The 57671-nt window shown below is 39.1% G+C and carries 59 protein-coding genes, 6 tRNA genes, 3 pseudogenes, 1 riboswitch and 1 other annotated feature (1 of these 70 running past the window's edge); of the genes and pseudogenes, 51 read left to right on the forward strand and 17 right to left on the reverse strand.

The window, feature by feature from the left end; all coding sequences use genetic code 11:
* Positions 1-125 precede the first annotated feature (125 nt).
* The 26 genes from rpsU to WKU33_RS10495 all read left to right on the forward strand — a co-directional run bounded on the left by rpsU (position 126) and on the right by WKU33_RS10495 (position 25666).
* Positions 126-302, forward strand: a complete 177-nt coding sequence (rpsU, locus tag WKU33_RS10370) for a 30S ribosomal protein S21 (protein ID WP_156856823.1) — start codon at positions 126-128, stop codon at positions 300-302.
* A 19-nt stretch (positions 303-321) separates the two neighbouring features.
* Positions 322-768: a GatB/YqeY domain-containing protein gene (locus tag WKU33_RS10375; RefSeq protein ID WP_156856822.1), complete on the forward strand. Its 447-nt coding sequence runs from the start codon at positions 322-324 to the stop codon at positions 766-768.
* 225 nt (positions 769-993) lie between these two features.
* Positions 994-2325, forward strand: a complete 1332-nt coding sequence (locus tag WKU33_RS10380; RefSeq protein ID WP_156856821.1) for an NfeD family protein — start codon at positions 994-996, stop codon at positions 2323-2325.
* A gap of 27 nt (positions 2326-2352) precedes the next feature.
* Positions 2353-3336: a flotillin-like protein FloA gene (floA, locus tag WKU33_RS10385; RefSeq protein ID WP_156856820.1), complete on the forward strand. Its 984-nt coding sequence runs from the start codon at positions 2353-2355 to the stop codon at positions 3334-3336.
* Between the two features lie 33 nt (positions 3337-3369).
* Positions 3370-3936 carry a hypothetical protein gene (locus tag WKU33_RS10390; RefSeq protein WP_188856479.1) on the forward strand — a complete coding sequence of 189 codons (567 nt, stop codon included), beginning with the start codon at positions 3370-3372 and terminating at the stop codon, positions 3934-3936.
* 114 nt (positions 3937-4050) lie between these two features.
* Positions 4051-4338 carry a sporulation protein YqfC gene (gene yqfC, locus WKU33_RS10395; RefSeq protein ID WP_229782596.1) on the forward strand — a complete coding sequence of 96 codons (288 nt, stop codon included), beginning with the start codon at positions 4051-4053 and terminating at the stop codon, positions 4336-4338.
* 11 nt (positions 4339-4349) lie between these two features.
* Positions 4350-5567, forward strand: a complete 1218-nt coding sequence (gene yqfD / locus WKU33_RS10400; RefSeq protein WP_340454455.1) for a sporulation protein YqfD — start codon at positions 4350-4352, stop codon at positions 5565-5567.
* Between the two features lie 2 nt (positions 5568-5569).
* Positions 5570-6538 carry a PhoH family protein gene (locus WKU33_RS10405; RefSeq protein ID WP_156856817.1) on the forward strand — a complete coding sequence of 323 codons (969 nt, stop codon included), beginning with the start codon at positions 5570-5572 and terminating at the stop codon, positions 6536-6538.
* 45 nt (positions 6539-6583) lie between these two features.
* The gene (locus WKU33_RS10410; RefSeq protein ID WP_232334414.1) at positions 6584-8752 is read left to right on the forward strand and encodes an HD family phosphohydrolase; all 2169 of its coding nucleotides are present in this window, start codon (positions 6584-6586) and stop codon (positions 8750-8752) included.
* Positions 8752-9216, forward strand: coding sequence for an rRNA maturation RNase YbeY (gene ybeY / locus WKU33_RS10415; protein WP_156856816.1), 465 nt, complete (start codon positions 8752-8754; stop codon positions 9214-9216). Before WKU33_RS10410 ends, ybeY begins: the two co-directional genes overlap by 1 nt.
* Positions 9194-9568 (forward strand): diacylglycerol kinase family protein, encoded by a 375-nt coding sequence (locus tag WKU33_RS10420; RefSeq protein WP_156856815.1) that lies wholly within the window; start codon positions 9194-9196, stop codon positions 9566-9568. Before ybeY ends, WKU33_RS10420 begins: the two co-directional genes overlap by 23 nt.
* A 629-nt stretch (positions 9569-10197) precedes the next feature.
* On the forward strand, positions 10198-11100 hold the full coding sequence (gene era / locus WKU33_RS10425; RefSeq protein ID WP_156856814.1) for a GTPase Era: 903 nt from the start codon (positions 10198-10200) through the stop codon (positions 11098-11100).
* Between the two features lie 96 nt (positions 11101-11196).
* The gene (locus WKU33_RS10430) at positions 11197-11340 is read left to right on the forward strand and encodes a YqzL family protein (protein ID WP_156856813.1); all 144 of its coding nucleotides are present in this window, start codon (positions 11197-11199) and stop codon (positions 11338-11340) included.
* 34 nt (positions 11341-11374) lie between these two features.
* Positions 11375-12121 carry a DNA repair protein RecO gene (recO, locus tag WKU33_RS10435; RefSeq protein ID WP_188859345.1) on the forward strand — a complete coding sequence of 249 codons (747 nt, stop codon included), beginning with the start codon at positions 11375-11377 and terminating at the stop codon, positions 12119-12121.
* 56 nt (positions 12122-12177) lie between these two features.
* Positions 12178-12350: a binding site (T-box leader), on the forward strand.
* Between the two features lie 69 nt (positions 12351-12419).
* A complete protein-coding gene (glyQ, locus tag WKU33_RS10440; RefSeq protein ID WP_188859342.1) occupies positions 12420-13307 on the forward strand; it encodes a glycine--tRNA ligase subunit alpha in 888 nt (295 codons plus the stop codon).
* Entirely contained in the window at positions 13300-15375 is a 2076-nt protein-coding gene (gene glyS / locus WKU33_RS10445; RefSeq protein WP_340454458.1) for a glycine--tRNA ligase subunit beta, read from the forward strand. Before glyQ ends, glyS begins: the two co-directional genes overlap by 8 nt.
* 85 nt (positions 15376-15460) lie before the next feature.
* Positions 15461-16093, forward strand: a complete 633-nt coding sequence (locus WKU33_RS10450) for a helix-turn-helix transcriptional regulator (RefSeq protein ID WP_156856809.1) — start codon at positions 15461-15463, stop codon at positions 16091-16093.
* A 17-nt stretch (positions 16094-16110) separates the two neighbouring features.
* Positions 16111-16926 carry a pyruvate, water dikinase regulatory protein gene (locus WKU33_RS10455; RefSeq protein ID WP_156856808.1) on the forward strand — a complete coding sequence of 272 codons (816 nt, stop codon included), beginning with the start codon at positions 16111-16113 and terminating at the stop codon, positions 16924-16926.
* Between the two features lie 457 nt (positions 16927-17383).
* A complete protein-coding gene (gene dnaG / locus WKU33_RS10460) occupies positions 17384-19201 on the forward strand; it encodes a DNA primase (protein ID WP_340454459.1) in 1818 nt (605 codons plus the stop codon).
* A gap of 39 nt (positions 19202-19240) precedes the next feature.
* Positions 19241-20356 (forward strand): RNA polymerase sigma factor RpoD, encoded by a 1116-nt coding sequence (rpoD, locus tag WKU33_RS10465; RefSeq protein WP_156856806.1) that lies wholly within the window; start codon positions 19241-19243, stop codon positions 20354-20356.
* A 127-nt stretch (positions 20357-20483) separates the two neighbouring features.
* Entirely contained in the window at positions 20484-21029 is a 546-nt protein-coding gene (locus WKU33_RS10470) for a hypothetical protein (RefSeq protein ID WP_340454461.1), read from the forward strand.
* Between the two features lie 90 nt (positions 21030-21119).
* Positions 21120-21512 carry a c-type cytochrome gene (locus WKU33_RS10475; RefSeq protein ID WP_156856804.1) on the forward strand — a complete coding sequence of 131 codons (393 nt, stop codon included), beginning with the start codon at positions 21120-21122 and terminating at the stop codon, positions 21510-21512.
* A gap of 69 nt (positions 21513-21581) precedes the next feature.
* Complete coding sequence (locus tag WKU33_RS10480) at positions 21582-22325, forward strand: tRNA (adenine(22)-N(1))-methyltransferase (RefSeq protein WP_340454463.1); 744 nt, start codon at positions 21582-21584, stop codon at positions 22323-22325.
* Positions 22291-23406: a Nif3-like dinuclear metal center hexameric protein gene (locus WKU33_RS10485; RefSeq protein ID WP_340454465.1), complete on the forward strand. Its 1116-nt coding sequence runs from the start codon at positions 22291-22293 to the stop codon at positions 23404-23406. The genes WKU33_RS10480 and WKU33_RS10485 overlap by 35 nt, the downstream gene beginning before the upstream one ends.
* Positions 23407-23440: 34 nt before the next feature.
* Complete coding sequence (locus WKU33_RS10490) at positions 23441-24757, forward strand: DEAD/DEAH box helicase (protein ID WP_340454467.1); 1317 nt, start codon at positions 23441-23443, stop codon at positions 24755-24757.
* Between the two features lie 18 nt (positions 24758-24775).
* Entirely contained in the window at positions 24776-25666 is an 891-nt protein-coding gene (locus tag WKU33_RS10495; RefSeq protein WP_156856800.1) for a deoxyribonuclease IV, read from the forward strand.
* 155 nt (positions 25667-25821) lie between these two features.
* Here WKU33_RS10495 and WKU33_RS10500 read toward each other — a convergent pair whose 3' ends face one another.
* Entirely contained in the window at positions 25822-26106 is a 285-nt protein-coding gene (locus WKU33_RS10500; RefSeq protein ID WP_156856799.1) for a DUF2624 domain-containing protein, read from the reverse strand.
* Between the two features lie 135 nt (positions 26107-26241).
* Here WKU33_RS10500 and WKU33_RS10505 point away from each other — a divergent pair, with 135 nt between their 5' ends.
* Positions 26242-26559 carry a hypothetical protein gene (locus WKU33_RS10505; protein ID WP_336251381.1) on the forward strand — a complete coding sequence of 106 codons (318 nt, stop codon included), beginning with the start codon at positions 26242-26244 and terminating at the stop codon, positions 26557-26559.
* A gap of 19 nt (positions 26560-26578) precedes the next feature.
* Here the strand turns inward: WKU33_RS10505 and WKU33_RS10510 are convergent, their stop codons facing one another.
* Positions 26579-26917, reverse strand: a complete 339-nt coding sequence (locus tag WKU33_RS10510) for a hypothetical protein (RefSeq protein ID WP_188859334.1) — start codon at positions 26915-26917, stop codon at positions 26579-26581.
* Positions 26918-27085: 168 nt separating this feature from the next.
* On the opposite strand from WKU33_RS10510, the gene WKU33_RS10515 reads away from it, so the two are divergent.
* From WKU33_RS10515 to phoU, 12 genes and pseudogenes are all read left to right on the forward strand, one after another.
* Positions 27086-27715: an NfeD family protein gene (locus WKU33_RS10515; RefSeq protein ID WP_336251382.1), complete on the forward strand. Its 630-nt coding sequence runs from the start codon at positions 27086-27088 to the stop codon at positions 27713-27715.
* 204 nt (positions 27716-27919) lie between these two features.
* On the forward strand, positions 27920-29548 hold the full coding sequence (locus tag WKU33_RS10520; protein WP_336251383.1) for a Na/Pi cotransporter family protein: 1629 nt from the start codon (positions 27920-27922) through the stop codon (positions 29546-29548).
* A 50-nt stretch (positions 29549-29598) separates the two neighbouring features.
* Positions 29599-29775: pseudogene (locus tag WKU33_RS10525) on the forward strand (topology modulation protein); the annotation flags it as partial.
* Positions 29776-30170: 395 nt separating this feature from the next.
* Positions 30171-30245, forward strand: a tRNA-Asn gene (locus tag WKU33_RS10530).
* Between the two features lies 1 nt (position 30246).
* A tRNA-Met gene (locus WKU33_RS10535) sits at positions 30247-30320 on the forward strand.
* Between the two features lie 79 nt (positions 30321-30399).
* Positions 30400-30475: transfer RNA gene (locus WKU33_RS10540), tRNA-His, on the forward strand.
* A gap of 18 nt (positions 30476-30493) precedes the next feature.
* Positions 30494-30570: transfer RNA gene (locus tag WKU33_RS10545), tRNA-Ile, on the forward strand.
* A gap of 21 nt (positions 30571-30591) precedes the next feature.
* Positions 30592-30684, forward strand: a tRNA-Ser gene (locus WKU33_RS10550).
* Between the two features lie 212 nt (positions 30685-30896).
* Positions 30897-30972, forward strand: a tRNA-Phe gene (locus WKU33_RS10555).
* Between the two features lie 175 nt (positions 30973-31147).
* Positions 31148-31759 (forward strand): superoxide dismutase SodA, encoded by a 612-nt coding sequence (gene sodA / locus WKU33_RS10560; protein ID WP_156856793.1) that lies wholly within the window; start codon positions 31148-31150, stop codon positions 31757-31759.
* 175 nt (positions 31760-31934) lie between these two features.
* Positions 31935-34082: a peptidoglycan D,D-transpeptidase FtsI family protein gene (locus WKU33_RS10565; RefSeq protein ID WP_336251384.1), complete on the forward strand. Its 2148-nt coding sequence runs from the start codon at positions 31935-31937 to the stop codon at positions 34080-34082.
* A gap of 117 nt (positions 34083-34199) precedes the next feature.
* Entirely contained in the window at positions 34200-34856 is a 657-nt protein-coding gene (phoU, locus tag WKU33_RS10570; RefSeq protein WP_340454469.1) for a phosphate signaling complex protein PhoU, read from the forward strand.
* Positions 34857-35028: 172 nt separating this feature from the next.
* On the opposite strand, the gene WKU33_RS10575 is transcribed toward phoU, so the two are convergent.
* Together WKU33_RS10575 and WKU33_RS10580 are read right to left on the reverse strand one after the other, a co-directional pair.
* Entirely contained in the window at positions 35029-35646 is a 618-nt protein-coding gene (locus tag WKU33_RS10575) for a hypothetical protein (protein WP_336251386.1), read from the reverse strand.
* A gap of 28 nt (positions 35647-35674) precedes the next feature.
* Complete coding sequence (locus WKU33_RS10580) at positions 35675-35902, reverse strand: hypothetical protein (RefSeq protein WP_156856789.1); 228 nt, start codon at positions 35900-35902, stop codon at positions 35675-35677.
* Between the two features lie 175 nt (positions 35903-36077).
* On the opposite strand from WKU33_RS10580, the gene rpmG reads away from it, so the two are divergent.
* From rpmG to WKU33_RS10605, 5 genes are all read left to right on the forward strand, one after another.
* Positions 36078-36227 (forward strand): 50S ribosomal protein L33, encoded by a 150-nt coding sequence (gene rpmG / locus WKU33_RS10585; protein ID WP_021291115.1) that lies wholly within the window; start codon positions 36078-36080, stop codon positions 36225-36227.
* Between the two features lie 643 nt (positions 36228-36870).
* Complete coding sequence (locus tag WKU33_RS10590) at positions 36871-38424, forward strand: rhomboid family intramembrane serine protease (RefSeq protein ID WP_156856788.1); 1554 nt, start codon at positions 36871-36873, stop codon at positions 38422-38424.
* 351 nt (positions 38425-38775) lie between these two features.
* Positions 38776-38994 carry a YqgQ family protein gene (locus tag WKU33_RS10595; protein ID WP_336251387.1) on the forward strand — a complete coding sequence of 73 codons (219 nt, stop codon included), beginning with the start codon at positions 38776-38778 and terminating at the stop codon, positions 38992-38994.
* Positions 38987-39958, forward strand: coding sequence for an ROK family glucokinase (locus WKU33_RS10600; RefSeq protein WP_336251388.1), 972 nt, complete (start codon positions 38987-38989; stop codon positions 39956-39958). Before WKU33_RS10595 ends, WKU33_RS10600 begins: the two co-directional genes overlap by 8 nt.
* A gap of 191 nt (positions 39959-40149) precedes the next feature.
* Positions 40150-42078 carry an LTA synthase family protein gene (locus tag WKU33_RS10605; protein ID WP_336251389.1) on the forward strand — a complete coding sequence of 643 codons (1929 nt, stop codon included), beginning with the start codon at positions 40150-40152 and terminating at the stop codon, positions 42076-42078.
* Between the two features lie 362 nt (positions 42079-42440).
* Here WKU33_RS10605 and WKU33_RS10610 read toward each other — a convergent pair whose 3' ends face one another.
* Positions 42441-42617 carry a DUF2759 family protein gene (locus tag WKU33_RS10610; protein WP_156856840.1) on the reverse strand — a complete coding sequence of 59 codons (177 nt, stop codon included), beginning with the start codon at positions 42615-42617 and terminating at the stop codon, positions 42441-42443.
* Positions 42618-42784: 167 nt separating this feature from the next.
* Between WKU33_RS10610 and WKU33_RS10615 the strand changes: the two genes are divergently transcribed.
* Positions 42785-43408, forward strand: a complete 624-nt coding sequence (locus WKU33_RS10615) for an MBL fold metallo-hydrolase (protein ID WP_336251390.1) — start codon at positions 42785-42787, stop codon at positions 43406-43408.
* 48 nt (positions 43409-43456) lie between these two features.
* Here WKU33_RS10615 and WKU33_RS10620 read toward each other — a convergent pair whose 3' ends face one another.
* From WKU33_RS10620 to comGA, 9 genes are all read right to left on the reverse strand, one after another.
* On the reverse strand, positions 43457-43699 hold the full coding sequence (locus WKU33_RS10620) for a DUF2626 domain-containing protein (protein ID WP_156856783.1): 243 nt from the start codon (positions 43697-43699) through the stop codon (positions 43457-43459).
* A gap of 76 nt (positions 43700-43775) precedes the next feature.
* On the reverse strand, positions 43776-44474 hold the full coding sequence (locus WKU33_RS10625) for a helix-turn-helix transcriptional regulator (RefSeq protein ID WP_156856839.1): 699 nt from the start codon (positions 44472-44474) through the stop codon (positions 43776-43778).
* A gap of 256 nt (positions 44475-44730) precedes the next feature.
* Complete coding sequence (locus WKU33_RS10630; RefSeq protein WP_340454473.1) at positions 44731-45114, reverse strand: hypothetical protein; 384 nt, start codon at positions 45112-45114, stop codon at positions 44731-44733.
* On the reverse strand, positions 45080-45457 hold the full coding sequence (locus WKU33_RS10635) for a ComGF family competence protein (RefSeq protein WP_340454476.1): 378 nt from the start codon (positions 45455-45457) through the stop codon (positions 45080-45082). Before WKU33_RS10635 ends, WKU33_RS10630 begins: the two co-directional genes overlap by 35 nt.
* Positions 45458-45482: 25 nt before the next feature.
* Positions 45483-45824, reverse strand: a complete 342-nt coding sequence (locus WKU33_RS10640; RefSeq protein ID WP_336251394.1) for a type II secretion system protein — start codon at positions 45822-45824, stop codon at positions 45483-45485.
* A complete protein-coding gene (gene comGD / locus WKU33_RS10645; RefSeq protein WP_156856780.1) occupies positions 45793-46239 on the reverse strand; it encodes a competence type IV pilus minor pilin ComGD in 447 nt (148 codons plus the stop codon). Before comGD ends, WKU33_RS10640 begins: the two co-directional genes overlap by 32 nt.
* A gap of 2 nt (positions 46240-46241) precedes the next feature.
* Entirely contained in the window at positions 46242-46544 is a 303-nt protein-coding gene (gene comGC / locus WKU33_RS10650; protein ID WP_336251395.1) for a competence type IV pilus major pilin ComGC, read from the reverse strand.
* A gap of 15 nt (positions 46545-46559) precedes the next feature.
* Entirely contained in the window at positions 46560-47615 is a 1056-nt protein-coding gene (locus WKU33_RS10655; protein WP_340454478.1) for a type II secretion system F family protein, read from the reverse strand.
* Positions 47560-48564, reverse strand: coding sequence for a competence type IV pilus ATPase ComGA (gene comGA, locus WKU33_RS10660; RefSeq protein ID WP_336251397.1), 1005 nt, complete (start codon positions 48562-48564; stop codon positions 47560-47562). Before comGA ends, WKU33_RS10655 begins: the two co-directional genes overlap by 56 nt.
* A 145-nt stretch (positions 48565-48709) precedes the next feature.
* Between comGA and WKU33_RS10665 the strand changes: the two genes are divergently transcribed.
* Positions 48710-48892 (forward strand): YqzE family protein, encoded by a 183-nt coding sequence (locus WKU33_RS10665; RefSeq protein WP_156856778.1) that lies wholly within the window; start codon positions 48710-48712, stop codon positions 48890-48892.
* Here WKU33_RS10665 and WKU33_RS10670 read toward each other — a convergent pair.
* Complete coding sequence (locus WKU33_RS10670; protein WP_336251398.1) at positions 48889-49674, reverse strand: YqhG family protein; 786 nt, start codon at positions 49672-49674, stop codon at positions 48889-48891. The genes WKU33_RS10665 and WKU33_RS10670 overlap by 4 nt on opposite strands.
* A gap of 1 nt (position 49675) precedes the next feature.
* Positions 49676-51328, reverse strand: coding sequence for a DEAD/DEAH box helicase (locus WKU33_RS10675; protein WP_336251399.1), 1653 nt, complete (start codon positions 51326-51328; stop codon positions 49676-49678).
* 137 nt (positions 51329-51465) lie between these two features.
* A riboswitch (glycine riboswitch) is annotated at positions 51466-51559 on the forward strand.
* Between the two features lie 193 nt (positions 51560-51752).
* Here WKU33_RS10675 and gcvT point away from each other — a divergent pair.
* From gcvT to gcvPB, 3 genes are read left to right on the forward strand one after another with little or no spacing between them, the layout of a single operon-like run.
* Positions 51753-52874 (forward strand): glycine cleavage system aminomethyltransferase GcvT, encoded by a 1122-nt coding sequence (gene gcvT / locus WKU33_RS10680; protein WP_336251400.1) that lies wholly within the window; start codon positions 51753-51755, stop codon positions 52872-52874.
* 12 nt (positions 52875-52886) lie between these two features.
* Positions 52887-54236 (forward strand): aminomethyl-transferring glycine dehydrogenase subunit GcvPA, encoded by a 1350-nt coding sequence (gcvPA, locus tag WKU33_RS10685; RefSeq protein ID WP_336251401.1) that lies wholly within the window; start codon positions 52887-52889, stop codon positions 54234-54236.
* Positions 54229-55698 carry an aminomethyl-transferring glycine dehydrogenase subunit GcvPB gene (gene gcvPB, locus WKU33_RS10690; protein ID WP_188858719.1) on the forward strand — a complete coding sequence of 490 codons (1470 nt, stop codon included), beginning with the start codon at positions 54229-54231 and terminating at the stop codon, positions 55696-55698. The genes gcvPA and gcvPB overlap by 8 nt, the downstream gene beginning before the upstream one ends.
* Positions 55699-55762: 64 nt before the next feature.
* Here gcvPB and WKU33_RS10695 read toward each other — a convergent pair whose 3' ends face one another.
* Positions 55763-56134: a rhodanese-like domain-containing protein gene (locus WKU33_RS10695; protein WP_156856772.1), complete on the reverse strand. Its 372-nt coding sequence runs from the start codon at positions 56132-56134 to the stop codon at positions 55763-55765.
* Positions 56135-56465: 331 nt separating this feature from the next.
* On the opposite strand from WKU33_RS10695, the pseudogene WKU33_RS10700 reads away from it, so the two are divergent.
* Positions 56466-57260 (forward strand): annotated as a pseudogene (locus WKU33_RS10700) (ribonucleotide reductase N-terminal alpha domain-containing protein); the annotation flags it as partial.
* Positions 57261-57582: 322 nt separating this feature from the next.
* Positions 57583-57671, forward strand: a pseudogene (locus WKU33_RS10705) (vitamin B12-dependent ribonucleotide reductase); its annotated part runs 1681 nt beyond the window's last position; the annotation flags it as partial.

Here is a 57671-nt window from a genome sequence, read left to right on the forward strand (position 1 = left end):
AATCTTTTCTTTTCAAAACTTTAAGTTGACCAGCACGCCTGCTTATATTATAATTTAGGAAGCATGTGACTTGATTTTCATATGTAGAAATTTTTGTTTTTTGCTTCGGAGGGAGGGAAACAAGCATGTCAAATTCAACTCGCGTACGTAAAAACGAGTCTCTTGAGGATGCTCTTCGTCGCTTCAAGCGTAATGTATCGAAAAGTGGTACATTGCAAGAATATCGCAAGCGTGAACACTATGAAAAACCTAGCGTAAGACGGAAGAAAAAATCGGAGGCAGCAAGAAAGCGTAGATACTAAGAAGAGGGTGTTAGCGTAAATGACTCTACTTGAAAAGCTTAATCAAGATATGATTCAAGCGATGAAGAAGAAGGATAAAGATACCCTTACTGTAATTCGCATGGTAAAGGCTTCGATTCAAAATGAATTGATCAAGCTAGGAAAAGAACATCTTTCGGAAAATGAAGAACTAACAATTTTGTCCAGAGAGCTCAAACAAAGAAAAGAATCCCTCCAGGAATTTACTTCTGCGGATCGAGCAGACCTTGCTGACAAGGCTCAGTTTGAAATAGAAGTGTTAGAGCAGTATATGCCGAAGCAACTGTCTATAGAGGAAACGGAGAAAATTGTAGAACAAGCTATTCGAGAAGCCAATGCAACATCGATGAAAGATATTGGAAAAGTAATGGGGAAAGTAATTCCATTAACCAAAGGTAAAGCAGACGGCTCTCAAGTAAAGCAAATTGTTGAAGAAAAATTGAAATGAAAGACGAGTTAGCATGCTAATCAGTCTTTTATACCCTTAAAATGGTCCCGATCATCATCTTGGTGATATCGGGACCATTTTTTAGTTCTATACAAATTTTCATAACTGAAGGATATGTGGTAGTATTTTAGTAGGAAACGGTATCTTCTGCAAAAAAATTTAAAAAGTGAAACATATGATTGTTTTTATCCGTATAGTAAGATACCAACGAAGGGGGTGTTTAAATTGCCTGCCAAAAAGATCCTGCACTACATATTATTAACATTACTTGTAATCTTCATTTTTCTACCAACTTTTACGAACAAGGCTCACGGGGAAGGAACTGGAAAGCTTGTTTATGTTATTCCAATTGAACGCGAGGTGGAACGAGGACTTGAAGCGTTTTTAAAACGAACGACTAATGAAGCGATTGAGTCAAATGCCGACCATATCATATTTGAAATCAACACACCTGGAGGGAGAGTGGATTCTGCCGGACAAATTGCAGAACTATTACAAGGTCTGGAAATCCCGAACACTTCATTTATTGTAAACGAAGCACTTTCAGCAGGCTCCTATATTGCCCTTAACACCGATACTATTTATTTCAGGCCACATGCAACGATGGGGGCGAGTGGGGTAATTACCGGGGATGGAAATGCTGCCGATGAAAAGGCGCAATCCGCTTGGTTAGCAGCCATGAGAAGTGCTGCTGAATCAAAGGGGAGAGATCCGTTATATGCTGCTGCAATGGCAGACCCATCCATTGATTTGCCTGAATACGGGGCACCTGAAGGTAAGTACCTTACACTTGGTCCAAATGAAGCGGTGGAAGTAGGCTATGCGGAAGGAATTGTCAATCATCGTACAGAGTTATTGGCAGAGCTTGATTTGACAAATGCGACGATCGTTGAAACAGAAACGACGCTTGCGGAAGAAGTAGCAAGATTTTTAACTCACCCGACTGTCATTCCGATCTTGCTTTCAATCGCAAGTCTTGGACTCGTTCTTGAGCTGTATTCTCCTGGATTCGGTATACCTGGAACAATGGGAATTATCGCACTTATCCTATTTTTCTATGGGCATATTGTCGCTGGACTAGCTGGAATGGAAGCCATTATACTATTAGTTGTCGGAATCATTCTCATCGTTTTGGAATTCTTTTTATCAGGTGGTATTGCCGGTCTGTTGGGAATCAGTGCAGTATTAGGCTCCTTATTCATGTCAGGTTATGATCTCGGTCATATGGCACTTAGTATTAGTATTTCGTTTATTATTGCGGTTATTGCTGCGATATTCCTATACCGAAGAATTGGGGCGGATAAAGGCTTGTTCCGCCATATCATATTAAAAGACCAGACAACAACGGAACTTGGGTATGTATCAAGTGTAAACCGTCTCGAGTTGATCGGTATGGAGGGGGTGGCGCTCACTCCTTTACGTCCATCTGGAACCGGCTCATTCGGTGATGAATATCTCGATATTGTGTCAGAAGGCAGCTTTATCGACAAAGGGAAAAAGATTAAAATAACGAAAGTAGAAGGAATGCGAATTGTGGTTCGAGAGATAGTAGAATAAAAAATTATTGTTTTAGGAGGAGTTTTTATGGGTTTTGATGTTTTACCACTTATTATTATTGCCGTGATTATTATTGCACTTGCAATCCTATTCACGTTCATTCCAGTCACACTGTGGATCAGTGCACTCGCAGCAGGTGTTAAGGTGAGCATCTTCACACTAATCGGGATGCGTTTACGTCGGGTTGTGCCGAGCCGGGTGATTAATCCACTTATAAAAGCACATAAGGCAGGACTTAATGTATCAATCAATCAGCTGGAGAGTCACTATCTTGCTGGCGGTAATGTTGATCGTGTTGTAAATGCGCTTATCGCATCACACCGTGCGAATATTGAACTTCCTTTTGAAAGAGGAGCAGCGATTGACCTTGCTGGCCGTGATGTTTTAGAAGCGGTACAAATGAGTGTTAACCCAAAGGTGATTGAAACCCCGTTTATAGCAGGTATTGCCATGAACGGAATTGAAGTAAAAGCTTTGGCACGAATTACTGTAAGAGCGAACATTGACCGTCTAGTCGGTGGTGCAGGAGAAGAAACAGTAATTGCCCGTGTTGGTGAAGGGGTTATTAGTACAATTGGTAGTTCTAATACACATGAACAAGTACTGGAAAATCCTGATTCTATCTCCCACACTGTACTTGCTAAGGGGTTAGATGCAGGAACAGCTTTTGAAATACTTTCAATTGATATTGCCGATGTTGATATCGGTAAGAACATTGGTGCGACACTACAGACCGACCAGGCGGAAGCAGATAAGAAAATTGCTCAAGCGAAAGCGGAAGAGCGCCGAGCCATGGCTGTTGCTCTAGAACAAGAGATGGTTGCAAGAACTCAAGAGATGCGCGCGAAGGTTGTGGAAGCTGAAGCAGATGTTCCGCGTGCCCTTGCAGAAGCACTACGTTCAGGCAATATGGGTGTCATGGATTATATGAATTACCGCAATATTGGGGCGGACACGGAAATGCGCGATACAATCGGTAAACTAACGGAAGACAATGATGATAACAATTAATCACTTCTTTGTTTCCTGTAAAGGAGGGAAGTAATGGGCGAGATTTTCGAATTTATCTTTGAAAATATGTTCCTGGTTATTTTGATCATCTCAGGAATTATCGGAATGCTTTCAAGCAATAAAGAACAACAGAAAAAACAGCAACAACAGCGCCCAAATCGGCCACAGCAGCCACAGACTAGACAGCAAGGGCAACCAAGACCAGCTCCCGCGTCAACTCGGAAAGAAACCGTACGAGAGCGCCCTAAAGAGGTTGTGACGACTAAAATAGAGCCAAAACCGAAAGAAGCAACGGTAACCCTCGCTACACCAAAGAGGATGGAAGAAGAACAGCAGGCTCAAATGGAACGATTACAGGAAAGGTATAGGGGAGCCGCAGATATAAACATCACGGATGGGAATATAGATGACTTCATCAGCCGTCAACAAATGGAAGTATTGAAAAGCTTATCGGAGGAGCAGAAAGTATTAAAGAAAGATATCCGCCGGAGCTTGAAGAAGAAAGGTTTGATCAACGGAATTATTATGGCCGAAGTATTAGGTAGACCTCGTTCCATGAAACCTTACCAGAGTGTCACATCCGAACGTTATAAAAGATAAAAAAAAGCCATTAGCACATCGATTTACTCGGTGCAAAGCTAATGGTTTTTTGTTTTTATCAAGGTCTTAATCATTTTAGTCGTTCATACATATAGAGAAGAGGGGGATGTATCCGTGAAAAAATGGCATCTGAAGTTCCGCAACTTAATGGTTAACTATTTAGCACTTCCTTCCGATATTTTGCTGGAGTTGCCGCGGCTTACGATAATCGGCAACTTCCACCTGTATATTGAGAATCATAAAGGACTAGAGACATATTCCGAGACAGAATTGAAATTAAAAACGACGAATGGATATGTACAAATACTCGGTACTTCCTTTGTCTTGAAACAAATGCTCCCAGAAGAAATTTTGCTAGAAGGAGAAATTGAGGAAATAAAATATATACCTAGTTCATTGTAAAAGGAGGACATATGAAATCTGTAAAAGGATCCTATCTATCAGGAGTTGTAGAGATTCAAGTCACAGGTGACCACCCGGAGCAATTCTTGCAACAATGCGCGCGGAATGGAATTATGCTTTGGGAAATAAAAAAAGTTCATGTTAACCAATGTACAGCAAGCGTGTTGCTTAAAGATGTGAAGGAAATCCGCAAACTTCGGCGTGGAAGCAAATTTAAAATCCATTTTTTGAATAAACATGGATTACCTTTTTTTAAGAAAAGAGTCGGCAGAAAAAAACCTTTGTTAATCGGTCTTCTGCTTAGTTTATTATTATTCTTTATCCTCTCCAATATGGTATGGCAAGTAACGGTAACAGGAGTTCCGGAAGAATTGGAAAATAAAATCAAGGAACAATTAACTAGTTATGGTGTTTATCCAGGAGCGTTTACTTTCTCAATCGAATCCCCTAATCAAATCCAACAATTATTGCTCGAAGATGTGCCGGAATTGCTTTGGATTGGTGTGGACAAAAAAGGGACAAGTTTTTATCTTGAAGGGGTGGAAAAACTCATCATCGAAAAGGAAGAGCCAGCAGGTCCAAGGCATTTAGTTGCTGGTAAGAGCGGTGTTATCCAATATATGTATGTGAAAAAAGGAATGCCTGAAGTAACGGTCAATGATGTGGTCGAGAAGGGGGATGTACTTGTTTCTGGAGCAATTGAAAAGCTGAATATCATTGACGAGGAAGAAGATAAGCAGGAATTCGAATTGGTTGCTGCAGATGGTGAGATTATCGCAACAACTTGGTATAAAGCGGAAGTGAACGTCCCTTTAACAGCAGAGCATGTTGAATTAACTGGCAATACGAATGAAAAATACCGAATTAAATTCGGTTCATTATCTATTCCGATTTGGCCACTCACTCGTTTTGAACATTTTGAACATGAGTTGATAGAAACAGATGAATATCAATTAGATATTTTTGGATGGCGTCCTCCGATCTACTTTACAGCTGAAAAGAGGCTCGAGAGTACTCCTTGGTACAGTGAGAGAACACGAGAAGAAGCAATACAGGCCGGTATTCGCCAAGCTAAAAAAGATTTGCAAAGAAGGCTTGGGAAAGATGCTGAAATTATCACGGAAAAAGTTTTGCATGAAACCATCCGTCATGGTAAAGTAAAACTAAGCTTGTACATCACGGTAGAAGAAAATATAGCTGTTGAACAACCGATAAACCAAGGAGATTAAGTATGGCAGGAAATTTAACTGATATTGATTTACAATTACAAGATCCAACCGAAGCGCTAGCTTTATTCGGAAACAATGATAAGCATTTAAAACATCTGGAATCCCTTTTGGATATCCGTATTGTTTCACGCGGAGAGAAAGTACAAGCTTCAGGCAGTGTGGAAGCGGTTGAAGTACTAAAACAAGTGCTGTTTTCTTTACTTTCTTTAATTCAAAGAGGCATATCGTTTTCGGAAAGAGATATCGCCTATGCGGTAGAGATGGCTAGAAAAGGAACGATCAATCAATTTGAAGCATTATTTGAAGATGAAATTACGAAGAATATGAAAGGAAAGTCCATTCGTGTAAAGACATTAGGCCAAAAAGTATACGTGGACCGGATACGGGCAACAGACTTAGTATTTGGCTTTGGTCCTGCTGGAACGGGTAAAACGTATTTAGCCGTTGTGATGGCTGTCGATGCGTTGAAGAAAGGTCTTGTGAAGAAGATTATTTTAACAAGACCTGCTGTTGAAGCAGGTGAAAGCCTTGGTTTTCTACCAGGTGATTTAAAAGAGAAAGTTGACCCGTATTTACGTCCGCTTTATGACGCGTTGCACGATGTTTTAGGAGTTGAACATACGGCAAGGTTAATTGAGAGGGAAGTTATTGAAATTGCCCCGCTTGCTTATATGCGTGGAAGAACATTGGATGACGCTTTCGTTATTTTAGATGAAGCCCAAAATACAACACCTGCTCAAATGAAGATGTTTTTAACTCGACTAGGCTTCGGGTCAAAAATGGTGATTACTGGTGACATCACACAGATTGATTTACCAAAAGGAGTGCATTCCGGTCTTCGGATTGCGGAACAAATCCTCCAGAATGTAGAGGGTATTTCTTTTGTGTACTTGAAAGGATCCGATGTTGTTCGTCATCCGCTCGTTCAGCGGATTATCCATGCATATGAAAATAATGATACGAATCAGTAAGACCTGCTCTGTAGGTCTTATTTTCACTTAGGGGGTAAGAGGAAAGTGAAAAAGAAAAAGAATTTTTTCCAAAAAGTAGAGAAATGGCTGGGAAATAGAACAAGTTTATTTTTAATTGTCGTTGCAGTGTTCATACAAAGTATTTTCTTCTTTTTCATTTCCTTAAATAATGTCTATACGGAAACGTATGACTTACAACGATTTGCTACAGCGAATACGACGATCCGTTCACCGGTAACGATTGAAAATGAAGTGGAAACAGAGAGAAAGACAAGGGAAGCGGTCCAGCAAATCGGTGACAGATATTCGATATCCGAACAGGTCAATAACGAAAGAATCGGTTATAGTGAGGAGTTATTCGATGCAGTTCTTTCCTTAAACGATGAATCGAATAAGACCAAGGACAAAGATAAACAGGTGAAAGAAGGAGAAAGCGAAGAGGAAGCTGCCGAACTATCGACGGAGGAGAAAATTGACCGATTAAGACAAGTCCTCTCCGAAGAAATTGTACTAGAAGCGAGTGCCGATTCCTTTCGTACATTAATTAATCAACCGCGGGAGGAAATCGAAAAGGCTAAAAAGCTTTTTATCGCTAGTGTAAAAGAGGTAATGGAAGAGGGAGTCCGAACAGAGAATCTGCAATCGGCTAGAGGCATTGTCGAAGATGAAATAAAGTATTCAGAACTCGATCCTGTTCTTAAAGATGCGCTTATCGAGTTTGCAAACTTTATCGTAACAGAAAACTCATTTTTCGATTTGGAAGCGACGAATGAAGCACGAAAAATTGCTGCCAGCAATGTCGATCCGGAAATGATAAAAGCCGGGGAGATCATAGTCAGTGAAGGTCAAGTGATTACGAATGAAATATATGAACAGCTGCAACTTGTCGGTTTACTTGATGGGGAACGTAATTTTTTTCCCGTCATCGGCTTAGTTCTGTTGTTAATTATACTTGGCAGTATTTCATTCGTCGAGATTAATAAGTTGGCCAAGCGTGAAACAATGAATAAGCGCGTATTGGCTGCGCTATTAACGATAAGTTTCATTGTAGTTACATTAATGAAAGTTGTCAGCCTATTTTCGACGGATAACAACCAACTGTTCTATATTATGCCTATTGCCATGGGGGCCCTTTTATTGAAGTTATTCATCAGTGAACGGCTGGCGATCATTATGGCAGGAATTTATGCAATTATAGGTACAGTTATATTCAATGGACTTATTCCAGGGGCATTAAATATTGAAGCAGGAATTTATTTCTTCTTTTCCCAACTGGCAGGAATTATTTTCTTCCCGCAAGTGAAAGACCGTTTAGCTATTTTAAAGGCGGGATTGGGAATTATATTAGTGAATATCCTGACTGTATTACTATTTCTATTCTTGTCCTTTGAAAAATATACGTTAATTGACTTTTTCCTAAACTCAGCATACGGACTTGTTTCCGCATTCTTAGCTGCAGTGTTGACAATCGGTCTTTTACCGTTCTTTGAGACAGGTTTGGGTATCTTATCAGACACGAGATTGCTGCAGCTCTCAAGCCCGAATCAGCCCTTACTCAAGAAATTGCTAGTTGAAGCACCGGGCACTTACCACCATTCTGTCATGGTTGCGAACATTAGTGAGACGGCATGTGAGGCGATTGGTGCAAATGGATTGTTAGCAAGAGTCGGTGCGTATTATCATGATATTGGAAAAACCGTCCGTCCGCAGTTCTTTATTGAAAATCAGTTATCTAATCAGAACCCGCATGACCGGATGGATCCAAAAGAAAGTGCAAAAATAATCATTAGTCACCCTTATGATGGGGTAGAAATGTTGAAAGAGAACAAGTTACCGAAAGAAATTATTGAGATTGCAAAGTCACATCATGGAACTTCATTGCTCAAATTCTTCTATTATAAAGAGAAAGAGAAGAATCCAGATGTGCAGGAAGAGGAGTTCCGTTATCCTGGTCCCAAACCGCAATTGAAAGAGGCTGCTGTTGTCAGCATTTGTGACTCTGTAGAAGCTGCTGTGCGGTCGTTATCTGAGCCGACCGAAGAGAAAATTGAAGAGATTGTTGCAGCGATAATGAGTGATAAAATAGCGGATGGCCAATTGGATGAAAGTCCACTAACATTAACGGAATTAAAAGTCATTCAACGGACAATTTGTGATTCATTAAAAGGTTTTTTCCATTCAAGAATCCAGTATCCAAATAGGGAGGAAACATAATGCATATCGATTTTCATGATAAAACGAATTTATTACCAGCCGACCAGGTGGATCTATTGAAACGTCTATTGGAATTTGCTGCAAAGCGGGAGGGGGTCTCCAACGAAGCGGAGATGTCCGTTAATTTTGTCCATGATGGTGAAATCCAAGAATTAAACCGTAATTACCGGCAGAGGAACACACCGACAGACGTCATATCCTTTGCCATGCAGGACCGTGTGGATGGAGAGATGCATATCCAAGGAGTGGATATACCTATTATACTTGGCGATATCGTGATCTCCGTCGACCGGGCACAGGAACAAGCGGATGAGTATGGGCACACTCTAGAGCGGGAAATTGCTTTTCTGACCATCCATGGATTTTTGCACTTACTTGGCTACGATCATATGACAGAGACAGATGAAAAGGAAATGTTTGCGAAACAAAGAGAGATATTGAGTGAGTTTGGCATTGAAAGATAAGAGAGGAAAGGTCGGCTTTCATCATGCTTTTGCTGGAATCAGGGCCGTATTTAAATCGGAGTGGAACTTTCGTTTTCATGTAAGCACCATGGTACTGGTTCTTGCTGCTGGCTTACTATTCGAGCTGTCGCAGCTCGAATGGGCACTCATTATTATTGTAATCGGGCTGGTTCTTCTAACGGAACTTTTAAATACAGCGATCGAAAAATTGATTGATTATCTGCGACCGGAGATTCATCCCGATGCCCGCTTCATTAAAGATGCGGCTGCAGGTGCTGTTTTTGTCAGTTCCATTGTTGCTGTACTAGTCGGAGTAATTATTTTTCTCCCAAAACTCCTATCCATCTTCTAACGTACTCAGCTGATTACTTTCATTCAGCGTAGGTGTCTTTGCTCGTTTATTTAATTTGGTGCTCTAATCGCCGTTCAGTTGCCCGGCGGACGGATGCTTTCCACGGGCACGGCCTCAGCCTCCTCGGAAGAAGTTCGCTTCCTGCGGGGTCTTCGGACTCGTGCTTTTCCCGTAGGAGTCACCGTCCGCCGGGCAACTGAACTGGTAGAGAGCGTTATTATTAACGGAAACTATCCCAACTATGGTGAGAGTTCTAATTCCTTAAATGAAAAATAGTGCTCCAAATTGGACTTTTCCTAGGAGCAGTCCAGACACCTCGAGACTCCAGCAGGAGGATAGGCATAGGTGAGACCCCGCAGGGCGACAGCCCGAGGCAGACTAAGAACGCCACGTCCTGTGGCAACGTCTGCATTAGCACATCCTATGCGTCGAGGCTCACCAGCCGCCTGCGGAAAGCGAGAGGTGTCTGGACTGCGGACCTCCAGGAGAAGGTTGCACTTACGCTGAATGAAAGTGATTTATCCCCTGTCAATTCTTCGGAAGTTTTCAGAACCTTTGTCGAAAGTAGAAAAAGCGATTCGTTTTATAGTATGATAATAAAAAACAAGACATCTTGGAGGAAAAATTACATGAAATCCAATTATAAATCGGGCTTTATCGCGATTATTGGCAGACCGAATGTGGGAAAGTCTACATTCCTTAATCACGTAATCGGACAAAAAATTGCCATTATGAGTGATAAGCCACAAACAACAAGAAATAAAATACAGGGTGTACTTACAACCGATGATTATCAAATGGTGTTTATCGATACACCAGGTATCCATAAACCGAAACACCGCCTCGGAGATTTCATGATGAAAATTGCCGACAATACATTAAATGAAGTCGATGCAGTATTATTTATGATTAACGCAGACGAGGGTTATGGACGAGGGGATCAATTTATCATCGATCGTTTGGAAAACGTTAAAAGCCCTGTCTTTTTAATTATTAATAAAATTGATTTAGTTTCACCAGAATCTTTACTGGGTATTATTGATGAATATAGGCAAAAAGGTGATTTCCAGGAAATTATTCCAATTTCTGCACTTCAAGGGAATAATGTCAATCGCTTATTAACCGAATTACAGAATTATTTGCCGGAAGGACCACTTTATTATCCGCAAGATCAAATCACGGATCATCCAGAACGCTTTATTATTACAGAATTCATTCGGGAAAAAGCACTGCATCTTACGAGGGAAGAAGTGCCGCACTCCATCGCTGTCGCACTTGAAAACATGGAAAGACGAAAGGATGAAACCGTCTTTATTCAAGCGACAATCGTAACAGAAAGAAGTAGCCAAAAAGGTATTATTATCGGTAAGCAAGGTAGTATGCTAAAGAAAATCGGTCAAGAAGCCAGGAAAGATATTGAGCGTCTTCTCGGTTCGAAAGTATATTTAGAACTTTGGGTAAAAGTTAAAAAAGACTGGCGGAATAAGCAGAGCCAACTGCACGAATTAGGATTTAGACAAGATGAATATTAAACCATGGTAAAATTTAATACTTATTATTTTCAGCTTCATGGTCAATCTAGAAATAGAAGCATTTTCAAAAGAAAAAATAGAAAGGCGGGGTTTCTTGTGCTTGATATTACGTGGAAAGTATTTAGTCAGACAGGAAACATTGAAACCTATTTATTATACAAAGAACTGGAAAATGTAGATAATGAAGAGAATGATGCAGATGAAGATGAATCAAATGAGATTGAGACAACCAAAATGTAACCTGGGATTATGAAAGGAAAAGAGCTGAACAGCTTTGCTTGAAAAAATTGAAGGGATTATTTTAAAGACGATTGATTATGGCGAAACGAATAAAATTATAACGATATTTAGTAAGAATATCGGGAAGTTCACCGCAATGGCAAGAGGGGCGAAGAAGCCTAGAAGCAGAATGGCTGCTGTGACGCAGCCATTCATTGCTGGTCAATTTTTTGTATATATCAATCCCGGTTTAAGTACAATTCGACAGGGGGAAATCTTAGAATCTTTTCGGCCACTGCGGGAAGATATTGAAAAAACAGCTTATACTGCTTATCTGATTGAACTGTCGGAGAAACTTCTTGATGATAAAACACCAGAGCCTTATTTATACGATCAGCTCTACCGTACGATGGAATGGATTGCGGAACACGATGAATATGGTATCCCTATTTTGATGTATGAATTAAAAATATTTCAAAAAGGTGGCTTTGCGCCAACGCTTTCCCACTGTAGTAATTGTGGAAATAAAGAAGGACCTTATGCATTTTCAATAGGAGAAGGCGGCTTATTATGCAGAAGATGTTTGTCGCTTGATGACCAAGCTGTCCAATTAACAGAAATACAGGTAAAATTATTGCAGATGTTTCAAGCAGTTGGGATCGAGCAAGTCGGTGAAATATCGGTGAAATTAGAAAACCGTCAGTTATTTAGGCGGCTTCTTGATGCCTATTATGACCGATTTGGTGGATATTTCTTGAAATCAAGGAGATTTTTGAATCAATTAGATCAGTTTAAAGGATGAACATTGACATTATCCGTTTTTTGGATTATGATGTTACATATTTACAAAATAATATTTCACATGTGTTGAAGGAGAAAGTACTTATCAATAATTCTTCTCAAGCGAGTCCAGGATGGTGTAAGCTGGATGAAGATTGAATAAGGAAGAGGCACTCCAGAGCATGATAATAAAGTGACTCAAGAAACTTGGGTAAATAGGGTGGAACCGCGGTATAAAAGCCGTCCCTATGCTTGTAATAGACTACAAGCATAGGGACGGCTTTTCTTATGATTAAAAGGAGTAAATGGAGGTACTGATAATGAATATTCAACAAATGATTCTAGAATTGCAAAAGCATTGGTCCGAGCAAAATTGTATTCTCGTCCAAGCTTATGATACGGAGAAAGGGGCAGGGACGATGTCACCGATGACGCTACTTCGGAGTCTCGGACCGGAACCGTGGAATGTTGCTTATGTGGAACCATCGCGAAGACCGGATGATGGCAGATATGGGGATAACCCTAACAGGCTGTATCAGCATCATCAGTTCCAAGTCATTATGAAACCATCACCTGATAATATTCAGGAACTATATTTGGAGTCATTAAAAAAGATTGGGATAGACCCACTGCAGCATGATATTCGTTTTGTAGAAGACAACTGGGAAAATCCTACGCTCGGTGCTGCTGGTTTAGGTTGGGAAGTATGGCTGGATGGAATGGAAATTACCCAATTTACCTATTTTCAGCAAATTGGTGGACTTGAAGCAAATCCGGTTTCAGTCGAACTGACATATGGAATAGAACGGTTAGCTTCATACATCCAGGATAAAGAAAATGTCTTTGATTTGGAGTGGACGGATGGTGTCACTGTAAGAGATATTTTTTATCAACCAGAGTTCGAACATTCGACATATACTTTTGAAGAATCGGATACAGCAATGCTGTTTGAATTATTTTCCATGTACGAGAACGAAGCAAAGCGGATTATGGAAAAAGGGCTTGTGTTTCCGGCGTATGATTATGTCTTGAAATGTTCGCACACCTTCAACTTACTTGATGCGCGAGGTGTTATCTCTGTAACAGAAAGAACAGGCTACATTACAAGGGTAAGGAATCTTGCGAGAGGTATTGCGAAAACATATGTACAAGAACGGGAAAGATTAGGCTTTCCAATGCTTCGGAAAGGGGAAGAAGTAAATGGCTAAACATGTTTTATTCGAGATAGGAATGGAAGAATTACCAGCTCGTTTTATAGATGACGCGGAGCTGCAATTAAGAGAAAAAACAGCCAAATGGCTAGAGGATTTAAGGATTGCGTATGACTCGATTACTTCTTTTTCCACTCCGCGTCGTTTAGCAGTACGAATTGAAAATATTGCTGACATGCAAACGACGATTGAAGAAGAGGCAAAAGGGCCAGCCCTAACCATTGCTAAAGACGAGAATGGAGAATGGACAAAGGCGGCAATAGGCTTTGCCAAAGGGCAGGGAAAAACGGTGGAAGACCTTGTGGAAAAAGAAATAAACGGTAAAGCATATGTGTTTGTTACAAAAAGGATTGAAGGAAAAGCGACCAACGAACTGTTACCAGGGTTTAAAGATGTTATCACATCCATCTCGTTCAGTAATAATATGCGGTGGGGAACGAATACCTTGCGTTTTGCCAGACCGATTCGCTGGCTTGTTGCGTTGTATGGAAACGAAATTGTGCCATTTGAAATTACTAAAGTTGAAACGAGCAATGTCACTTACGGGCATCGTTTCCTTGGGGAGTCAGTGACTTTAGGTGATGCGATGGATTATGAGAAGAAATTAAAAGAAAACTTTGTTATAGCTGATGCCAAGGAACGGAAAGCACGTATCTTGGAAGGAATCGATGAACTGCAAAATGATCAATTTCAAGTGAGTGTTGATCAAGACTTGTTAGCCGAAGTGACTAACCTAGTCGAATACCCAACAGTCTTTAAAGGGGAATTCGAGGAAATGTTTCTTGGTCTCCCGAGTGAAGTTCTAATTATCTCGATGAAGGAGCACCAACGATACTTTCCAGTGAAGTCCAAAGAAGGGAAGTTGCTACCTTCGTTTATTGGAGTTAGAAATGGGGATGACACCGCTCTTGAAACAGTGATTCGAGGAAATGAAAAAGTATTACGCGCCCGGCTGCAAGACGCGGAGTTTTTCTATGAGGAAGATCAAAAGAATACAATAGATCATCATTTAGAGAAATTATCACGCGTCGTTTTCCAAGAAAAACTAGGTACACTTGCTGAAAAGACGGAAAGAGTTACTGATTTAACGGAACGGATTGCAGAAAATCTGAACTTGCCTGCTAATATGATAGAAGATGCCTCGCGGGCGGCAGAAATCAGTAAGTTTGATTTAATGACGAACATGGTTAATGAATTTACTGATTTACAAGGGGTTATCGGTGAAATTTATGCCTTGAATTTAGGTGAGAAAGAAGCTGTAGCAGCAGCTATCCGAGAGCAGTATCTTCCAACACATGCAAATGGCGACCTTCCCGATTCAGAAATTGGGGCAATCCTTAGTGTTGCCGAGAAGATCGACACGATTGTCGGGATTATATCGGTCGGTAAGATCCCTACAGGATCTCAAGACCCCTATGCGCTAAGAAGGCAAGCAATCGGCGTTTTACGTATTTTAGAAGCTGGAAAATGGGAAATGAAAGTAGAGGACCTCTTACAACTTGCCTATGACTTATACGATGAGCTAGAGATTGAAAAGATCAGTGATTATAAAGAGAAAATCCATGAATTCTTCAAGCTGCGTGCTTCTCATTTGTTAAAAGAAGCCGGAATAGAACAAGATGTTTTCCAAGCTGTCATGGATAAGGAAATGGGCAACTTTACTTATGCAATGGCTAAAGCTCGTCATTTATCGAAAAAACGTCATGAAGAAGCTTTTAAAGAAAAGGAAGAAGCGCTTGTTCGCATACTAAACCTTGCTGATAAAGCGGAAAATAATGAAATCAATCCACAGGCGTTTGAAACGGATTCGGAAAAAGCGTTATTCGAACAATTTGAGTTATCGCGTAAAGCATTTAGTGACCATGATAAAGCACACGATGCCGTGAAAGCATTTGAGCAACTGGAGGCATTAGCCGACCCAATCCATGAATTCTTTGACAATAATATGGTTATGGCAGATAATATGGAATTAAGGAATAATCGGTTAGCACTCGTTGCAGCTATTTCCAGTTTAATTTTAGACTATGCAGATCTTGCTCTAATTGAGTGGAAACAACATTTCTAAAAGCTTATAGTATAACATAATTCCTTTCCATCACCAAATAATGTATAATATATAGTGATTAGTATGTCCTATAGGTGGTGGGAAGATGGAATTATCGGATCGTCAAGAACAGATCATTGAGATTGTAAAACCAAATGGCCCGATAACGGGTGAGAAAATTGCGGAAAAATTAGGATTAACTAGGGCAACATTACGACCTGATCTTGCTATTCTAACGATGGCGGGGATTTTAGAAGCAAGACCCCGCGTCGGTTACTTTTTTACTGGAAAGACTGGGTCAGAGTTGCTCACTGAGAATATAAAAAAGTTGAAAGTTCAGGACTACCAGCAGATACCGGTTGCAATCAGGGAAGATGCTTCCGTCTATGATGCCATTACATCCATGTTTTTAGAAGATGTAGGTACGTTATTCGTTGTCGATGAACAGTCATGCCTAACAGGTGTTCTTTCCAGAAAAGATTTGCTGCGGGCAAGTTTGGGGCAACAGCATTTAAGCGGCGTACCTGTCCACATCATCATGACTAGGATGCCGAATATTACGGTCTGTAGGAAAAATGATTCCTTAATCGAAGCAGCACAAAAGTTGATCAATAAGCAAATTGATGGACTTCCAGTAGTAAAAGATACGGAAGCCGGACTTGAAGTTATTGGGAGAATAACAAAAACGTCAATGACGAAAGCACTAGTGGAATTAACAATGGATGAACGTTTTGATTGAATATAAGGGGGAAGAAAATGAGTACGAAACCGACCGTATTTATTTTATCGGATTCAGTTGGAGAAACAGCGGAACTTGTAGTAAAAGCGGGATTAAGTCAATTTAACGGGGATTATAAAATTATCCGCATTCCTTACGTTGAAGATCGGGGGACAATTCAGGAATACATACAAATTGCGAAAGAACAGCAAGGGATGATCGGATTCACTTTAGTCGATCCGGAACTCAGAAGTTATTTAAACGAAGAAGCGGAACGCGTTGGTGTTGAGGCAATTGATATAATGGGACCTGCGATGGACGCGATGGAGAAATACTTTAAAAAAGAACCTCGCTTAGAACCCGGTCTCGTACATAAGCTTGATGAAGATTATTTCAAACGGGTAGAAGCAATAGAATTTGCTGTGAAGTATGATGATGGAAGAGACCCAAGAGGAATTGCGCGAGCTGATATTATCCTAGTCGGAATTTCGCGGACTTCAAAGACTCCGTTATCTCAATATCTTGCTAATAAACGGATAAAAGTAGCGAACGTTCCGATTGTTCCAGAAGTCGAGCCACCTGAAGAGTTATTTGAAGTAGCAAAAGATAAATGTATTGGTCTCCGCATCAGTCCGGAGAAATTAAATGAAATTAGGAAAGAAAGGTTAAAAGCCCTTGGACTTGGTAATCAAGCAACCTATGCAACAATTAAACGAATTAACCAGGAACTGGAATACTTTGATAAAGTAATTGAAAAAATTAATTGTGAAGTAATTGATGTATCAAATAAGGCAGTGGAAGAAACCGCAAATATTATTTTACACATGATCAAAAATAAAGCGGAAAATAACTAAAATTCCTTAAAAGTCAAAAAAGGTTGGGTTTTCACCCAGCTTTTTTCCTGTTTTAATAAAAATGAGCAAACGAATAGAAATATTTGTCTAGATGTATTATAATAATTTTTCGTGCAAACCTAGTATTATTACTTAAAATATGCGGAGTTATATTCAGAAAAAAAAACATTCATTAAAAAGCAGGAATCTGCCCCCTGCTTATCGAAATTAAGAGTAAAGAAAAAGGCAAAATTAATTTTTTGGCGAAAACTGCATAGAATTCCAGCATTTTTATTTTCTTCATTCAGGAAAATAATGGTGGGGAGGTTAATATCATCATAGAGGTGAGCAGATACAGACAAAATAAGTGTGCTGCACTAAATCTGTATAATTAACAGTTCACTGTTTTTTTACGGTTTTATGAAGAAAAATGTCGTTTTTTGAAGGAGTTTCTAGATTTATCACGAATAAATAGAATATGGTGATTGAGTTGAGTCAAATACCAGAAGAAGTAATAGAAGAAGTAAGAAAAGCCAATAATATTGTGGATGTTGTTGGAGAATATGTACAACTAAAGAAACAAGGAAGGAATTACTTCGGTCTTTGTCCCTTCCATGGTGAAAAGACACCATCCTTCTCGGTCACACAGGATAAACAAATTTTTCACTGTTTTGGATGTGGAAAAGGTGGAAATGTCGTGACATTTTTAATGGAAATAGAAAGTTTTTCATTTTTTGAAGCAATGGAGGTGCTGGCCGGTCGCGCAGGAATCAGCCTTCCTACGACAGGAAATGAGAATAGGTCTTCCTATTCCGACGAAAACCAGCGGATACTGGAGGCTTCTGAATGGTTAACAAAGCTTTATCATCATTTACTCCGCTATACGAAGGACGGTAAGGAAGGATATAACTATTTCCAAGATCGGTCAATCCAAGATGAAACAATTGATGTCTTTCAACTAGGATTTGCTCCGAATACTAAAGATTTCATTGTGGAATTTCTTGAAAAGAAGGGCTTCAATAAGCAATTACTTATCAAAGCAGGCCTTGTTTCGGAAAGGGATGATGGAACTGTTACGGACCGGTTCCAGGGGCGGGTTATTTTCCCGATACGGAATCACCTTGGTAAGACAGTTGCCTTCGGTGGACGAGCTATTCACGATCAAGGACCGAAATATTTAAACAGTCCGGAGAGCGAATTATTCCAGAAAGGAAGGCTGCTTTATAATTTCGATCTGGCAAAAAGACATATTCGGAAAGAAAATGAAGTAATATTGTTTGAAGGGTATATGGATGTAATTGCAGCTTACCAGGCAGGAATAAAAAATGTTGTAGCTACATTAGGGACCGCGCTATCGGAATCTCAAGCGAAAATGCTTAAAAGGTACGTCAATGATGTCATTATTTGTTATGACGGAGACGATGCTGGTCAAGAAGCAAGTTTTAAGGCAGCTGCAACTCTACGCCAAGCTGGTTGTAAGGTCAAAGTCGCTTATTTAAAGGACGGAAGTGATCCGGATACCTTTATTGAAAGACACGGCGGCGAAGCATTCCAAGACCAAATCTTACGCGCAAGTGATACGTATATGACGTTTTTAATGCGTTATTATAAAAAAGATTATAATCTTAGCCTAGAAGCAGATAAGCTGAATTACATCCAAAAGGTGTTAAAAGAGCTGTCTATGGTTGAAAGCTCATTAGAAAGGGAATATTATTTACAGGAACTAAGCAAGGACTTCTCGATGTCTCTCGATGTTCTAAAAGAAGAATTAGAGACAATTCAAGCAAAATATGGGAATCAGCCGGATAAGACATCCGAGAACAGATATACTAGTAATACTGTTATTTTGCCCAAGAAGCGGAAACTATTACCAGCATATCAAAATGCAGAAAGAAAAATTATTTACTATATGATGCAGAACGATTGGGTGGCTGACCGTGTTCAAGAAGAACTCGGGGCAAACTTTAGAGTTGATGATCATAAAATAATTGTTACTTATCTTTATGCTTTCTATGAAGATGGAAACAAACCTGATATAAGTAAATTCCTCGAAAGTATAAATGATGATAGATTGAAACAGCTCATCTCGGAGATAGCTATGTCCCCTGAGGTGGATGAAATTAGTGAGGAGGCGCTCGGTGATTATATTCGAATGGTTGAAACCGAATCAAGTAATAAAAGTGTAATCCAATCTTTAAAAGAACAGTTAAAGGTAGCAGAACAGCAAAGTGATCCGATAAAGGCGGCTCAAATTGCCGAAGAAATTTTACAGATTCAAAGAAAGCTGAAACATTAATGGTAATGGAATTTTAATTTGTTGGAAGGAGGGGGACTCATGACCGATAAAAAGCCTACTCAAACAAAAGAAACTGAAATGACTCTAGAGATGGCTAAGGATAATTTAGTCGAAATTGGTAAGAAACGCGGTACATTAGCCTATGAAGAGGTGGCTGACCGACTTGCAAATTTCGAAATTGAATCCGATGAGATGGAGGAGTTCTACGAATACTTGAATGAACAAGGGATTGAAGTAATTGGAGAATCTGAGGATGATCCAAATATGCAGAAAATAGCAAAGGAAGAAGAAATAGATACGGATGACTTAAGTGTCCCTTTAGGAATTAAAATAAATGATCCAGTTCGTATGTATTTAAAAGAAATTGGAAGGGTGAACCTTCTATCTGCAGCTGAAGAAATTGAGCTTGCATCCCGTATTGAACAAGGTGACGAGGAGGCTAAGCGGAGACTGTCAGAGGCAAACTTGCGACTTGTTGTAAGTATAGCAAAACGCTATGTTGGCCGGGGTATGCTGTTTTTGGACTTAATCCAGGAAGGGAACATGGGGCTTCTTAAAGCCGTCGAAAAGTTCGATTACCGAAAAGGTTTTAAGTTCAGTACGTATGCAACTTGGTGGATTCGTCAGGCAATTACACGGGCGATCGCTGACCAAGCTAGAACAATCCGGATTCCTGTTCATATGGTGGAGACGATCAACAAGCTTATCCGTGTCCAGCGTTCACTGCTTCAGGACTTAGGAAGAGAACCAACTCCTGAAGAAATAGGAGAGGAAATGGAACTGTCACCAGATAAGGTGAGAGATATCCTAAAAATCGCTCAAGAACCAGTTTCACTTGAAACGCCAATTGGGGAAGAAGATGATTCCCATTTAGGCGATTTTATTGAAGACCAGGAAGCTATATCTCCATCTGATCATGCAGCTTATGAATTACTGAAGGAGCAGCTGGAAGATGTACTTGATACTTTAACAGATCGTGAAGAAAATGTACTGCGTCTGCGTTTCGGTCTTGATGACGGTCGTACAAGAACACTTGAAGAAGTTGGTAAAGTGTTCGGTGTAACTCGCGAGCGTATTCGTCAAATTGAAGCGAAAGCATTGAGAAAGCTGCGTCACCCTAGCCGCAGCAAGCGCTTGAAAGACTTCTTAGACTAAGACTAATCCAGTCATTGTTTACACGATGACAAACGTGTAAACAATGACTATTTTACAGTATGGAAACAGGCTCTAAACAAAGATGCTGCCTCATTGAACGATCCTATAAAAAATGGGGTGATTACAGGTGGAGCACGAGCGTAAGATAACAATCATCAATGAAATTGAATACTGGAAACAACATAAACTACTGCCAGAGCATTATTGCGATTTCTTGCTTGCTTTATACACGGAAGGTGAAGAAGCAACAACCATCGAACAGAGGAAGGGTACTTCTTTTACGAAGGTGGTAGAGCGCTTTCAAATAGCTTTACTTTACCTGTTACTTCCCTTCTCGTTTATTGTCATCTATTTTACTGAATTTCATGTTAATTTGCAACTAGTTATTTTATTTTTGCTACTTAGCTATTCAGTTGCGGTTGCTATCTATTATAAAAATAAGCGAGCTGTATATTTTCATTCAGCTTTTATCATCAGTCTATTCCTGGGTTTATTACTCAGTTTATCAATAAGTAACTTATGGTTTATCCAACCAATCGCGGCTGCTTTAGTTATCGTATGTAATTTCATATTCTGGATTTTCGCGGGTTATAAATTAAAGAGTAAGTATATCGCTTTTATAGGTGCTTTAGGCGTAATATTTGTTTTTTTGTATTATTTTCTTTGGAATTAATATCATTTCCCTTTAAAATTGACACATTATAGAGTAAACTATATATAGTCTTTTATAGATAGAAAAGGGAATACATAAGGAGGCAATTAAATGAAGAATGCAGTAGTACCATACGCACTTATTGCTGTATTAGGAATTGTTGCTGTCATCATCATTTCAGTTATCGGCTTAAATAACCAAGCGGAAATTGCTGAAGGCGAAGACGAAGGTGAAGAAACAGAACAGGTTGAAAACGGTGGAGAAGAGGGCGGTGAAACAGCTGGTGGTGACGCCGATGAGATTTTCCAGAATAACTGTGCAATGTGTCATGGTGCAGACCTTACTGGTGGAGGCGGACCAGATTTAACAGCTGTAGGTGCATCTTATTCAGCGGATGACATAAAAGAAATAATTCAAAATGGTAAAGGCGCAATGCCACCAGTACAAGCAGTGCAAGGCGAAGAACTCGATGCCCTTGCAGAATGGTTGAGTGAAAAACAGTAATATCTATAAAAGGAAAAGACGAGCTTTCTGCTAGAACAGAAAGCTTTTCTTTTTCAAAAGGAGTAAAGGATGAAACAATTAAATTTTAAACTTTCCAAACGTTTAATTGATGTGGCAAATTTTTTACCAACAGGTGCGACATTTGCCGATATAGGATCAGATCATGCGTATTTACCTTGCTATGTGTGCTCGCATGACCCTACTGCAACCGCAATTGCTGGTGAAGTAAACCAGGGTCCATTTGATAGCGCACAAGCGAATGTCCGGCTGCATGGATTGGCGGGGCGTATTACAGTCCGGCTTGGCGACGGTCTAGATGTTGTAAGAGAGGCCGACGATATCCAGCAAGTGGTCATCGCAGGCATGGGCGGAGGATTAATCAAACAAATTTTATCGGATGGAAAAGATAAGCTTGATACGGTTAACCGTATGATTTTACAACCGAATGTCGATGCGAGAAAGGTAAGAATTTGGCTGCATCAAGAAGGCTTCTTATTGACAGAAGAGCGGATTATGGAGGAGAATGGCCATATTTATGAGATTCTTGTCGCAGATCGGGAAGGTAGTGACCCGTATAAAGACGAGATTATGGATAAACAATTTTTATTTGGTCCGTATTTATTAAAGGATAAATCTCCCGTATTTTATAAAAAGTGGCGCAAAGAAGCGGATAAATTAAGCCTTATCATCACACAGATGGAGCAGGCGAACAACCCCGATTTAAAACGGATTAACCAATTTAAACGGGAATTAATATGGATGGAGGAGGAATTAGTCCATGAGCAAAAAAGTCACAGTAAAAACAATTTTTGAAGCACTAGAGGAGCTCGCTCCAATAGAGAAAGCTTATTCATGGGATAATGTAGGTCTACAAATTGGTTCCGCTAATCAAAAAGCAAGCAAAATTATGATTACGCTAGACGTACTTGAATCAGTTGTAGATGAAGCAATTGCAAAAAATGTCGATGTTATTATTGCCCACCACCCCCTATTATTTAAACCGCTGAAACAAATTAATTTTGATACTCCAGAAGGTCGGGTCATCACGAAACTGATTCGGTATAATATTACGGTCTATGCGTCCCACACGAATTTAGATGTTGTAAAAGGTGGAGTAAATGATATGTTGGCTGAACAATTGGAAATACGAAAAGGGAAGCCACTTGTTCAAATTGGTACGGAAAAGCTATATAAGTACGCAGTTCACGTTCCCGTTAGCCATCGAGAAACAATCAAGCAGGTGATTGGTGACGCTGGTGGCGGCGAACAGGGTGATTATACTCACTGTTCCTTTGAAATAGAAGGAACTGGCTCATTTAAGCCGGGAGCACAAGCCGATCCATTCATAGGTGAAATCGGGGAGATTGCAAAGGTTGAAGAAGTAAAAGTTGAAGCACTTGTACCAGAACATTCTCTTAAGCGAGTTATAGCAGCCGTTCTGGAGGAACATCCTTATGAAGAACCAGCTTATGACATTATCGAATTAACCAATCCCGGTGCAAGCTTTGGACTCGGTCGAATCGGTGAAGTGAAAAATCAAACGAATCTCCAGCAATATGCAGAAGAAGTGAAAGAAAAGTTAGGATTATCGCATGTTCGAGTTGTTGGAGATTTACAAAAGAATGTTAAAAAAGCGGCTGTAATTGGCGGCAGCGGGGAAAAGTATATTCACGCAGCGAAACGTGCCGGTGCAGACGTTTATATTACAGGGGATGTAGGTTTCCACCAAGCACAGATCGCGATGGAAATGGGACTTGCAATAATTGATGCCGGTCACTATATTGAATCTGTAATGAAAGATAGTGTTAAGGACTATTTAAAACAGAAATTAACAGAATTTGATGTAGAAATTATTACATCCGAACGTAATACCGACCCATTCCAATATTTATAACGGAATGAAGTTAACGGTAAAAAGGAGTACGACTATGACAAAAACTACATTTCAATACTTAGGCATGCATCCTGCATTAATGGATGTCGTCCAGAAGTTGCAATTTAACCATCCAACTGAAATACAAGAAAAGGTCATTCCGCCGATTCTAAATGGGCAAAGTGTGATTGGTCAGTCGCGAACAGGATCAGGAAAGTCACATGCTTTTCTTCTGCCCCTATTTAATCAACTGGATACAAGTAAAAGGGAAGTCCAATTTGTCGTCACAGCCCCGACGAGGGAGCTTGCTATTCAGTTACATGATGAGGTTAAAAAAATTATCCATTATGCAGATAAAGACGGGATCTGGATAAGTAAGTTGCTCATTGGTGGAACGGACAAACAGAAAATGATGGAGAAATTAAAAACACCACCTCATATTATCGTTGGAACTCCCGGGCGGATTCTCGATATGGTGAAATCGGAAAGTTTATCGATTTATTCAGCGAAATCATTTGTCGTGGATGAGGCAGATTTAATGCTTGACTTAGGGTTTATTCAAGATGTCGACCAACTGCTTGTTCGGTCAAAACAGGATATTCAATTACTAGTATTTTCTGCTACAATTCCTGAAAGGCTGCGACATTTCTTTCAAAAGTATTTGGACCAGCCAGTTTATGTTAAAATTGAAGAACATTTCTCACCTGAATTGATGGAACATCAATTTATTGCTGTAAAACATCGCGATAAGGGAGAAGTTATTCGTGATATTTCAAAAGTAATCCAACCATACCTCGCTTTAGTATTTACAAATGGGAAAGCAGAAGCAGACGCATTATTGGATAGCTTGCTACGTCACGGCTTAAATGCTGGTATTATTCATGGTGGTTTATCACCGCGTGAAAGAAAACGTGTATTAAAAGAAATCCAAAATTTACGTTATGAATATGTCGTTGCAACTGATCTTGCCTCAAGAGGGATTGACATAAAAGGTGTGAGTCATGTTATTAATGCTGACTTACCGAAAGAGGAAGCATTTTATATTCACCGCGTCGGCCGAACTGCAAGGGCGGGTCTGGAAGGTACAGCAATCAGTTTATACACCGAAGAAGATTTTGGTCTGATTGAGAACCTAGAGAAAAAAGGGTTGCAAATAACGTATATTGATGTTAAAGATAAGGAGTTCGTTACCGCAAAACCTTGGAATACACGGAAGTTAAGAAAAAACCAAGCGTCTGCGATTGAAAAAGAAGCATGGAAACGTGTCAAGAAAGCAAAGAAGGTTAAACCAGGTTATAAAAAGAAACAAAAACAAGAACAGGAAAATATAAAGAGAAAATTAGCTGCAAAAAAATATAACAAAAGAAAATAATCAGGAGAGGTGTACGTTTTGTTGAAGATTGGATCGCATGTATCAATGAGTGGCAAAAAAATGCTGTTAGGCTCTAGTGAGGAAGCTGTTTCATACGGAGCAAATACGTTTATGATTTATACAGGTGCCCCTCAGAATACGAGAAGAAAACCACTTGAAGAATTAAATATAGAAAAAGGAAAAGAACATATGAAGGAGCATGGGATTACAGATATTATTGTCCATGCCCCGTATATTATTAATATCGGCAATACGCAAAAACCAGCAACATTTGAACTTGGAGTAAATTTTCTAAGAAGTGAAATGGAGCGTACGGAAGTAATCGGAGCGAAACAAATCGTCCTGCATCCCGGGGCTCATGTCGGTTCAGGGGAAGACGCCGGTATTAAAAGAATTATTGAAGGTCTGAATGAAGTGTTGACAAGAGAACACGAAGTGCAAATCGCATTAGAAACGATGGCAGGAAAAGGTTCGGAAATCGGGAAGACATTCGAGGAACTGGCAAGAATTATTGACGGGGTTACATTTAATGAAAAACTTTCGGTATGTATGGATACATGTCACATTCATGACGCTGGTTATGACATTGTCAATGACTTTGACGGTGTATTGAATGAATTTGATAAAACCATTGGAGTTGACCGTATTAAGGTTGTTCATGTCAATGACAGTAAAAATCCAAAAGGCGCAAGAAAAGACCGTCATGAAAACATCGGTTTCGGCCATATAGGCTTCGAACCATTACATTACATCATTAATCATCCACAGCTGAAAGAACTGCCAAAAATTCTCGAAACACCATATGTAGGGGAAGACAAGAAAAATAAAAAAGCGCCATATAAACACGAAATTGAAATGATAAAAGACGGTAATTTCAATGCGGATTTAAAAGAAATTATTATGCAATAAATAGACTGGGGCATAACTACACGATATGGATTAATTAACGAACAGATCTACTCACCGGCCGCCTGCGAAAACGAAGTATCTTTCCGCGACCGCCGGTGAGAATCATGATGATAAGTTCTGATGTTTACCATACATTAAAGTTATGACCCGTTTTTTTATTGAAATAAATGTTCTAGTCCATAGCTCTTAATAAGTTGTTCAAATAAAGCCCTTGCCTTTTGTGCAGTCTGGGGATTCGTAATTGCCGCTATTTTATCATGCGCTTCATCGATTCCTTTTTTTGAAAAAATATCAATATCATTTGTTTGGATATAATGGATAATTTTTGTTGCTTCATCCCTTGTTAACGAAAATCCGTATTGATCCGCATAATGTAAAATCTCTCCGGCTGTTAACTGTCTCAGCTTGGTTTTCACCATTTCTTTAATAAAAAATGACATCAGCTTCCTCCTTTATTTATTGTGTCATACATAAGCTATGCAAAGCAGGTTCCAATCTTGCCAGTTAATAACATCATAAGTGTGGCCAGACTCCATAAACTAACGTTGAACACGATGAAAAGGAGGCAAAATAAAATGGATGATGATAAACGCAATATCCAATCAGCACCACATCGCGGCGGTGAAGACAGATATAGAAAGCGCCATGATGAAGAATTTGCTGAAGAGTTCGCAATGGATGATGCCGATGCCCGTCATGATGATGACGTTATCAGTACGTACGGGTGGATTGGTATTGTTCTATCCTTACTTTCCTTTTTGGTTTGGCCAGTCTTTTTTGGAGCGGTAGGTATCATCCTAGGCTTCGTTTCCCGGAGCAAGGGTGCTGATACACTAGGTAATATCGCAATCGGTATTGGGGCACTATCCATTATCCTGCGTATATTTATGTAGATAAGAGAGAGGTTGTTACTCAACCTCTCTCTTGTTGTTTTTGCGGTTCATTGTATAATGGAAAGTAATAGAAAGAATTAGGTAGAAGTGACTCTGTATCAACACCTGGATTCAACTTTTCAAAATCATTGATAACTTGTTGGACATCTAAATAATCCAATTCATTAATTTCTTCTGTGACCGATAATATGGTATCTCCATGCTTGATTTTAATATGGGCAATTCCGGTATCTTTATCCTCTTGTACTTTTACAACGCTCTCTTCTTTCAGTGGTTGTTGTTTGGATAAATCATCAATGACACTTATTATCACTAAGATAAATAGTAATAATAAGGATAAACGTTTAGATGTTGACATAGTTTTCTCCTTTTTTCCACAGTAATCATCCCTAAAACTTCCAGTTCAGATGAGTCACTCATGATTTGCTCAACTAATCAGTGGAATGAAGCATTCTTCTGATTAAAGTTTTTTTATGAAACAAAATTTATACTTAATCCGTAGATATAAATGAAAGGGGAAATTATTATGGGCATATTTGATCTTGAATGGATTGGATTAGTTATTACATTCTTGGGAACGCTATTCCTTATTGGAGAAGTACTCGTTAATATGCGAGGTCTGTTTGCATTGTTGGGAATTGGCTTTATTACCGTTTATTTTAGTGCCTATGCTGGAACAGAATCCGTTATACTTATGATTATTATTTATTTTGTTGGTTTAGTACTAATTATTATAGATGGGAAATTACTAAATGATGGTACGCTTTCAACGATTGGGCTTGTAGCTATGCTAACCTCAGTCGGTGTAGCCGCTCCTAGTTTAACTGCTGCTCTATTTGCCATCATTGGTGTTGTGTTAGGTGCGGCTTGCTCGTTCTTTTTCCTGAAAGTGTTTAAGCGAAGGGAAATGTGGACCAAAATTGCTCTCAAAGATCAGCTCAGCAAAGAGGCTGGTTATAACTCGATGAATATGGAATATGAAAAATTAGTCGGAGAAAAGGGAGTTGCACTTAATGATTTACGACCAGTGGGAACAGTACGAATCAATGGAAAAGATTATAGTGCCCAGTCGGAGGGGAAATGGATCTCAAAAGATACAGAAGTAACTGTTGTTAAAGTAGATGGTACAAAGATACAGGTTGAAGAAATTGTATAGAACAATTGCTAATGCTTGCCTAATTAGGTAAAGCATTATTTTTTTGTCTTTTTGACATAAAGTTGTTCGTTAAGGGTAAAAACTACATTATAAAAGAGCGTTTGTAAAAATTATGTAAATTTTATTAAAAAGGCTTTACAAATCATGGACTAAAATTAATAATAGATAAGTATGCGAATTTCAGGCTTGAAAGGATGAAAATAATTGGATATTGATGTGCAATCGCTCATATTTGATTTTATCGGCGGTATAGGAATATTCCTCCTCGGTATCAAATTCATGGGAGATGGACTTCAGCGTTCTGCTGGAGATAGATTAAGGGATATACTGGATCGATTCACAAGCAATCCATTTCTCGGTGTTTTAGCGGGGATTGTCGTCACGCTATTAATTCAGAGCAGTTCAGGAACAACGGTGCTTACTGTTGGTCTTGTCAGTGCCGGCTTTATGACGCTAAGACAAGCGATCGGTGTCATTATGGGAGCGAATATCGGAACGACAGCAACTGCGTTTATTATCGGGATTGACATAGGGGAATATGCCTTGCCAATTCTCGCTGTCGGTAGTTTCTTAATTTTCTTCTTTAGTAACCAAAAAGTAACTGCCATTGGACAAGCACTCTTTGGATTTGGAGCTCTATTCTTCGGACTTGAATTAATGAGTAGTGGAATGAGCCCACTGCGTACACTTGATTCTTTCCATGAATTAACTGTCAGTATGAGTGAAACACCAATCCTCGGTGTTGTAATTGGAACAGTATTTACAATGGTTGTTCAAAGTTCTACTGCAACGATTGGGATCTTGCAAGGACTAATGTCAGAAGGGGCAATCAAGCTTGATGCAGCAATACCGGTTTTATTAGGTGATAATTTAGGAACAACGATTACTGCAATTATTGCTTCATTAGGGGCTTCGATTGCCGCTAAGCGAGCTGCATTAACACATGTGGTCTTCAATATTATCGGGGTAGTTATATTTATGATCTTATTAAGTCCGTTTATTTCTTTTGTAACTTATTTGCAAGAACAACTATCCTTGAACCCATCCATGACAATTGCGGTCGCACATGGTTCTTATAATATTATGAATACAGCAATTCAATTCCCGTTCATCGGTGCATTAGCATGGATTGTTACGAAACTGATTCCTGGAGAAGATATGGTTATTGAATATAAACCACAGCATTTAGATCCAATTGTTATTAATAAATCTTCTTCACTTGCACTCGAACAGGCAAAATTAGAAGTATTACGTATGGGGGACTTTGCATATAAAGGCTTGGAAGAAACGTTGAAATATGCTCAAACATTAGATACAAAACATTCGGAAATGGCAAGTCAAGTTGAAGGTGCAATTAATAACTTGGATCGCAAAATAACCGAATATCTTGTCGCTATATCTGCAGAATCTATGACGAAGTGGGAAAGGGATAAACATACTCTCTTAATGGATAGTGTGCGCGATATTGAACGAATTGGCGACCACTTTGAAAACATCACTGAGTTGATTGACTATCGGATATCCAATAAGGTTGATTTAACGGATCAGGCAATGGATGACTTAAACAGTATGTTCGATTTAACTTTATTAACGGTGAAACAATCTATTGAATGTTTAGACAATCGTGATAAAGAATTAGCACTCGAAGTAATTCGTAAAGAGGAACAAATTGACCAGATGGAAAGAAAATACCGGAAGCGACATATTATCCGAGTGAATGAAGGATTATGTACTGCGTCTGCGGGAATTGTTTTTGTCGATATTTTAAGTAACTTAGAGCGTATCGGCGACCATGCGGTTAATATTGTAGAAGAAATTTTAGAACAACAATAAACTATTGAGGGGAAAGAAATAATTTCTTTCCCCTTTTCAATTGATAAAGCTGTGAAGAAAGATTTGATCCTGCATTTTTGAAATGGATTTGGAAATATCCGCAGACGAGAAGGCCAGCAACAATAAATAAATTAGAAAAGTTGTCCGAAGAAAAGAAGGTTATTATTTTACATTCGCCAAAAGAAGTGAAACGCTTTATAGAAAACTTGGAAGGAGAAGTATTATGAAATATTCCTGTCCTTTCTGCGGTTATAAAGTGAAACTTCATTCAGTGGGGGTTTCCTTCCCTCCCCCACTGAATGTTAGCTGAACAGAATCAGGTATTTACGGGCTGTATATCCCTCACCTGAATACCCGTGATTTCAACTGTGGAATGAAGGGCATACTATATTAGGCAAAGAATTTAAATTAAAGTAAACAAGTTCGTTAAAATAAATGCATTTTCGGATAGAATGTTGTATAATGAAAACCTATGACTTGTAAACTTAATGTCGAATGAACACGAACAATTCATCAAAAAATTTCTTTGAAGAAAAAGTATTGCAAAAGGGCAATAAAAGTGTTGACATTTTTTCTAGGACATGGTAAATTATATCTTGTTGGTTAATCCACAGCAATTTATTCCACAGTAGCTCAGTGGTAGAGCAATCGGCTGTTAACCGATCGGTCGTAGGTTCGAATCCTACCTGTGGAGCCATGGCGGCGTAGCTCAGCTGGCGAGAGCGTACGGTTCATACCCGTGAGGTCGTGGGTTCGATCCCCTCCGCCGCTATACTAGGTTACAGTGTGCAAGCTGTACGCTGTAACCCATTTAAATCATGAAATGTGCAGAGCTACATCTTTTACCGATGGCGGTCGTGGCGAAGTGGTTAACGCACCGGATTGTGGCTCCGGCATCCGTGGGTTCGATCCCCACCGATCGCCCCATCAATATATCATATGAACGGACCCTTAGCTCAGTTGGTTAGAGCTATCGGCTCATAACCGATCGGTCGCAGGTTCGAATCCTGCAGGGTCCACCATTTTGTTTAAGTTTAATAGTTGGAGGTATACCCAAGTCTGGCTGAAGGGGTCGGTCTTGAAAACCGAGAGGCGGGTCAAACCGCGCGGGGGTTCGAATCCCTCTACCTCCTCCATTTACATATCTTGTAAATAAATAGAAAAAATAGGCTCGGTAGCTCAGTCGGCAGAGCATAGCGTAAACATCCTCGAACTACTCCATTGTAGCTATGCGAGGAGTGCAACTTCACCGAATCAGCTTGCAACACGACGAGCAACTTCTTCGTTGACTATACTTCGAAGCATAGTAAGAAATAAACACACTTAAAAGAAAACAACCACATCATATGGCTCGGTAGCTCAGTCGGTAGAGCAACGGACTGAAAATCCGTGTGTCGGCGGTTCGATTCCGTTCCGAGCCACCATTGTCCAAACAAGCAAACATGCTTGTTTTTTTAATGTCTTCATCCTTGTGTGACTCGATCCTCCTTTGTATAAAATAAAAGATTTACTTTCTATGAAGCATAAAATTTGCAACAAATATAAAGCTTTGATAATCTACAATTACAGGTAAGATAATATTAAGGGAGGAAGATTTTTATGGCAAAATTTGAACTACCAGAATTACCATATGCATATGATGCATTGGAAAAGTCTATTGACAAAGAGACGATGAACATTCACCATACGAAACACCACAACACGTACGTTACAAACCTTAATAACGCATTAGAGGGTCATGCTGACTTACAGGAGAAATCACTGGAAGAGCTAATCAGTAACCTTGACGCTGTACCTGAAAGCATCCGTACCGCTGTTCGCAATAATGGTGGGGGACATGCTAACCATAGCCTGTTTTGGGAAATCTTGTCACCAAACGGAGGCGGAGAACCGACTGGCGAATTAGCGGATAAAATCAATGCTAAATTTGGCAGTTTCGACAAATTTAAAGAAGAATTCAAAACTGCAGCGACTGGCCGTTTCGGTTCAGGTTGGGCATGGCTAGTAGTTGATAACGGCGAACTTGAAATCACAAGTACGCCAAACCAAGACTCTCCATTAATGGAAGGTAAGACTCCTATTTTAGGATTAGACGTTTGGGAGCATGCTTACTACTTGAGATATCAAAACAAGCGCCCTGATTACATTGATTCCTTCTGGGATGTAGTAAACTGGGATGAAGTTGCTAAGCGCTATAACGAAGCAAAATAATTATTCCATTACAGAAAACGTGAAGAAAATCAATCTTCACGTTTTTCTTTTGTCTTAATGGACTTCACCCTGACTTAACAATGATAAATTGCTAATAAATAACGAAATACATAAGGTTTTATGGTAGAATATAAGAGCAGATATTTCAGCATTACGAAAAATGAGGGGGCGTATAATGAAGGAAAAAAAGAAAAAAAGAGCACAGCTTCCCTTTCGAACAAATATAATCTTTTTCATCGTGTTCTTATTATTTTCAATGCTGATTTTTCAACTAGGTGTCGTGCAAATCCTAAATGGAGAAGAATTCCAAGAGGAAATTGACAAAACGATTCAAGATACGACTAAAATCCCGGTACCTCGGGGAAAAATATATGACAGAAATGAAAATTTAGTTGTTGATAATAAGGCGCTATATTCCATTACGTATACACCTCCCAAAGGTGTGCAGCCACAGGATCGTTTAGACCTCGCGGAAAAGTTAGCGAAGTTTATTTCGATGGACAGCGAAGAAGAGCTTAACAAAATAACAGATCGGGATAAGCGCGAATATGTCTATCTGAAAGATTTGGCAAAAAACGAAGGTAAATCAGCTGATGAAAGGGAAGAAACATACGAGGACTTGTTACCGGAAGAAAAAACGAAGGACATGTCCAACGCAGAAATTTACCAAGAGGTTTTAAAATCCATTCCAGATGAGCATGTGGCAGATAATAATTTTACAAAAGAAGAACTCGAAGTGATCCGGATTAAAAAAGAACTGGATAAAGCTTACTCCTTAACGCCGCAAATTATTAAAAATGAGGATGTTACACCGGAAGAATATGCACTCGTCTCAGAAAATCTCGACCAATTGCCAGGAATCAATGCAACAACAGACTGGGATCGTGAGTATATGTATGGCTCTACAATTCGAAGTCTTCTAGGAAGTATCAGTACCCATCAAACCGGGATCCCAGCAGAAAATATGCAATATTTCATGTCACGAGGCTACAGTAGAAATGACCGGGTTGGCAGAAGTGGATTAGAACAGCAATATGAAGATGTTCTTAGGGGTACAAAAGAAAAAATTGAATATACAACGACGAAATCAGGTGCCATCATCGATTCCAAGACCCTTGTTAAGGGTGAGAGAGGGAAGGATCTCATTCTAACGATTGATATGGAATTCCAAGAAAAGGTAGATGAGATTCTGGAGGACGAGTTAAGAAAGGCAATTCAATTAGACCCTTATAATAACCGTTACTTAAACGATGCACTAGCAGTTGTGATGGATCCGAAAACAGGAGAATTAATTTCAGTAGCCGGGAAAACATACGATCATAAGGAAGGGACATTTAGCTATAGTCCGCATCACACATTGCATGATGCTCATCGACCAGGTTCGGTTGTAAAAGGTGCTACCGTATTAGCGGGATTGCATTCAGGTGTAATCAGTCCAGGTCAAAGCTTTTATGACAGGCCTATCAAAATAGCGGGCACCCCAGAAAAACGATCCTTATCAAGCACAATTGGTTTGGCAGATGATATCAAAGCATTGAAAGAATCATCGAACATATATATGTTCTATATTGCTCTACGAATGGCGGGGGATTATCGTACTCCATTTCCAAATGGGGCGAGTTCATCAATGGATCTTGCGGCATGGCAGGAAATGCGAAATTATTTCCTTCAATTTGGTTTAGGTGCTCCCACTGGTATAGATTTTCCATCTGAATCAACAGGAGTACTTGGTCAGTCTAAAAATGACGTTGGTCTACTGATGAACTATGCAATTGGCCAGTATGATACGTATACAACTCTTCAATTAGCTCAATACGTTTCGACTATCGCTAATGATGGTTACCGTGTGCGCCCGCATTTCGTAAAAGAGATACGAGAACCAATCGCTTCCAAGAAGGAATTAGGTCCACTTTATAAATCGATAAATACAGAGTACTTGAATCAAATTCAAGCGAGCGAATCGGAAATTGCTCGAGTGCAGGAAGGCTTTAGGCAAGCATTCCAAGTGCAGCGCGGTACGGCTTATAGTAACTTTGCAGGGAAAGATTATAATGCTGTAGGTAAGACGGGAACAGCGGAGAATACGGTTTATGTCGATGGGGTAGGGTATGATACAATCAACCGTGCGATCATCGGTTATGCTCCAATGGATAACCCAGAAGTTGCTTTTGCAGTACTGGTTCCAAATATCGGCATTAATGCAAGAGAAGATGGGAATGTCGCCAACCGGATTGCCGAGCGTATTCTTGATACGTACTTCGAAATGCAAGAAGAGCAGGATGATGGCGATGCTGAAGAAGCGGCAGAAGATGGAGAATCGTAAAAAAGCTCAATATTATTTACACAATAATTTAACACTCATTTAACAATCTTCCGGTATACTTAAGCTATACAATTCATACGTCTAGCAATGGATTGAAGATAGTTTGGAGGAGATTGGATGAGCCCGACACGTGAGCAGTTTCAAAGTGAATTAGAGCAGTTGAAAGAAGAAGTCATTAAAATGGCGAACTTATCCGGTGAGGCATTGTCGAAAGCTGTCGATTCATTAATTAATCAAGACTTGGAACAAGCGAAAGAAATCTTTGAAGAAGATAAACAAATTGATGAATTGGAAAGAGAAATAAATGAAAAATCGGTGCTGCTGATTGCAAAACAACAACCGGTAGCAACCGATCTACGGCAGATTATTATTGCTCTCCGCGTAGTAACCGATATCGAAAGAATGGGCGATAATGCTAAAAATATTGCAAAAGCAACAATCCATTTAGATAAGAATCTTTCTACTATTCCGGAAGGTCTGCGGCAAATGCATGAAATTGCAATGGATATGTTGAAAACATCGATGCATGCTTTTAAATATGAAGATATTACCGTTGCTGAGAAATTAGCGGAAACAGATGATAAAGTAGATAAGATGTATAAGCATATTGTTAACGAGCTGCTTGGAGAAACAGCAACAAATCCGGATAAAATCCAATATATTATGCAAGTCGCGTTTTGTGCCCGCTACTTAGAACGCTTCGCCGACCATATTACAAATATAGGGGAAAGCATACTCTACTTAGTTAAAGGAAAAAATTATAACCTTAATTGATTAATAGTGTGTCGAAAATGAGTATGCGTCAGCAAGGTACATGTGGAGCGGAAAAAGTGAGCCAACGGGCTTCAAAGGTGCATGGGCGCACTACGAAGTATCATTTTTGCCAGATTTCCAGAAACAAAATCGAATTAAAAAACCAGCGCCTCCAATAGTAGGCACTGGTTTTTTAATTTGATGTCAAACGTTCGGCTATTTCGTATTCGGATAAACCACGTTCTAGTTCATGTTTACCCATTTGAACACGTAAAGAATAGTCGTTATCAATCAAGTATTTGTTAAAAGATGCTGCATCGTCGATAAGTCCTTCTTCTTCAAGAATATCGCTAATATATGAAGTTGCCATTCCTGGTTCAACTGTAATGACTACAGGGGAATTCTTATCTTTCTTTTTAGGCTTTTCATCTTTCTGCTTTTCCTTTTTCTTATCGTCATCAGCTTTTTCTTTATTCTTATCCTTTTCTTTATCTTCTTTTGCGGCTTTATCTCCATCAGCTTTATCATCATTAGCTTTTTCTTTTTCTTCTTTGGATTCCTTAGCATCCTCTTCATCAGACTCAGCTACATCCGTTTCATCATCATTTTTCTCTTTATTACCTAAAGTAAAGCTAATATAGTCTTCTTCAGAAATAACGCGTAATCCTTTTTCTTCAATTTTCTCTATCAATTCTTCTGTTGTATCTTCTGCTGTACTTTCATTGCCATAACCAAATAAATAAAACACAGCAAGTAAAATCAATCCGGTAGTAATCAAGCCAACTGAGAATGCGCGTAGTGTATGTTTCATGCTTAACTCCTTTTCTGGCGTCTAGTAATCAAGATTGTTCCTTAAACTCCGAACTGGAGGATTGATTAATATTTCCTGGGAGCAATTCTTCTTCTAGTATTTTAATTTTCTTCTTCATTTGGTATGTATCCTGCATAGAAGTAATCGAAAGCTGTTCGACTTGACTTTCCAGCTCTTCCAATCGATCATTCATAAAATAAGACAGGATGAACAAGACCAGACCGATAATGAGTATGGTTACAATCGCAATTATCATTTATTTCCCTCCCTTTAACCACATATTAGTTATATCATATTATGTGTGTCATGAAAACCTTAAAATTACCTAGAGAATTGTTGAATCTTTTTGCAACATCTGTTATTATAATAAAGGTCTAATAAAATTGCTTATGTATTCTTAAAGATAGTTTGAAAAGTTTGGAGGGAAAATTATGCGCGTTAATATCACGTTAGCTTGTACAGAAACAGGAGATCGTAACTATATTACTACGAAAAACAAGCGTACAAATCCTGAACGTATTGAGCTTATGAAATATAGTCCACGTCTTAAAAAACACACTTTACACCGTGAAACTAAATAAAACAATAATAAAGCTCTTATCCTCGGATGAGAGCTTTATTTATTTTATATAAGGTTAATAGCTACTGAATGCTTTCATACAGCGTAAGTGTCTGCTCTTTCACTAATTAAGGCGCTCTAATCGCCGTTCAGTTGCCCGGTGGACGGATGCTTTCCGCGGGCACAGCTGGAGCCTCCTCGGGCTACCGCCCTGCGGGGTCTCCAGACTCGTGCTTTTCCCGCAGGAGTCACCGTCCACCGGGCAACTGAACTGGTAAGATGATTATTATTGAAAGCATTTATTCTAGCCCCATGTCACGATAGAAATAATATCTGTGGAATAATAAAGAGTGATCTAAATTGGGCTTTTCCTGGGAGCAGTCCAGACACCTCGAGACTCCTGCAGGAGGATAGGCATAGGTGAGCCCCCCCGCAGTACGCAAAGCGTACGAGGAGGCTCACCAGCCGCCTGCGGAAAGCGAGAGGTGTCTGGACTGCGGACCTCCAGAAGTAAGTTGCAAACACTTACGCTGTATGAAAGTATTCCGCAGTTTCACTTGATTTTAAAGTTATCCAGCTGTTTAGGTTGCGAAAATGGAGTGGGGATTATAATAATATATTTAGTAGAATAAATCTGCTATGATGAAGGGAAGGAAGGTGAATCCATGTCTTTAAATGAGCAATATCTTTTATATACCTTTGCAAATGATCTTGTGAAAAATCATAGATTTAACTTATTATATTTAAATGAGAAGACAAATGAAGTCTGGTTAGAGAAAAATGAAAACCGTACTTCAATCGTTGTGCGCCTCATACATAAAGGATTTGATTGGAAAAACCATTTAAAACAGGATATCTCATTTTTATTTCAACGGGTTCGAAACGTAAAACAATTATTAGGCAAGAATATAGAGGTGTATAACCTTTATTTTACAAAGCATCAGCCTGTAGATACATGGGAAATACTGAAACAGCCATTGACTGCTGAAGGAAAACCGAAAGTAAGCATGAGAGTTTATTATTTGGATCAAGAAGAATATGTTCACGAAGCGGAACGGTTTGAACAAGATTTGCTGCCACACCAACCTATTTCCTATAATCTTGAATTACCAGATGAGAGAAAAGAAGAAGTTGTGGAAGAAACTAAATATGACTTTGTATCTTCATTAAAGAATAAACGGAAAGAAGTCGAAAATATTTTTAGCTTCGGAAGACCACTCTTTTCTTATGCATTTATCATTATTAATTTGCTTTGCTTTTTTTATATTGAATGGAAAGGGGATAGCACTTCGATTGAAACGCTTATCGAATTCGGTGCAAAGTACAATCCTGCGATGATAATAGATGGGGAGTGGTGGCGTTTGTTTAGCTCCATGTTTATCCATATTGGATTTATTCATCTCGCCTTAAACATGCTCGCCGTCTACTATTTAGGTACTGCAATTGAGAAAATCTTTGGAAGCAGCCGTTTTGTTCTCATTTATTTTATAGCCGGTTTAGGTGGTTCAATCGCGAGTTTCGCCTTTACGACAAGCGTTAGTGCCGGCGCTTCGGGGGCGATATTTGGTTTGTTCGGTGCGTTTCTTTATTTTGGTATTATACATAAACGATTATTCTTCCAAACAATTGGGTCAAGCATACTGCTTGTATTAGCTATAAATTTAGTGATTGGTTTATCCATTGATGAAATCGACATGGCGGCTCATGTTGGTGGACTAATCGCCGGATTCCTTGCTGCAGCAATTGTTGGCATGCCTAAGAATAAGCGGCCATTATTCCAAATCGGTACTGCAATCATTACCGCTGGTTTACTGTTTGGGGTTACATATTATGGCGTCCATGCAAATGAAAATAGCCAATCATTTCAATTATTACAGATCCAAGAGCATTTAGCTGATCATGATTATGAAAAGGTTGTTAATGTAGCAACGGACGCCTTAGAGTTAAATGGGGATATGGAAAGCGCCCTTTTATTCCAACGCTCCTACGCTTACATCAAGCTTGGACGGTATGAAGAAGCATTGATTGATTTAGAAGAGAGTGTCACCTATGATAATCCTTTGCCAGAAGCATATCACAACTTGGCGATTTTATATGATCTCGAGGGAGATACTGAAAAATCTAAAGAAGCAATCGAACGAGCTTACCAAATGGACCCAACCAATGAAGATGTCATCGATCTATATGAAGAAATAATCGGAAACTCACCGACAAAGTAACGACTAGGTCCGATCTAAGGCGATAAATTTATTTGGTTGTCTCATCATGTTATATTGCTTTAGTAAGGAAGTAACTCATTTTTTCTCGGAACAGCCTCGTATTACCGAATGCCCCTGTGGGAAGAGAGGCTCATCAGCTGCCCACAATAAGTGCAGGTGTAAGGGGGCTGGTGAGCCGAGTAAAAAAGATTAATATTTTAACCTCTCGTAACAATAACATTAAACTACATCTCCAGCCTATTTTCTTTTTTGGCAGTAAGACCCATTCTTACTGCCTTGTTTTCTAATAAAACTTCGCTATAATTTTCTTTACATTGATTCCTTTGGTATAATAGAGAGTGGTGAAATTTATTGAACTCTGTATATGACGTCCGAATGCTTTTAAAGCGATTCGGCACATTCGTTTATTCACGAGATCGTATCGGCGATCTTATATTAATGGAAAGTGAACTTGAAGAACTTTATAAATTGGGTTTTATTACACAACAACTATACATTAGTGGAAAACTTGTTCTACAAAAAGAAAGAAATGCATTAGAAGAGGCAGAAAGAGGGCAAAGTCATGAATAAATATATGATTGGCATTGATATCGGCGGCACTTCCATTAAGTTTGGTTTATTCACGGCTGAAGGGGAACTCCTGCACAAGTGGAATATCCCAACAAGAACTAAAGACAATGGTTTTTTCATATTGCCGGATACCTGGGCATCTATAAAAGAAATTCTAGAAAAGAAGGATATAACAACGGATGAGATTCTCGGTATCGGAGCAGGAATTCCAGGCTTTATCAGTAGTGAAGAAGGTATTGTCCACTATGGAACGAATATAGGATGGAGAAATAAGCAGTTCACGAAAGAACTGAGTGATTTATCCGGCTTACCTGTATTTATCGAAAATGATGCAAACATGGCTGTGTTAGGTGAAAATTGGCAAGGTGCAGGGAATGAAGGAAAGCATGTTATTGCCGTTACGCTCGGAACTGGAGTTGGCGGTGGCATCATAGCTAACGGTTCAATCCTAAATGGAATAAGTGGCATGGCCGGAGAACTTGGACATATATTAATTGAAGAGAACGGAGCACCTTGCAATTGCGGAAAGAGTGGTTGTTTAGAAACAATCGCTTCAGCTACCGGCATAGTAAGGCTCGCAAAGGATTTAAGCATAAAACAGCCGGAATCAGAACTTGCTAAAATGTATAATGAAAAAAAGGATCTTACAGCAAAAGATGTTTTTCAATTGGCTGAGAAAGCCGATAAAGCTGCAATGGAAATAGTCAGTACGGTTGCAGCAACATTAGGGCGAACATTTGCGGATTTAGGTGTCATACTGAATCCGGAGAAAATCTTGATTGGTGGTGGGGTCTCTCAAGCTGGGGAACCATTTATCAATCAAATTCGTGATCATTTTGAAGCCTATGCTTTACCACGGGTAAAAGCTAACTGTGAAATCAAGCAAGCTGTACTTGGCAATGATGCGGGTATCATCGGAGCAGCTTTCTGTGTTAAGCAGAATGTGGAAAAAAGTTTACTCTAGATTTTTTTCTGCTTATCTAGTAAAATAAGATGTCAGAAAAACTATGAAGCAAATGTAAAAAAATGAAACCTTTATTAGTTGGTTTACGTCTAATAGTATAAGTGGGTTGTAAAAAACAGTTTACAAATTGCTCAAAGAGGGAATAGTGGAGTTTAACGCGTCTGTTCTCTTTATATTTGGGAGGATTTAGAATGAGGAAAAAACAAGCAAGAATACCGTTATATATTATTGCGTCCTTGCTATTCGGTCTTAAAACATATATTGTTTACCGTTTTATGTTTAATATTGAACTAGATAATAGAATGCAAGAGCTCATCTTATTTATTAATCCGTTTGTCTCGGCATTTCTAATTTTTGCAGTGTCCGTTTGGTTTAATAAACCATCAAGACAAATGAAATACTTGCGTTATACAGCATTTATTTTCAGCTTTATCGTATTTGCTAACTTAGTATTCTATCGTCAATTTACGGACTTTATTACACTTCCGCAATTATTTATGGGAAGCAACATGACGGATTTGGGTTCAAGTATTCTTACGTTGATTAAACCATATGACATTCTGTTATTTACAGATGCCGCAATTATTTGGTATTTGAGTAAAAAGAAAGAATCAACTTTATCTGTTCAGTATTTGAAGCGAGGAAAAGCTTTTGCGCTTTCCATGTCTCTATTGTTGCTTGCGGGTAACTTTTTCTTAGCTGAAATGGAAAGACCGCAATTATTTACCCGTGCATTTGACAGGGAGTATTTAGTGAAGAATATCGGATTATTTAATTACCATGTCTATGACCTTGTTATACATTCGAAAACAGAGTCGCAACGTGTGTTCGCAGATGGAAATGAAATCCCGGAAATTAAAGATTATATTGAAGAAAATGTAAAAGTGACCGAGAAATCGGATATGTTCGGGGTTGCTGAAGGTAAAAATGTTATATTCATCAATGCGGAATCGGTCCAAGGCTTTGTTGTAGGAAAAGAAGTGAATGGGCAAGAAATTACACCATTCCTCAATAAGCTTGTTGAAGATGAGGATACGTATTACTTCGATAACTTCTTTGAACAAACGGGTCAAGGGAAGACATCGGATTCAGAATTCCTAGTTGAAAATTCATTATATCCACTTTCAAGAGGGGCTGTATTTTTCACTCATGGAGGTAATGAATACCATGCTCTACCTGAAATACTGAAGGAAGAGGATTACTTTTCAGCAGTGCTTCATGCGAATAATAAGAGTTTCTGGAACCGTGATGGGATGTACAGAAGCTTGAACCTTGATCATTTTTATAGTGATGAAGCTTATGAAATAACCGATGAAAATTCAGTTGGCTGGGGACTCAAGGATAAACCGTACTTTGAACAATCAATTAAGTATTTACAAGCAATGGAACAACCATTCTATACGAAATTCATTACACTGACTAACCACTTCCCATTTGAATTGGATGAAGAAGACAAATCAATCGAACCATATGATTCCAATTCAAATACGTTAAATAATTACTTCCCGACCGTACGTTATGCGGATGAAGCGATTGAAGAATTCTTCGATCACCTAAAACAGGCAGGTCTTTATGAAGATTCCATCATCATTATTATGGGAGACCATATTGGAATCAGTGCTAACCATAATCGTGCTATGAGCATGTTCTTGGATAAGGAAGAAATCACACCATATGACCAGGTCCAGTTACTAAAAGTACCATTATTCATTCACATACCAGGTCATGGCAAAGGGGAAACAATCTCTACAGTTTCCGGTCAAATTGACTTAAAGCCGACAATTCTAAGCCTTCTTGGGATTGAACATAAAAACGATATTTACTTCGGTAATGATTTATTTGCAAAGAACCGAAAAGGCTATATCGCTTTGAGAAACGGTGATTTTGTGAGTGATGATTATCTTTCAACGGCAGGTATGTGCTATGATGTTCATACTGGTGAACTAGCTGATGTGGAGGATGAAGCTACATCAGAGGAAGAAGCTACTACAGGAACGAGCAGTCCTTGTGATGAAATTGCTGAAAAAGTAGAATTGGAATTAAGCTATTCCGATAACATTATATATGGAGATCTATTCCGTTTTGTAGATTTCGCAGAAGAAAAACAGGTAGAGAAGTAATATTCTCTACCTGTTTTTTCGTATGTGCCGGGCAGGGGATATAACTTGGTGGGGAACGTCCACTACAGGCTTGGCAGCAGGAATTGCTAGCGGAAGGGAAGGGCGTCCGAAGTGATAATGACAGAATGTTGCTGGCTAATACTCGCAAAGGATATTGGCGAGCTTTAATGAAGATACTATCCATCATGCCATACTAAATGAAAAGCTCATAAAATGGGGACTTAAAGATTTGTCCACACTCTATGAGCCTCGATATTTAAAAGGTTGAACCGCCGTATACGGAACCGTACGTACGGCGTGTAAGAGATTGACTAACCGACTAATGGTTAGTCACCTACTCGATTATATTAGATTATAGTTACTTAGAGGTTAGCTAGCTCTGAAATGATCGTAGCAATAGAAAAGAATCCAAAAGTTGCTGCTGTTAATACAGAAAAAATCAATGCAAAATAATTTTTAATTTTTAATTGACGAATTACTGAAACAACGGCAAGTAAAGCAACTAACAAAAATAAGATACCTAATATAATGTGACTCATGAAAAATTCACCCTCCTTATGTCTATTCTCCCTTAGAATAAAATACTAGCACTAAGGATCCCTTTATATTATTATGTAGATACTCTATAATCATTCTAATGCATATTAATATTTTTGTCGAGGCATAACCTAAAGGAATGCATCGGTAACTAAAGGGGACGAGAACAATGGAAATAAAAACGATGCCGGTCGGTATGATTGGAACTAACTGTTACATCTTATCAAAGGGGAAACATGCGCTTATTGTGGATCCAGGTGGTGACGCGGAGAAAATCATTCAATATATAGAGGAAAATGAACTGACACCCTTAGGAATCTTATTAACACATGCTCACTTTGACCACATTGGTGGCTTGGAGACAGTGAGAAATAAGTTTCAGGTGAATGTGTATATTCATCAGGCGGAACAGAGTTGGTTAACAGATCCGATGCTTAATGGGTCCCATAAGTTAATGGGCGGGGAAGTCACTGCAACAGAGGCAGAAATAACGCTGGAAGAAGGTGAGCTTACGATCGGGGAGTTTCACTTTACAGTTGCCCATACACCGGGGCATTCGCCAGGAAGTATGAGTTTTATCTTTACAGACTCGAAGCAAGTATTCAGCGGAGATGTCCTTTTTAATCAAGGGATAGGTAGAACAGATTTACCCGGAGGAGACTTGCCGACACTTGAACACTCTGTCACAAGGAAACTATATCAATTAGATGATGAGTATAGGGTATATCCTGGACATGGCCCGAGTACAACCATTGGTTTTGAAAAAGTAAACAATCCGTTTTTCCGTGGATGATGCAATAGAAAAAACCATGCAAATACCCCTTGCATGGTTTTTTCGCGTTTAACCGCCGAACCCCGGTACAAGTATAAATTCAGAATACCATGTATAACCTACCATGAATACTGTTAAATAAGCTCCGAATAAATACATATACATCCGTTCTGATAATTTTAAGTAGCCTAATGTAAGGAAAAATACTGTTTGAATCAAGGATAGTACGGATGGAACCATCATGTCCCCAACGTAGAACATAACGGCAAAGATCCCTGTCCAAAAGCCCAGCATACGAAACACACGATCCATGTCTCTTTCCCCCTCCTTCTAGTTGACCTATCATAATTATTATAAACGAGGAAGCAAATATTGTAAACGATTGACATTAAACGATTGAAAGTTTTGCGATATATGCGCAATTACTGCAATTGTCGGTAAACATATTTTTTTCTTCAACCAATTCAATTGAGGTAAACAATGCTTCAAACATTCCTTTTAAAAATATTTGATGCATCTCACATACCAGATGGTGATTATTGTTCGCAATCTCTTTAAATGGACAATTATTCACAGAGAAACTAATGGCTTTCATTTCTTCGTTGTACTTGAAAGAAGGGTACATGCCGAGCATGCGGCCTGTTCGTTCAAGCACGGTAATTTTTTCATAAATATTCGCATCATCCTCAAGATATTTGATATCCTGATGCATTACTTCTGTTCCGTATTTTTTTCCTGTTTCGTAAAGTGCTTGTTTCCCTGGCTCTCCAAGTTCCATCAAAGCTTCAAGAGTAATGGATGAAAGGATTTTATAATCCCGCGCAGGGAAGTTCAATTCGACAACTTCATTCGATAACTGATAGCGTCTACCAGGACGGCCGCCTTTACCTGTTTTTTGCAAAAAAGAGGTAACAAGATTAATTTCCTCAAGTTTTGATAAATGGAGTCTCGCCACATTCGGGTGAATCTCAAAAACCCGGGAAATATCTGTGACACTCACGTCTTTATGGTTTTCCACTAAATGCTGATAAATATTAAATCTCGTAGGGTCGCTCATCACATTGGTAACTTTTAACATGTCTTTCATTGTTTTCACCCCATCATTCTAAATCGATTATCATGATGCATCCTCATCCTTCATCTCACTTTTATCTTTGAAAAGAAAGATAAATTAAATCTAGTGAGGCGAATGATAGCAGACGATAACACTCTAATTCACTCACAGAATATTCAGCGGGAAAATATAAAAAATCCCAATGAATAAAGTTCTTTTATACCTTAATTATATTAGAAAAATCGTGAGAAAGGGTGAGTATTGCAGCTTTGTTGAAAAGTGTACATAATTATTGATGAAATATATCGTTATGGATAAGGTGATTGATTGAAAAAGCGTAGTCCTGGTTAAACGGTTGAATGTTGAATTGTAACTTTCGGTAAGCCTCGGTAAAGTGGGAGATAGTAATTTCTACATGACCATTCGGAAAGTTATAGCTGACGGCTTGCAGTATCTCCTTATATTCCATTTGTTCCTTCACATACTTCAAACGGGCCATTTGAAATAAACTTTCGACTTGAATATGTTCTACTTGTGTAGCTGTTATATACACTTCATTTCTGTAAGAGAAAATACTGCCGGTAACAATGAGGAAGAGGATGGCGATGATAAATAATACATGAAGCAAAATAAATCCACTAGACTCCATTATAAAACGTGAAAATCTTTTCATATGTTGCACCTTCTTCAGTGGTGATGACTAACTTTATACCAAACGGTTCTTCCTTAAATCTAAGAGACTCCACCCCACGCAAGTAAATTTCATGCCCTCTGCCATTAACTTGTCTTCTTATTAGTGAATCATATTTACTGATTGTGACCGTTTCATCGTCTTCTTGAAGTAAATATAGTGCGTGATCGCGGATATAGTAATCATGAGACTTCAGGATATCATCTCGGATAAAACGGAAAAGTTCGTATACCGCCAACTCTTCATAATTATTAGTTGTCTTGACTGTTTGCAAAGCATAGGCTAAAAACGGTAATGTGAGAAAGATAATCGTTACCATCGTCATTAAGGAAATAAAATTAAACCCTTGCTCATTCTTTACGTAATGCGAATAGACAGATGGTTTCTTCAGACTCCTTTGCATTCTGCCAAGATACACATCCTTTCGTATAGATATCCTCCTTATTAAATTCAAAATGAAATAATGTATCATTTCTTGTTGTTTCAAGAACAGCGGGGAGCGGGGGAGGATTCCCCCAAATAAATTCCTGCAATTCAGTTTGTAATTGGTTAGCCGCCCATCTTTTGTCACTGAGAGTATTGTAGGCCAGTTGAATATCCGCATAAATCGGTATAAATAGAATGAGGGCTTGAAAAAATATACTTGACGCGATCAGAACTTCAATCATCGAGTACCCGTTTTTCTTTTTCAATATAAAACCTCCCTTTACCGAGTGGGAATACGATAAATAACTTTTCACTAGGTGTATACATAACGAGCGTACGGGGCTGGAGTACGGTTCCCGATTGCACAAATCGGAGTAACCGTGTTTGATTACTGGCGACCAACGTCCAGTCCGCTGGGTAGTCCCGTTCTGCAAAAGGTTTATTTACTCCAGATAAGATACTGTAATGATTATCATAGAATCGGATGTACATCTCATCTCTCGTATGCTTGCTCGATTGATTTTGTATGAAAAGCACATCTTGCTTTAATGTCTCAATAAATTGTTCCTCCTGCTGTTTTCCGAGCAATTCAGACTGGACAGGGACGGTGAGTAGGAAAAGAATTGAAAGTATGCTTAGCGTAACGAGCATTTCGATAAGCGTGAAACCGTTTTTCTTCATCGTTACGAGTCATCGTTTACTTTTCCATTACGGATAGTGATTGGAGTGTCCCCGCAACTTGTTTGATTGTCTTTTAAATAGCCTGCTGAAACGAGAGTTTGTATATTATTCACCTTCTCTTTGTTATCCAAATAATATGCTTCTGCTTGGGTTTGTACAATCTCCTTTAGTGCTTCGCAACCTTTATCATTCACATTTTCCGACTGATTTGCCAAGTTAGGGATAATCAGTAATAATAAGACGGAGATAACAAGCATAACAATCAGCATTTCAATTAGGGTAAACGCGCGTTCGTTGTTGAACAAAATAAATCGCTCCTTTTAAAATGAATTAATCAGTTGAAACATGGGCCACATAATACTTAAATAGATAAAAATTATAAATACCCCGAGCACTGTATAAAATACGGGTTGAATATACGTAATAACCTGAATCGTTACCCGCTCTATCTCATCAAGCAGCATATCACTGTATAACGTCAGATCCTTCTCTAATACGGGAACGGTTGTATTCTTCTGGAAAATAACAGCTAATTGTTTTTCAATTAAGGGCAATTCTTCAAGCAAGCTGCTGATATGGTATCCGCGTTCTAGGTTATTCGTTAGTAATATTGCATAGTAAGAAAGGATAGGAAGTCTGTTTTGGTTTGCAAGTTCGGCAAGTATTCCCTTTAAAGTGAGTCCTGCTTTAAGCAAAGAGCTGAAATGTGTGGCGAGCTGGAGGCTTGTTTGCAGACGTAAGTAGTAGCGATAGCCTGGAATGCGCTGAACTACTTTCAATTGTTCTTCCATTGCCATTCTTGGCCGCACGTGCCGCCAGATAATTACAAACAAGATACCGACCACTACGATGGAAATAGCGGAAAACTGAATAAAGTCCATCAGCCATTTTAGAATGTTGATTGTTGTTTGCGTTTCGGGAGATGAAGTAAATAAGGTTTGAAATGCGGGTAGTACACGGTGATTAATAAAAAACAAAACAACGGAGAATATAAGCAGTAAAAATAGAGGGTAACGAATAATCTGCTTAAATTTGCGGACGTTTTGAAATTGATGCTCGACCAATTCCAAGCATTTTCTTATTGCCTCGTTCAAATCAGAATTCGCATGGACAAAATAAAGAAAGGAGCTGATAGCAGGGTGGAAGCCAGCGCTCTCGAAAATATTATCAAGCCGTGCACCTTCTTTTAATTTTACTAAAAAGTATTGTGAAATAGGTGCCAGGTCCTTATCCCAAGCTGTCGCTTCGAGTGCATCTTGTAAGGAATAACCATTTGTTAAAAAACGTTCTACACGTTTCAAAAATCTGATTTGAATTGTTTCAGGTAATTTTCGTTGTTTCTTGACGAAAAGCTTCAGGGGAGAAGCCATAAGCATATGCTTTCCTCCTTAAATGATCAAAAGAATTAGTGCCATGTTGTCCAATATCAAGATGTGTTTGGATTGCGTCATTTAACTTGTCGCCTTCAAGCAATTCTAATATCGCTGCCCGGCGAACAGTGCCTTTATGCTGAATTGGAATTAATTGAATAGATGCAACAGCTATTAGCGATTGAAGCAGGTCTTGTTGTTTAATGCCCATATCAAGCAGTCGGTAAATTGTTCCAACAGCATTTCGTGCATGGAGTGTACTAAGAACAAGGTGACCTGTCAGGGATGACTGTAATGCAAAATGTGCAGTTGATTCATCTCGTAACTCTCCAACCATCAATAAATCCGGGTCATGCCGTAATGCAGCCTTCAATCCTGCTTGATACGTAATCCCTGCTTGTTCATTGATTTGCACTTGAATGACATCATCCATTTGTCTTTCAACAGGATCCTCAAGGGTCACAGCTTGAAAGGAATGTTCTTTCATTAGAAAATGGATTAAGGCATAAAGCGTTGTCGACTTTCCGCTACCAGCTGGTCCGGTAATTAAAAATAAGCCTGAACGTGCACTCGCTAATTCTTTAAGTTTATTCAATTGGTAAGGGAATAGAAATAATTCATCGAGTGGAAGGGAATCTTCTTGTGGTAAAATCCTAATCGCCAAACTTTCCGAAACGAGGAGCGGTAAGGTTGACAATCTTAATGTATGTTTACCGAGGTTCGGGAAAATATTGGCAATACTGCCGTCTTGGGGCTTTTTTGATTCTCCTATATCCATACCTGCCGTGAATTTAAAAAAGGTGAGTAAAAGCTCATATTGATTCGTTGGGATCGTACGAAAAAGTTTTCGTTTGCCTTGGATACGGAAATGGATGTTCGTTTCTTTTTGTGCGGGCAAGAAATGAAGGTCTGTAGCATGTTGCTTGATTGCTTGTTGCATTATCTGTTTAACCAAAGGTAATGCCGGGTTCAACTAGTCGTCACCTCCTTTAAATTATATGATTCGACATGTAATAAGATATTCCTGCTTTATTTTTTGTTTTTTTGTATAAATATAATTTAGTCGTAAAAGCTATTAAAAAAATAGGAGGAGGTACAAAATGTCGACTAATAATTATTTGAAATTTATAACAGAGGAAATAGTTAAATACATGAACAGCCCGCGGGAGGAGCGGAAGGAAAGGAGGAAAACCGACAAGCAAGAAGAATCCGTTGTGTTGAATCGCTGGTTCGGAATCCTTCCTTTCTCATTTAAATTGTTTATAAAAGGAAGGCGGGCTTAAACTTCGGGAAATTGTTGGAGCAGGTAGATTAATCCTCCGCTTGTTACATCAATTGCTATCTCTGGAGTATACCGATTATGAATTTCTTCCAATTCCTTCTTAACAATATCATTCTCCAAATCGTCTTTATAAAATTGTTTTAAGAGGGCGATTTCTTCATTCCGTGTTTCAATCGCTTCATTGATCCACTCTTTCGGTTGGTTTTCAACATAATGTTGGATGATTTTTTCAATCCGTTTATAACCGCTTGCGAGCGTAATAATTGGCGAGATCGTATAACAAAAATTAGATATTTGCTGTTTCAAATTGAGTTTAATTAATTCATCCATCATATTTACAATAACTTTTCCGGTAACAAGTTGAATTCCTAATGAAATAATCTCTTCCTTCTTTTGTCTGCCTCGATAACTTACTTTAAAGTTCGCGAGTAACCATGGGTAAAGAGGTGTATTTTTATCGGTATTCACTTCTTGGAAGAGCAATGTATACTTTTCGTGATGTGTGACATGGTTGAATATCTGTTGCAGCCTGGGACTGCCTATATCAATCCATTCCCCTTGTTGATCTCGTTTTTCCGGGTTCGTAATGAGTGTGAGCGTCATTGGTACTCCTTTTTGCCCAAGGCTTTGCATATAATGCCAATAGAATGGACGATTCATTAATACTTTATCCAATTCCTCTGTTAACTCTACTTGTAAGACACCATTTTCTTTATTCAAAAGCTTACATTGATATGCACTGAAAAAGTCGATCATAAATTGTTCGATGTTTACGATTGCCATTTTATTCACCTACACTTTTTTCATTCATGTCATCAGCCAATTTATGGACGATGGATGCTAAGTTCTCAAGTTTAATCTCTGCTTCTCCTAATGAGTCGGACTCTCTGTAAATGGTCTCTATTTCCTGTTCCATATCTTGAATATTCAAATCAGAGAGAATTGCATCAAGCTCGCCGATCACGTTTTCAAATAGTCTTATCTTCTCATATAGTACATTTAAAATATGTTCCTCAATCGTTTGCTTAACAGCAAGATTGTATACCTTCACATCATTTTCCTGACCAAACCGATGGATTCGACCAATCCGTTGTTCAATTTTCATTGGATTCCATGGTAAATCATAGTTAATCATATGGTGGCAAAACTGCAGGTTGATACCCTCAGCTCCTGCTTCGGTAGCAATTAATACTTGTGCTTTTCCTTTAAAAAGCTGTAGCATCCAATCTTTCTTACTACGGTTAAAGCCGCCCCGAAATGGTACAGAACTAATCCCGTGCTGCTGCAGAATCCATTGTAAATACAATTGGGTTGCCCGGTATTCCGTGAAGATAATTACTTTTTCATTGCCAATTTGTTCAATTAATTCAACTGTTTTTAATGCTTTTGAATGGGCTGGCAATTCATTGATTTTTTGAATGATGGAATGGATTTCTTCATCTGGGGTGTTTGTTTCTTGTAATTTCTGAAGTGACAGAAAACAAGCCTCTCTAGAAGAACAGATCTCTCGCAGTAATGTAATCTTTGTAAATATATCTTGCCCTCGTTGCATATTATTTAACTGTTGATAGACTTCTGTTTCTTCCTTTGTAAAATCAACGAGAATGGTTTCGATAACCCGGTTCGATGGTTTTAAATTTGTATTTTCCCTCGTATTACGGATCATGACCCGTTCAATAAGTTGTTTCAGATAGGCGTCAGCTTCTTGTTTTCCCTTATTTCCGGAATATTTCTCTTTAAACGAGGCAACATCTCCTAGATGACCCGGTTTTAAAATCGAAATAAGGTTGAATATCTCCATTAAATCATTTTGAATTGGCGTAGCAGTCAACAGCAGGCAATACTTCTTTTTAATCTGCCGTACAAATTGATAATTTTTCGTCTGATGGTTTTTAAGTTTATGCGCCTCATCAATTAAAACGAAGTCATACTCATTTGCTAGAATCACTTCTTGGTGTGGAGTTCGTTTAGCAGTATCAAGGGAAGAAACTAGAATAGTATTGCCTTCCCAGTTATGATGTTTCCGGTGACTGACAGCAGGTATATAGAATTTCGTATTCAATTCATTCACCCATTGGTTCACAAGGGAGGCAGGAACAAGGATTAATGCATTTTTAACGAGACCCCGCAACATATATTCTTTTAAAATCAACCCTGCTTCAATAGTTTTTCCTAAACCAACCTCATCAGCAAGTATAACCCTGCCATTCATTTTTTCGATTGCTTCTAGAGCTGTTTCCAGCTGATGGTCAAGAAAAGACATATGCGGTAAAAAATCCAAACTTCTTAACCCGTGAAAAGAAGGGACGATCCTTGCCTGTTCTGCCTGATAGGCGAGCGAAAACAACTGAAAGGAACTAAACGGGCCATCACTGTCAAGCCGTTCCTCTAATTCTTTTATAAAAGTCTGATTACGATTCAAATGTACCAAATCCATATGTTACACCCCGAGTATCTAAATAAAATTTGGATTTCACTATACCTTTTTTAAATATTATGGTATATTCAATGCAAAGGTAGAGGATTTCTTATGATAGACTTAGTTTTACCATTATAAAAAAATATATGCTGTGGATGAAGATAAGGGGAGAGCTTACATGATCTTAATGTAACGCCGAAGGAGCAAGCTTAAGACGAATCTCTCAGGCAAAAAGACTCTTATCGGACACAACTCTGGAGAGCGTTTACATATCGTAAACCACCCAAGAAGCAAGTAGGAACGGAAGGGAAACCTGGCATGTTCTTACGCAACTTTCTGGTAGAAGGACAGAGATTTCTTACACATAAGGAAATCTCTGTCTTTTTATATTGTTAATGTCAGAATATAAAATCTTTTATTGACTTCAGAGGGAGTGATGGAGATGGAACCATTAAAACGTACGCCGATTTTTTCGGAGTATGAAAAGTATGGGGCGAAAACGATTGATTTTGGAGGTTGGGATTTACCTGTACAGTTTTCGGGGATTAAAGAAGAACATAACGCAACTAGAACAAGCGCAGGCCTATTTGATGTGTCCCATATGGGAGAAATTATTGTAAAAGGAAGTAAGGCGGTAGCATTTCTTCAAACGATGACGACGAATGACATAAGTAAGCTGGAACCGAAGAAAGCACAATACACATTTCTTTGTAACGAGAACGGTGGAGTAGTTGATGATTTACTCATCTACATGCTAGGAGAGGACCATTACATGCTCGTCGTTAACGCTGCTAATACTGAAAAAGATTTAAAGTGGTTAAAGAAACATAATAATTATGCATCAAATGAAGTTGCGATTGTTGATGAATCGGAACGATATAGTCTTCTAGCCATTCAGGGACCGAAAGCAGAAGCTATTTTACAAGAACTTACCGACACAAACCTAGCTGCAATTAAAGCCTTTCGATTTGAAATGCATGTTGCAATTCATGGGATTGAACAAGGGACGATAGTCTCCCGTTCAGGTTATACGGGTGAAGATGGTTTTGAAATTTATGTTGCGCCTGAAGAGGCAGGAAAGCTTTGGAATCTTATCTTAGAGACTGGGAAAGAAGCAGGAATTGTACCAGCTGGTCTCGGGGCTCGAGATACACTGCGCTTTGAAGCAAACTTGCCGTTATATGGGCAGGAACTTTCCGAAACAATTACGCCTATTGAAGCAGGTTTGACTTTTGCGGTTAAAGTTGCTAAAGAAGCTAATTTCATTGGGAAGGATGTCTTAAAAGAACAGGTTGAAAATGGACCGAAAAGAAAAATTGTCGGTCTAGAAATGATAGACAAAGGGATCCCGAGAACCGATTATGAAGTTCTATCTGAAGACGGAGAAAAAGTAATCGGACATATCACGACAGGAACACAATCACCGACTTTAAAGAAAAATATTGGCCGTGCATTACTTGACACGGATTATACAGAAATTGGAACAGAACTGTTGATTCAAGTAAGGAAACGGCAACTGAAAGCGAAAGTAGTACCTACACCATTTTATAAAAGAGATAATTAGGAGGGATTGGAGATGGGATTTCGCTATTTACCAATGACGGAATCAGATAAATTAGAAATGCTTGATGTAATCGGTATTGATTCAACAGATGAACTGTTTTCGGACATTCCAGAGGAAATTCGTTTCAAAGGGGAACTGAACGTAAAGCCTACTAAAAATGAATATGAACTAATGAAAGAATTAACTGCCATGTCCAATAAAAACGTAAATCTAAAGGATTATACGTCTTATTTGGGAGCAGGGGTCTATGATCATTATATACCTTCTGTTGTAGACCATGTCATCAGTCGTTCCGAGTTTTATACTGCATATACACCATACCAGCCGGAGATATCCCAAGGGGAACTGCAAGCGATTTTTGAGTTTCAGACAATGATTGCTGAATTAACCGGCCAACCGATTGCCAATTCCTCTATGTATGATGGTGCGACAGCGTTAGGTGAAGCAGTTAATTTAACTGCCGCCCATACAAAAAGAAAAAAAGTACTCGTTTCAAACGCAATTCATCCTGAATCACGGGAAGTAGTGAAGACATATGCTACCGGCCAACATGTGGAGGTTGTTGAGATAGATCATAAAGATGGTTTAACGGATCTAGAAGCACTTGAAAGAGAACTCGATGATGATGTAGCTGGTGTCGTCATCCAATATCCGAACTTCTTTGGTCAAGTAGAGCCTTTAGCAAAGGTACGTGAATTGCTCAATTCCAATAAAAAAGCAATGATGGTCGTTTCTAGTAATCCACTTGCGCTCGGATACTTGACACCACCTGGTGAATTCGGAGCAGATATCGTCGTCGGGGATACGCAAGTGTTTGGCATACCAGCCCAGTTTGGCGGCCCGCATTGTGGATATTTTGCAACGACGAAAAAGTTAATGCGAAAAATTCCAGGACGTCTTGTCGGACAGACAACAGACGAAGATGGTGTCCGTGGATTTGTACTTACACTTCAGGCAAGGGAGCAGCATATCCGAAGGGATAAAGCAACGTCAAATATTTGCTCGAACCAAGCACTGAATGCGCTAGCTAGTTCGGTTGCAATGAGTTCAATTGGAAAGCATGGTTTGAAGAAAATGGCAAAACTAAATATGAAAAAAGCTCGCTATGCCAAGCAACAATTCGCTGAGATAGGAATTCCTGTCTTATTTGATCAACCATTCTTTAACGAGTTTGTCATCCAGCTGAACAAAACGGTAAGCGAAGTGAACGAGGCATTACTTACCAAAGGGATTGTCGGCGGATATGATTTGGGACGAGATTACCCAGAATTAGAAAATTGTATGTTGGTTGCCGTAACGGAAATCCGTTCCAAAGAAGAGATTGATCAATTGATTAAGGAAGTGAGGGATATCAATGGCTAAGAATGAATTTCCATTAATCTTTGAACGCAGTAAAAAGGAGCGAACAAGTTATAGCTTACCGGATCTTGATGTACCAGATATCGATTTGGATGCGGAATTTGAAACGCCGTATGTCCGGAAGACTGCTCCGGAATTACCTGAAGTAAGTGAACTCGAAATTATGCGGCATTATACAGGATTATCGAATCGGAACTATGGAGTGGATTCCGGGTTTTATCCGCTTGGTTCATGTACCATGAAATATAACCCGAAAATTAATGAAGATGTAGCGCGGCTCCCGGGATTTACCCATATCCACCCATATCAAGATCCGAAAACCGTACAAGGTGCACTTGAAATGATGTATGATTTGCAAACCTCACTTAAAGAAATTACTGGAATGCATGAAGTATCTTTACAATCGGCAGCTGGAGCACAGGGCGAATGGGCCGCGTTAATGATGATTCGTGCTTTCCATGAGGCGAATGGGGAGCATCACCGGACAAAGGTCATCGTTCCGGATTCCGCTCACGGGACAAATCCAGCATCTGCTGCAGTGGCAGGCTTTGATGCTATAACAGTGAAATCCAATGAAGACGGTCTTGTTGATATTGAAGATTTAAAGCGGGTTGTAGATGAAAATACAGCTGCTTTAATGCTTACGAATCCGAACACACTTGGTCTCTTTGAAAAAGAAATTATGGAGATGGCCGAGATTGTTCATGGTGTCGGTGGGAAGCTTTACTATGATGGTGCAAACCTAAACGCAATTATGGGTTATACAAGACCTGGAGATATGGGCTTTGATGCTGTTCATTTGAATCTCCATAAAACATTTACAGGCCCTCATGGTGGCGGTGGACCAGGTTCAGGACCAATTGGGGTATCAGAAGAGCTTGCACCATTTTTACCTAAGCCATTAATTGTGAAAGAGAATGATGAATATAAATTAGAACATGACCGTCCGCAGTCCATCGGCCGTATTAAGGCATATTATGGAAACTTTGGAATCAATTTGCGTGCCTATACTTATATTCGTACAATGGGTGCAGAAGGATTAAAGAAAGTTAGTGAATACGCGGTTTTAAATGCGAACTACATGATGCGCAGATTAGAGCAGATATATGATTTACCTTATAAGCAACATTGTATGCATGAGTTTGTTCTATCTGGGAAAAAACAGAAAAAACTCGGTGTCCGTACACTCGATATTGCAAAGCGTCTGCTAGACTTCAACTATCATCCGCCAACAATCTATTTTCCATTAATTGTTGAGGAAGGGATGATGATTGAACCGACGGAAACAGAGTCTAAAGAGACGCTGGATGGTTTCATCGATGCTATGATAAATATTGCAAAAGAAGCAGAAGAAGATCCTGAAATCGTTCAAGAAGCACCACATCACACAATTGTAAAGCGAATGGACGAAACGACCGCAGCAAGAAAACCAATTCTTCGTTACACACGTGAAGACAATTCATAATGGATAGGGAAAATAAAAAAGCCGACAGACTATGAGTAAAAAAGTCTGTCGGCTTCTCTCTTACCTATTTTGCTTTTATTTTTCCAGTCCAGTTTTTGAATCCGCCTTTTAATTGGTAGAGTTCCTTATAACCTTGTTTGTGTAGAATTTGGGCAGCGCGACCTGAACGGCTGCTTTTTTGACAATATAAATAAACTGGCTTGTCCTTTCTGATTTCTACTAGACGCTGTTTCAGTTGTGTTACTGGGATATTCCGTGCCCCGAGGATATGACCAGCATCATATTCTTGTGGCTCACGTACATCGATTAATTGGGCTTTTCGGTAGCCCTCAATCCACTGATCCTGATTGAGTACATTCAAAATCATTTTCTGTCTGTAATACCGGAATATCGAAAAAACAAGCAATGCAACTAAAACAATTAATAAAACTGACATATTTTTTCCCCCGTCTTTCTCATATCTCAACTCATATTATAAAATACTTTTAACCGCTTTAAAAGCATTTCGAATAGCCGGTCCTTTTTTATAAAAAAATAATTTATATAAAAGTCGATACTAAGGTCAATACCTGTAAGCTTTTCGGTATTTTTCCGCAGGTTTGTGTAAACTTATTCTCTTGACAAAAACTCACATATATTGTTTAATACACAATATATAGTGTGTTCACTCGTTAATTGATACCATATATTGTTTTAAATATTATAAAACGTGGTACTACATAATTATAACACATTACACATAAAAAGATGAATAAAGGAGTGGTTTCGTGTCGACGATATTAGAAAAAGTGAATGGAATTGATGTTGTTTCATTGAATAAGGATATTGAATTATTTGATGTAGTACATCCGATTACTAGTGATATGAAGCTCACACATAGTGGAGTCTCACGCTTAGTTATGCTCGACAGATACGCTTTTAAAGATACAGGAAAAGCTACATTAAAAACTGGTGATTTTGTTGTTTTAACAGTGAAATCCGATCCTAAATTCCCAGCTAGAGGGTTAGGATTTGTACAAGCAATCAATTGGGAGAAAAATGAAGCAGATATTAAAGTTCTGGATGAATTTGTATCTACCCTCGATAACGAAGTAGAGATGGAAACAGGTATTATCACGCGTTCGCTTGATGTAATTGATAAACCGCTTGAAGTCTTTTATGAGCAAATCGCTAAACGAAATGCGACCGGCTTAGCAGTAGTGGAGGAAACGGAAGAAAAACGTAAAGAATCATTTGAAATGTTTTATAAGGAACTAGCTGATCTTAATTTCGTGCCAGCAGGACGTGTGTTATACGGTGCAGGTGCAAATACGGATGTAACATACTTTAATTGCTATGTGATGCCATATGTAAAAGATTCCCGGGAAGGTATTTCCGATCACCGGAAGCAAGTAATGGAAATCATGTCCCGTGGTGGAGGAGTAGGGACAAATGGTTCAACACTTCGTCCGAGAAACACATTGGCACGCGGAGTAAACGGAAAGTCATCCGGATCCGTATCCTGGCTTGACGATATTGCCAAACTGACTCATTTAGTAGAACAAGGCGGATCGAGACGTGGTAAATCTGCTTAAGTGCCTCGTCTATAAATAAACCTCGTGAATTGCTGGAAACTCTTTTTATGACTTGCTGGCTACAACGTAACTGGAAACGGTAAGCGTGAATGCTTGAAAACAGCAAGTGGTTAAAGACAATCAGCAGCCAAGCACCTGTTCGAATGGTGAAGGTTCAACGACCATCGAAAGCACACTTAAATGTGGAAGCGAGTAGAGTAGGAGTCAAGTGACTCCGAAGTGCGAGGACATTCGAAAGGGAATGTAAGATATGGTCTGAACTTCAGGGTGACCTGGAGAGTTGATGTAACGGATCAACGCAACATAATTGGCGCAAATGATTATGCTTGTGGATTCTCACCCGGATATTATTGAGTTCATCATCTCAAAAATGCAGAATCCGCGTATTTTAAGATATTT

The sequence above is a fragment of the Oceanobacillus sp. HCA-5259 genome (genome assembly GCF_037892815.1).
GTDB lineage: Bacteria > Bacillota > Bacilli > Bacillales > Amphibacillaceae > Oceanobacillus > Oceanobacillus indicireducens.

Bases quoted from the DNA above. Each gene is read 5' to 3' on its own strand.
- rpsU (WP_156856823.1), top strand. From the start codon at position 126: ATGTCAAATTCAACTCGCGTACGTAAAAACGAGTCTCTTGAGGATGCT.
- WKU33_RS10375 (WP_156856822.1), top strand. From the start codon at position 322: ATGACTCTACTTGAAAAGCTTAATCAAGATATGATTCAAGCGATGAAG.
- floA (WP_156856820.1), top strand. From the start codon at position 2,353: ATGGGTTTTGATGTTTTACCACTTATTATTATTGCCGTGATTATTATT.
- WKU33_RS10390 (WP_188856479.1), top strand. From the start codon at position 3,370: ATGGGCGAGATTTTCGAATTTATCTTTGAAAATATGTTCCTGGTTATT.
- yqfD (WP_340454455.1), top strand. From the start codon at position 4,350: ATGAAATCTGTAAAAGGATCCTATCTATCAGGAGTTGTAGAGATTCAA.
- WKU33_RS10405 (WP_156856817.1), top strand. From the start codon at position 5,570: ATGGCAGGAAATTTAACTGATATTGATTTACAATTACAAGATCCAACC.
- ybeY (WP_156856816.1), top strand. From the start codon at position 8,752: ATGCATATCGATTTTCATGATAAAACGAATTTATTACCAGCCGACCAG.
- era (WP_156856814.1), top strand. From the start codon at position 10,198: ATGAAATCCAATTATAAATCGGGCTTTATCGCGATTATTGGCAGACCG.
- glyQ (WP_188859342.1), top strand. From the start codon at position 12,420: ATGAATATTCAACAAATGATTCTAGAATTGCAAAAGCATTGGTCCGAG.
- glyS (WP_340454458.1), top strand. From the start codon at position 13,300: ATGGCTAAACATGTTTTATTCGAGATAGGAATGGAAGAATTACCAGCT.
- WKU33_RS10450 (WP_156856809.1), top strand. From the start codon at position 15,461: ATGGAATTATCGGATCGTCAAGAACAGATCATTGAGATTGTAAAACCA.
- WKU33_RS10455 (WP_156856808.1), top strand. From the start codon at position 16,111: ATGAGTACGAAACCGACCGTATTTATTTTATCGGATTCAGTTGGAGAA.
- dnaG (WP_340454459.1), top strand. From the start codon at position 17,384: ATGGTGATTGAGTTGAGTCAAATACCAGAAGAAGTAATAGAAGAAGTA.
- rpoD (WP_156856806.1), top strand. From the start codon at position 19,241: ATGACCGATAAAAAGCCTACTCAAACAAAAGAAACTGAAATGACTCTA.
- WKU33_RS10475 (WP_156856804.1), top strand. From the start codon at position 21,120: ATGAAGAATGCAGTAGTACCATACGCACTTATTGCTGTATTAGGAATT.
- WKU33_RS10480 (WP_340454463.1), top strand. From the start codon at position 21,582: ATGAAACAATTAAATTTTAAACTTTCCAAACGTTTAATTGATGTGGCA.
- WKU33_RS10485 (WP_340454465.1), top strand. From the start codon at position 22,291: ATGAGCAAAAAAGTCACAGTAAAAACAATTTTTGAAGCACTAGAGGAG.
- WKU33_RS10490 (WP_340454467.1), top strand. From the start codon at position 23,441: ATGACAAAAACTACATTTCAATACTTAGGCATGCATCCTGCATTAATG.
- WKU33_RS10500 (WP_156856799.1), bottom strand. From the start codon at position 26,106: ATGTCATTTTTTATTAAAGAAATGGTGAAAACCAAGCTGAGACAGTTA.
- WKU33_RS10505 (WP_336251381.1), top strand. From the start codon at position 26,242: ATGGATGATGATAAACGCAATATCCAATCAGCACCACATCGCGGCGGT.
- WKU33_RS10510 (WP_188859334.1), bottom strand. From the start codon at position 26,917: ATGTCAACATCTAAACGTTTATCCTTATTATTACTATTTATCTTAGTG.
- WKU33_RS10515 (WP_336251382.1), top strand. From the start codon at position 27,086: ATGGGCATATTTGATCTTGAATGGATTGGATTAGTTATTACATTCTTG.
- sodA (WP_156856793.1), top strand. From the start codon at position 31,148: ATGGCAAAATTTGAACTACCAGAATTACCATATGCATATGATGCATTG.
- WKU33_RS10565 (WP_336251384.1), top strand. From the start codon at position 31,935: ATGAAGGAAAAAAAGAAAAAAAGAGCACAGCTTCCCTTTCGAACAAAT.
- phoU (WP_340454469.1), top strand. From the start codon at position 34,200: ATGAGCCCGACACGTGAGCAGTTTCAAAGTGAATTAGAGCAGTTGAAA.
- WKU33_RS10575 (WP_336251386.1), bottom strand. From the start codon at position 35,646: ATGAAACATACACTACGCGCATTCTCAGTTGGCTTGATTACTACCGGA.
- WKU33_RS10580 (WP_156856789.1), bottom strand. From the start codon at position 35,902: ATGATAATTGCGATTGTAACCATACTCATTATCGGTCTGGTCTTGTTC.
- rpmG (WP_021291115.1), top strand. From the start codon at position 36,078: ATGCGCGTTAATATCACGTTAGCTTGTACAGAAACAGGAGATCGTAAC.
- WKU33_RS10590 (WP_156856788.1), top strand. From the start codon at position 36,871: ATGTCTTTAAATGAGCAATATCTTTTATATACCTTTGCAAATGATCTT.
- WKU33_RS10600 (WP_336251388.1), top strand. From the start codon at position 38,987: ATGAATAAATATATGATTGGCATTGATATCGGCGGCACTTCCATTAAG.
- WKU33_RS10605 (WP_336251389.1), top strand. From the start codon at position 40,150: ATGAGGAAAAAACAAGCAAGAATACCGTTATATATTATTGCGTCCTTG.
- WKU33_RS10610 (WP_156856840.1), bottom strand. From the start codon at position 42,617: ATGAGTCACATTATATTAGGTATCTTATTTTTGTTAGTTGCTTTACTT.
- WKU33_RS10615 (WP_336251390.1), top strand. From the start codon at position 42,785: ATGGAAATAAAAACGATGCCGGTCGGTATGATTGGAACTAACTGTTAC.
- WKU33_RS10620 (WP_156856783.1), bottom strand. From the start codon at position 43,699: ATGGATCGTGTGTTTCGTATGCTGGGCTTTTGGACAGGGATCTTTGCC.
- WKU33_RS10625 (WP_156856839.1), bottom strand. From the start codon at position 44,474: ATGAAAGACATGTTAAAAGTTACCAATGTGATGAGCGACCCTACGAGA.
- WKU33_RS10630 (WP_340454473.1), bottom strand. From the start codon at position 45,114: ATGAAAAGATTTTCACGTTTTATAATGGAGTCTAGTGGATTTATTTTG.
- WKU33_RS10635 (WP_340454476.1), bottom strand. From the start codon at position 45,457: ATGACGATGGTAACGATTATCTTTCTCACATTACCGTTTTTAGCCTAT.
- comGD (WP_156856780.1), bottom strand. From the start codon at position 46,239: ATGAAGAAAAACGGTTTCACGCTTATCGAAATGCTCGTTACGCTAAGC.
- WKU33_RS10655 (WP_340454478.1), bottom strand. From the start codon at position 47,615: ATGCTTATGGCTTCTCCCCTGAAGCTTTTCGTCAAGAAACAACGAAAA.
- WKU33_RS10665 (WP_156856778.1), top strand. From the start codon at position 48,710: ATGTCGACTAATAATTATTTGAAATTTATAACAGAGGAAATAGTTAAA.
- WKU33_RS10670 (WP_336251398.1), bottom strand. From the start codon at position 49,674: ATGGCAATCGTAAACATCGAACAATTTATGATCGACTTTTTCAGTGCA.
- WKU33_RS10675 (WP_336251399.1), bottom strand. From the start codon at position 51,328: ATGGATTTGGTACATTTGAATCGTAATCAGACTTTTATAAAAGAATTA.
- gcvT (WP_336251400.1), top strand. From the start codon at position 51,753: ATGGAACCATTAAAACGTACGCCGATTTTTTCGGAGTATGAAAAGTAT.
- gcvPA (WP_336251401.1), top strand. From the start codon at position 52,887: ATGGGATTTCGCTATTTACCAATGACGGAATCAGATAAATTAGAAATG.
- gcvPB (WP_188858719.1), top strand. From the start codon at position 54,229: ATGGCTAAGAATGAATTTCCATTAATCTTTGAACGCAGTAAAAAGGAG.
- WKU33_RS10695 (WP_156856772.1), bottom strand. From the start codon at position 56,134: ATGTCAGTTTTATTAATTGTTTTAGTTGCATTGCTTGTTTTTTCGATA.